This is a genomic window from Streptantibioticus rubrisoli (genome assembly GCF_024436055.1).
In the GTDB taxonomy this organism is placed as follows: Bacteria; Actinomycetota; Actinomycetes; order Streptomycetales; family Streptomycetaceae; genus Streptantibioticus_A; species Streptantibioticus_A rubrisoli.
Map to the genome: position 1 here is coordinate 1 of NZ_JANFNH010000019.1, position 57,671 is coordinate 57,671.

The 57,671-nt window shown below is 68.7% G+C and carries 47 protein-coding genes and 6 pseudogenes (1 of these 53 running past the window's edge); 27 read left to right on the plus strand and 26 right to left on the minus strand.

What is annotated here, in order from left to right; genetic code table 11:
• Both argS and NON19_RS17175 read right to left on the minus strand, forming a co-directional pair.
• On the minus strand, window positions 1-715 hold a 715-nt coding region (gene argS, locus NON19_RS17170), incomplete at its 3' end, for an arginine--tRNA ligase domain-containing protein (RefSeq protein ID WP_255929042.1).
• A gap of 790 nt (window positions 716-1,505) precedes the next feature.
• Window positions 1,506-2,399 (minus strand): YwqG family protein, encoded by an 894-nt coding sequence (locus NON19_RS17175; protein ID WP_255929044.1) that lies wholly within the window; start codon window positions 2,397-2,399, stop codon window positions 1,506-1,508.
• A gap of 1,371 nt (window positions 2,400-3,770) precedes the next feature.
• Here NON19_RS17175 and NON19_RS17180 point away from each other — a divergent pair.
• Window positions 3,771-4,157 (plus strand): annotated as a pseudogene (locus NON19_RS17180) (class I SAM-dependent methyltransferase); the annotation flags it as partial.
• Window positions 4,158-4,622: 465 nt separating this feature from the next.
• On the opposite strand, the gene NON19_RS17185 reads toward NON19_RS17180, so the two are convergent.
• Both NON19_RS17185 and NON19_RS17190 read right to left on the minus strand, forming a co-directional pair.
• Window positions 4,623-5,906 carry an MFS transporter gene (locus NON19_RS17185; RefSeq protein WP_372514168.1) on the minus strand — a complete coding sequence of 428 codons (1,284 nt, stop codon included), beginning with the start codon at window positions 5,904-5,906 and terminating at the stop codon, window positions 4,623-4,625.
• Window positions 5,884-6,474, minus strand: a complete 591-nt coding sequence (locus NON19_RS17190; RefSeq protein ID WP_255929048.1) for a winged helix-turn-helix domain-containing protein — start codon at window positions 6,472-6,474, stop codon at window positions 5,884-5,886. Before NON19_RS17190 ends, NON19_RS17185 begins: the two co-directional genes overlap by 23 nt.
• Before the next feature lie 306 nt (window positions 6,475-6,780).
• On the opposite strand from NON19_RS17190, the gene NON19_RS17195 reads away from it, so the two are divergent.
• Window positions 6,781-6,915: a hypothetical protein gene (locus NON19_RS17195; protein WP_255929049.1), complete on the plus strand. Its 135-nt coding sequence runs from the start codon at window positions 6,781-6,783 to the stop codon at window positions 6,913-6,915.
• A 152-nt stretch (window positions 6,916-7,067) separates the two neighbouring features.
• On the plus strand, window positions 7,068-8,201 hold the full coding sequence (locus NON19_RS17200) for an IS630 family transposase (protein ID WP_255929050.1): 1,134 nt from the start codon (window positions 7,068-7,070) through the stop codon (window positions 8,199-8,201).
• Window positions 8,202-8,424: 223 nt separating this feature from the next.
• Here NON19_RS17200 and NON19_RS17205 read toward each other — a convergent pair whose 3' ends face one another.
• The 4 genes from NON19_RS17205 to NON19_RS17220 form a co-directional block, all read right to left on the minus strand.
• The gene (locus NON19_RS17205; protein WP_255929051.1) at window positions 8,425-9,942 is read right to left on the minus strand and encodes an alpha/beta hydrolase; all 1,518 of its coding nucleotides are present in this window, start codon (window positions 9,940-9,942) and stop codon (window positions 8,425-8,427) included.
• A gap of 239 nt (window positions 9,943-10,181) precedes the next feature.
• On the minus strand, window positions 10,182-11,174 hold the full coding sequence (locus NON19_RS17210; protein WP_255929052.1) for a transposase family protein: 993 nt from the start codon (window positions 11,172-11,174) through the stop codon (window positions 10,182-10,184).
• A 31-nt stretch (window positions 11,175-11,205) separates the two neighbouring features.
• Window positions 11,206-11,634 (minus strand): hypothetical protein, encoded by a 429-nt coding sequence (locus tag NON19_RS17215; RefSeq protein WP_255929053.1) that lies wholly within the window; start codon window positions 11,632-11,634, stop codon window positions 11,206-11,208.
• A gap of 284 nt (window positions 11,635-11,918) precedes the next feature.
• Window positions 11,919-12,242 (minus strand): hypothetical protein, encoded by a 324-nt coding sequence (locus NON19_RS17220; RefSeq protein ID WP_255929054.1) that lies wholly within the window; start codon window positions 12,240-12,242, stop codon window positions 11,919-11,921.
• A gap of 1,688 nt (window positions 12,243-13,930) precedes the next feature.
• On the opposite strand from NON19_RS17220, the gene NON19_RS17225 reads away from it, so the two are divergent.
• The 4 genes and pseudogenes from NON19_RS17225 to NON19_RS17240 form a co-directional block, all read left to right on the plus strand.
• Window positions 13,931-14,758, plus strand: a complete 828-nt coding sequence (locus tag NON19_RS17225) for an alpha/beta fold hydrolase (RefSeq protein WP_255929055.1) — start codon at window positions 13,931-13,933, stop codon at window positions 14,756-14,758.
• Complete coding sequence (locus tag NON19_RS17230) at window positions 14,679-15,251, plus strand: ester cyclase (protein WP_255929056.1); 573 nt, start codon at window positions 14,679-14,681, stop codon at window positions 15,249-15,251. Before NON19_RS17225 ends, NON19_RS17230 begins: the two co-directional genes overlap by 80 nt.
• 141 nt (window positions 15,252-15,392) lie before the next feature.
• Window positions 15,393-16,847 (plus strand): FAD-dependent oxidoreductase, encoded by a 1,455-nt coding sequence (locus NON19_RS17235; protein ID WP_255929057.1) that lies wholly within the window; start codon window positions 15,393-15,395, stop codon window positions 16,845-16,847.
• A 38-nt stretch (window positions 16,848-16,885) separates the two neighbouring features.
• Window positions 16,886-17,062 (plus strand): annotated as a pseudogene (locus NON19_RS17240) (transposase); the annotation flags it as partial.
• Between the two features lie 290 nt (window positions 17,063-17,352).
• On the opposite strand, the gene fumC reads toward NON19_RS17240, so the two are convergent.
• Window positions 17,353-18,816, minus strand: coding sequence for a class II fumarate hydratase (fumC, locus tag NON19_RS17245; RefSeq protein ID WP_255929059.1), 1,464 nt, complete (start codon window positions 18,814-18,816; stop codon window positions 17,353-17,355).
• Entirely contained in the window at window positions 18,813-20,489 is a 1,677-nt protein-coding gene (locus NON19_RS17250; RefSeq protein WP_255929061.1) for an NAD-dependent malic enzyme, read from the minus strand. The genes fumC and NON19_RS17250 overlap by 4 nt, the downstream gene beginning before the upstream one ends.
• A 293-nt stretch (window positions 20,490-20,782) precedes the next feature.
• Here NON19_RS17250 and NON19_RS17255 point away from each other — a divergent pair.
• A pseudogene (locus NON19_RS17255) lies at window positions 20,783-21,376 on the plus strand (ATP-binding protein).
• Between the two features lie 352 nt (window positions 21,377-21,728).
• On the opposite strand, the gene NON19_RS17260 reads toward NON19_RS17255, so the two are convergent.
• Window positions 21,729-22,310 carry a TetR/AcrR family transcriptional regulator gene (locus NON19_RS17260; RefSeq protein ID WP_255929065.1) on the minus strand — a complete coding sequence of 194 codons (582 nt, stop codon included), beginning with the start codon at window positions 22,308-22,310 and terminating at the stop codon, window positions 21,729-21,731.
• Window positions 22,311-22,472: 162 nt separating this feature from the next.
• On the opposite strand from NON19_RS17260, the gene NON19_RS17265 reads away from it, so the two are divergent.
• The 3 genes and pseudogenes from NON19_RS17265 (at window position 22,473) to NON19_RS17275 (ending at window position 25,458) form a co-directional block, all read left to right on the plus strand.
• A complete protein-coding gene (locus tag NON19_RS17265) occupies window positions 22,473-23,432 on the plus strand; it encodes an SDR family NAD(P)-dependent oxidoreductase (RefSeq protein WP_255929067.1) in 960 nt (319 codons plus the stop codon).
• A 95-nt stretch (window positions 23,433-23,527) separates the two neighbouring features.
• Window positions 23,528-24,523, plus strand: a pseudogene (locus NON19_RS17270) (aldo/keto reductase).
• Window positions 24,520-25,458: pseudogene (locus NON19_RS17275) on the plus strand (SDR family NAD(P)-dependent oxidoreductase). Before NON19_RS17270 ends, NON19_RS17275 begins: the two co-directional pseudogenes overlap by 4 nt.
• Window positions 25,459-25,478: 20 nt before the next feature.
• Here the strand turns inward: NON19_RS17275 and NON19_RS17280 are convergent.
• Window positions 25,479-26,531, minus strand: a complete 1,053-nt coding sequence (locus NON19_RS17280; protein ID WP_255929069.1) for an alpha/beta fold hydrolase — start codon at window positions 26,529-26,531, stop codon at window positions 25,479-25,481.
• Between the two features lie 1,069 nt (window positions 26,532-27,600).
• Between NON19_RS17280 and NON19_RS17285 the strand changes: the two genes are divergently transcribed.
• From NON19_RS17285 to NON19_RS17295, 3 genes are all read left to right on the plus strand, one after another.
• Complete coding sequence (locus NON19_RS17285; RefSeq protein WP_255929070.1) at window positions 27,601-27,825, plus strand: hypothetical protein; 225 nt, start codon at window positions 27,601-27,603, stop codon at window positions 27,823-27,825.
• A gap of 639 nt (window positions 27,826-28,464) precedes the next feature.
• Window positions 28,465-29,388 carry a patatin-like phospholipase family protein gene (locus tag NON19_RS17290; RefSeq protein ID WP_255929072.1) on the plus strand — a complete coding sequence of 308 codons (924 nt, stop codon included), beginning with the start codon at window positions 28,465-28,467 and terminating at the stop codon, window positions 29,386-29,388.
• On the plus strand, window positions 29,385-30,419 hold the full coding sequence (locus tag NON19_RS17295; protein ID WP_255929074.1) for a 1-acyl-sn-glycerol-3-phosphate acyltransferase: 1,035 nt from the start codon (window positions 29,385-29,387) through the stop codon (window positions 30,417-30,419). Before NON19_RS17290 ends, NON19_RS17295 begins: the two co-directional genes overlap by 4 nt.
• A gap of 124 nt (window positions 30,420-30,543) precedes the next feature.
• Here NON19_RS17295 and NON19_RS17300 read toward each other — a convergent pair whose 3' ends face one another.
• Genes NON19_RS17300 through NON19_RS17340 form a run of 9 tightly spaced genes read right to left on the minus strand, consistent with a single transcriptional unit; the run spans window position 30,544 to window position 34,475 of the window.
• On the minus strand, window positions 30,544-30,894 hold the full coding sequence (locus tag NON19_RS17300; protein WP_255929075.1) for a gas vesicle protein K: 351 nt from the start codon (window positions 30,892-30,894) through the stop codon (window positions 30,544-30,546).
• Window position 30,895: 1 nt separating this feature from the next.
• Entirely contained in the window at window positions 30,896-31,126 is a 231-nt protein-coding gene (locus NON19_RS17305) for a gas vesicle protein (RefSeq protein WP_255929077.1), read from the minus strand.
• Window positions 31,116-31,946 (minus strand): GvpL/GvpF family gas vesicle protein, encoded by an 831-nt coding sequence (locus tag NON19_RS17310; protein ID WP_255929079.1) that lies wholly within the window; start codon window positions 31,944-31,946, stop codon window positions 31,116-31,118. Before NON19_RS17310 ends, NON19_RS17305 begins: the two co-directional genes overlap by 11 nt.
• On the minus strand, window positions 31,936-32,304 hold the full coding sequence (locus NON19_RS17315) for a gas vesicle protein (RefSeq protein WP_255929080.1): 369 nt from the start codon (window positions 32,302-32,304) through the stop codon (window positions 31,936-31,938). Before NON19_RS17315 ends, NON19_RS17310 begins: the two co-directional genes overlap by 11 nt.
• Window positions 32,297-32,659, minus strand: coding sequence for a hypothetical protein (locus tag NON19_RS17320; RefSeq protein WP_255929082.1), 363 nt, complete (start codon window positions 32,657-32,659; stop codon window positions 32,297-32,299). Before NON19_RS17320 ends, NON19_RS17315 begins: the two co-directional genes overlap by 8 nt.
• Window positions 32,660-32,713: 54 nt before the next feature.
• Window positions 32,714-32,962: a gas vesicle protein GvpG gene (locus NON19_RS17325; protein ID WP_255929084.1), complete on the minus strand. Its 249-nt coding sequence runs from the start codon at window positions 32,960-32,962 to the stop codon at window positions 32,714-32,716.
• 10 nt (window positions 32,963-32,972) lie between these two features.
• On the minus strand, window positions 32,973-33,686 hold the full coding sequence (locus NON19_RS17330) for a GvpL/GvpF family gas vesicle protein (protein WP_255929086.1): 714 nt from the start codon (window positions 33,684-33,686) through the stop codon (window positions 32,973-32,975).
• A gap of 3 nt (window positions 33,687-33,689) precedes the next feature.
• Window positions 33,690-34,124 carry a gas vesicle structural protein GvpA gene (locus NON19_RS17335; RefSeq protein ID WP_255929087.1) on the minus strand — a complete coding sequence of 145 codons (435 nt, stop codon included), beginning with the start codon at window positions 34,122-34,124 and terminating at the stop codon, window positions 33,690-33,692.
• 33 nt (window positions 34,125-34,157) lie between these two features.
• Window positions 34,158-34,475 (minus strand): gas vesicle protein GvpO, encoded by a 318-nt coding sequence (locus tag NON19_RS17340; protein WP_255929088.1) that lies wholly within the window; start codon window positions 34,473-34,475, stop codon window positions 34,158-34,160.
• A gap of 250 nt (window positions 34,476-34,725) precedes the next feature.
• Between NON19_RS17340 and NON19_RS33705 the strand changes: the two are divergent.
• Both NON19_RS33705 and NON19_RS17350 read left to right on the plus strand, forming a co-directional pair.
• Window positions 34,726-34,968: pseudogene (locus NON19_RS33705) on the plus strand (PP2C family protein-serine/threonine phosphatase); the annotation flags it as partial.
• 966 nt (window positions 34,969-35,934) lie between these two features.
• Window positions 35,935-36,783 carry a maleylpyruvate isomerase N-terminal domain-containing protein gene (locus NON19_RS17350; protein WP_255929090.1) on the plus strand — a complete coding sequence of 283 codons (849 nt, stop codon included), beginning with the start codon at window positions 35,935-35,937 and terminating at the stop codon, window positions 36,781-36,783.
• A 139-nt stretch (window positions 36,784-36,922) separates the two neighbouring features.
• Here the strand turns inward: NON19_RS17350 and NON19_RS17355 are convergent, their stop codons facing one another.
• A complete protein-coding gene (locus NON19_RS17355; protein ID WP_255929091.1) occupies window positions 36,923-38,620 on the minus strand; it encodes an immunity 49 family protein in 1,698 nt (565 codons plus the stop codon).
• 347 nt (window positions 38,621-38,967) lie between these two features.
• Here NON19_RS17355 and NON19_RS17360 point away from each other — a divergent pair, with 347 nt between their 5' ends.
• Window positions 38,968-39,549 carry a hypothetical protein gene (locus NON19_RS17360; protein ID WP_255929092.1) on the plus strand — a complete coding sequence of 194 codons (582 nt, stop codon included), beginning with the start codon at window positions 38,968-38,970 and terminating at the stop codon, window positions 39,547-39,549.
• A gap of 175 nt (window positions 39,550-39,724) precedes the next feature.
• Here NON19_RS17360 and NON19_RS17365 read toward each other — a convergent pair whose 3' ends face one another.
• Window positions 39,725-40,420, minus strand: coding sequence for a BBE domain-containing protein (locus tag NON19_RS17365; protein ID WP_255929094.1), 696 nt, complete (start codon window positions 40,418-40,420; stop codon window positions 39,725-39,727).
• Between the two features lie 347 nt (window positions 40,421-40,767).
• On the opposite strand from NON19_RS17365, the gene NON19_RS17370 reads away from it, so the two are divergent.
• Complete coding sequence (locus NON19_RS17370; RefSeq protein ID WP_255929096.1) at window positions 40,768-42,288, plus strand: SDR family NAD(P)-dependent oxidoreductase; 1,521 nt, start codon at window positions 40,768-40,770, stop codon at window positions 42,286-42,288.
• Window positions 42,289-42,429: 141 nt separating this feature from the next.
• On the opposite strand, the gene NON19_RS17375 is transcribed toward NON19_RS17370, so the two are convergent.
• Both NON19_RS17375 and NON19_RS17380 read right to left on the minus strand, forming a co-directional pair.
• Window positions 42,430-42,846 (minus strand): VOC family protein, encoded by a 417-nt coding sequence (locus NON19_RS17375; protein ID WP_255929097.1) that lies wholly within the window; start codon window positions 42,844-42,846, stop codon window positions 42,430-42,432.
• A 10-nt stretch (window positions 42,847-42,856) separates the two neighbouring features.
• The gene (locus NON19_RS17380) at window positions 42,857-43,231 is read right to left on the minus strand and encodes a helix-turn-helix transcriptional regulator (protein WP_255929175.1); all 375 of its coding nucleotides are present in this window, start codon (window positions 43,229-43,231) and stop codon (window positions 42,857-42,859) included.
• 230 nt (window positions 43,232-43,461) lie between these two features.
• Here NON19_RS17380 and NON19_RS17385 point away from each other — a divergent pair, with 230 nt between their 5' ends.
• The 7 genes from NON19_RS17385 to NON19_RS17415 all read left to right on the plus strand — a co-directional run bounded on the left by NON19_RS17385 (window position 43,462) and on the right by NON19_RS17415 (window position 54,164).
• Complete coding sequence (locus NON19_RS17385) at window positions 43,462-43,872, plus strand: VOC family protein (protein WP_255929098.1); 411 nt, start codon at window positions 43,462-43,464, stop codon at window positions 43,870-43,872.
• Between the two features lie 239 nt (window positions 43,873-44,111).
• Window positions 44,112-46,496 carry an ATP-binding cassette domain-containing protein gene (locus tag NON19_RS17390; protein WP_255929099.1) on the plus strand — a complete coding sequence of 795 codons (2,385 nt, stop codon included), beginning with the start codon at window positions 44,112-44,114 and terminating at the stop codon, window positions 46,494-46,496.
• 468 nt (window positions 46,497-46,964) lie between these two features.
• Window positions 46,965-49,283, plus strand: a complete 2,319-nt coding sequence (locus NON19_RS17395; protein ID WP_255929100.1) for a cache domain-containing protein — start codon at window positions 46,965-46,967, stop codon at window positions 49,281-49,283.
• A gap of 14 nt (window positions 49,284-49,297) precedes the next feature.
• The gene (pgsB, locus tag NON19_RS17400) at window positions 49,298-50,635 is read left to right on the plus strand and encodes a poly-gamma-glutamate synthase PgsB (RefSeq protein ID WP_255929101.1); all 1,338 of its coding nucleotides are present in this window, start codon (window positions 49,298-49,300) and stop codon (window positions 50,633-50,635) included.
• Entirely contained in the window at window positions 50,632-51,114 is a 483-nt protein-coding gene (locus tag NON19_RS17405; RefSeq protein ID WP_255929102.1) for a poly-gamma-glutamate biosynthesis protein PgsC/CapC, read from the plus strand. Before pgsB ends, NON19_RS17405 begins: the two co-directional genes overlap by 4 nt.
• Window positions 51,115-51,165: 51 nt before the next feature.
• Window positions 51,166-52,212 carry an NlpC/P60 family protein gene (locus tag NON19_RS17410; RefSeq protein ID WP_255929103.1) on the plus strand — a complete coding sequence of 349 codons (1,047 nt, stop codon included), beginning with the start codon at window positions 51,166-51,168 and terminating at the stop codon, window positions 52,210-52,212.
• Window positions 52,213-52,271: 59 nt separating this feature from the next.
• Window positions 52,272-54,164: an ArnT family glycosyltransferase gene (locus tag NON19_RS17415; protein WP_255929105.1), complete on the plus strand. Its 1,893-nt coding sequence runs from the start codon at window positions 52,272-52,274 to the stop codon at window positions 54,162-54,164.
• A gap of 114 nt (window positions 54,165-54,278) precedes the next feature.
• On the opposite strand, the gene NON19_RS17420 is transcribed toward NON19_RS17415, so the two are convergent.
• The gene (locus NON19_RS17420; RefSeq protein WP_255929107.1) at window positions 54,279-55,178 is read right to left on the minus strand and encodes a DMT family transporter; all 900 of its coding nucleotides are present in this window, start codon (window positions 55,176-55,178) and stop codon (window positions 54,279-54,281) included.
• Between the two features lie 37 nt (window positions 55,179-55,215).
• Here NON19_RS17420 and NON19_RS17425 point away from each other — a divergent pair, with 37 nt between their 5' ends.
• The gene (locus NON19_RS17425; RefSeq protein ID WP_255929109.1) at window positions 55,216-56,631 is read left to right on the plus strand and encodes an aminotransferase-like domain-containing protein; all 1,416 of its coding nucleotides are present in this window, start codon (window positions 55,216-55,218) and stop codon (window positions 56,629-56,631) included.
• A gap of 482 nt (window positions 56,632-57,113) precedes the next feature.
• Window positions 57,114-57,671 carry the start of a heavy-metal-associated domain-containing protein gene (locus NON19_RS17430; RefSeq protein WP_255929111.1) on the plus strand. Its footprint extends 1,173 nt past the window's final position, so only the first 558 of its 1,731 coding nucleotides appear in the window; the start codon lies at window positions 57,114-57,116; its stop codon lies off the right edge, out of view.

The following is a 57,671-nucleotide window of genomic DNA, read 5'->3' on the forward strand; positions in this document are numbered from 1 at the left end:
TCTTGATCTCGTCGAACATCAGCGCCGTGCCCACCGTCCGAAACGCGGCGAGGGCCTCCGCCTCCGGCAGCTCAAGAGTCCCGGGCCACCGACGCAGCACCGCTGCGGCAATCTCCTCGATGTACGCGCCGCTGTAGCCGTCCTCGGGCCCCGGCCAGCTGTGCGCCGCGGCGAACAGCGAGCGGGCGAAGCGGTCGATCTGCACCCCGGCATCGTTGAAGTAGTACTCCCGCGACACATCCGCACCCGCGGCCTCGAGCAGCCGAGCAAGCACGTCACCCACCACCGCCCACCGGGCCCCTCCGATGTGCACCGGCCCGGTGGGATTCGCCGAGACGAACTCCAAATTCAACCGAAGGCCGCCGAGCCGGTCCGTACGGCCATAGGCGTCACCGGCCAGGACGATGTCGCGCGCCAGGGTGCCTATCGCCGAGTTTTCCAGCGTGATGTTGAGGAATCCGGGTCCCGCGACTTCGGCCTTAGCGACTCCGTCGGCCGCGCTCACCAGTGGGGCCAGCACTTCGGCAACGGCACGGGCGGACAGACCGGCGGACTTGGAGAGTTGCATCGCAACGTTCGTCGAGTAGTCGCCATGGCGACGGTGGCGAGGGCGCTCCACACGGATCTCCTCGGGCACCTCTGCCGAGATGCGTCCGGACTGGATGGCCAGGTGAACGCCGTCGGAGATGACGGCCGCGAGATCTGCTGGAGTCACGGCCGCGACGCTACCGGGGCGGACATCATCGCAGACACCGATTAATTGGGCGGAGCCTCAGCCTCCCCGCACCACCCCATCGCCCACGGCGATCCCCTCCTCGACGCGGGCGGCCGCCCCAGTGCGCAGCAGGGCCGCCGACTCGGGCGGACGCGGCGGCGCCGTATGCGGGCGACGTCGCCGATGGCGGCGAGCGCGGCGGAGCCGAAACCGGCAAGGCACACGCCACGGACGCGTACGCGGCGCGCCATGAACCCCCCCGAAACGGTACGGATCCGCAGTCGGTAACACGGACGACAGCACTCGCCGCTGAGTCAGAAGAACGCCTCGCCGAGGCAACAGGCCAGGTCGGTCCCCCTCCCAGACCGCAGCCGGTCACGACCGACCCTTCCAACTGCCGCCGTTCCACCACCGTCTGTTTCACGGAACCGCGGTCAGATCCTTGAAAATCTCCTGCCCGCTCTTCGTCCTAGTTGGTTGCGAACTCAACAGGGGATTGTCCAACTCATAGACGGCGTGTACCGACAACCGCACCACCATGCCACTGTGGCTGGTCTCGCGGCGTGGAAGCAATCCTGGTCAGCGCGTGCCTGCGTGGGGTGCCGTGCTCGAAGAGTGCCACACCGCACTGATCGCCCGGGCTCTCCTACCTCTCGGTCACCCCGACGATCCGCGCCTCACAGTGCGACCCCCGCAATTCAGGGCCCTCACGTGCCGCCCGCCGTACCGGGAGGCTCCGCTGCGATGGTGGTTGAACGGAGGCGATGAGCACGCTTCCGCGCGGTGCCCGTTATTGGGTGAAGTACAGCGCCCGGTGCCGTGGGTCCGCGGAGCAGACGTAGATTCCGGCTTCCGCGACGTCGTCCACCCGGAAGCCGGTTGCCTCCCGGGTGAGCGTGAACTCCTCGGTCCCCCAGACCAGGTGCTGTCCGGTCACCGTGTCGAGATACGTGTGCGGGTTCTCTGATATGAGCGGCAGGCCCTCGTAAGAGTCCACTTGGAGCAGCAGGACGAGAGGCGCGGCGCACTCGGGGCAGTGCAGGCTCTCGGGCATGTCGCTGGAGGCCCAGGACTTGCTTCCGCCGACCTTCCAGCCGTCCGTCAGGCTCTCGCCCCAGTACAGATCGCGCAACTCCTCCGAGTTCTCCAACTGTTGCCGAAGGTCGGCGGGCAGCTCCTCCCACCAGGGATACTCCACGACCCGCTCGGGGTGCACGGCGCACGGCCGGGGGACCTCGTCCCACTCAGCGTCCCAGTGCTCCCAGGGGTCGGGCTGCGCCGTAGGCTCATGGACGACCTCGCTGGAGCGCCGCCAGAAGACGCGGCAGTCCTTGCCCAGGAACGACGGCTCCGGCAGGTCATGCGGCTCGGGACACCACACGATCTGCACCACGTCACTGCCCTTGGGGAAGGCGATCTCCGGGACGTCGGCGGCGTACAACTGGGCCACGGACACCATCGGCACCGCGTCGACCGCACTTCCGTGGTCCGCGTCCCCACAGTGCGGCCAGGGCTCGTCGACCGGCCAGAGCATCGGACCGCCGACATGGCTTTCCCGTATGCCGGGGTTGCCGCGTCGCGGACGGAGCCTGACGACGGTGCGGGCGAACGAGGAAAGCCCCGGCATGGCTGCCAGAAGGCGAGCCAAGTCGTCCGTTTCGCGGACCTGCGCAGTATCGTGCATGCGTGAATTCTCGCGGACACCACTGACATTGACCGAGTGCGGGCGCGACAACGGCTGGGTCCCGCACCCAACCATTGACCGCACCGGATCCACCTCAGGCGCGGCTTCCGTGACGCGATCTACGCACGGGCTCTTTGTAGTAGCCGATGAGTCCTCCCCGGTCCTAGGCATAGAAGGTGGCGCCCGTTTGTCCCTGGGCGCTGGGCCGGAGGGCGTTGATGGTCCCGTCGTGTGCGGTAGGCGACGGCGCCCGTGTGCGTACCGACCGGGGCGGAGACGAGGAGGGTGACCCCGTGGTCGCAGTCCCGGCTGGCCATCAACAAACATCAGCGAGCGGAGGGGAGAACCCGGTTCGATGGCTCCGGCGGGTCTCCGCCGGAGCCATCGGCCGTGGCCGCCAACAACCGCTGCGCTAGCCGCCACGGTCCATCGCGACCTCGTCAGTCGGCCGGGACCGATCGTGCATTCAGTGTCGAGGCCGCCATGGCTTTAGCGCCAGTGGCCGCGGTCGTGCCACCATCCGCCGCGGCGAAAGTCGCCACGGTCGTGCCACCATCCGCCGCGGCGAAAGTCGTCACGGTCGTGGCGCCAGCCGGGGTGGTGCCTCCATCCGTCATCGCAGTTGCGGTAGTGACAGCCATGTTCGTGGCCGGACTCTGAGGCGGAAGCGGGAAGTGCGCCCGCTCCGATCAGGGCGCCAGCCATTAGCACGGCGGCGATGATGTGCTTTCGGTAGGACATACCAGAGATTCCCTTCATGGCCGGATGCGGCGAGAGCCTCGCCGATCACGATGCGGAACTGTCGGCGATCGCCGATGAAGGGAATACTCCGAGCAAATACGTCAAAGTACCGGTTAACGCTCCGTAGATTGCCAAACCGAAACAACGTCCGCTTTTCGTTCCAGCATCGTTAGACGCGGAGTGTCGCTGCCGCTGGCTGACAGACGTGTGCTCGTGATCCGCCGGACGCGGACTGCGCGGCAGGAAATGGTCCCCGGCGGCGCTCTCATCCTTGCCGGGTGTGCCCAGCCCCCTCAGCTGTTCACGACCGCCGAACCAGGCCGCGCCGCTGACCCGCGCTGCCCACGCCACCGAGGACGGCGAGCAGCCGATCGGGCATGCGCGGAATCATCGAGATGGTAACCCCATCGGCATGCTACCGAAAGGGAGTTGAGGAATTCTCTCACCTTCGGCGTCGGTCGTGGTGCCATGGCCTCGGTTGATCTGGGGGGTGACAGGGAGGTTTTGCATCTGAGAGCAGCTGGGATACGGACTCGCCAATGCTGGCGATGGCGCGGATCCAGCTGTCGGCTGGTTTCCGAGCCATGACCCACTCGCCCGATGCCAGGGCTGGTGGTTCTGCCGCTGGTGATGGAGGGAGCGGCGGCGACCGGCCCGGAGGCAGCACGACTTCGATCAAGACAGTCAGGGGCTTACCAGCAATCTGCCGGGGTCGGCCGTAGCCGGGCCTGTGGTGAGCGAATTGGCGTGTCGATACAGGAGGTTGGGGTGGCAATTCGTTGCCGAGTCGCTGCACGAAGATGCTTTCCGGTGCCCGGACGACCGCCATCAACCGCAGCCGCTATACAGAGACCGGCGCGCTCAACTGGCCAGCCCGGCATCGACCAATACGTGGTCCCCGGCGGGGGGCTGGACTCCTTCGCCTACCGCTTGGAACTGACCGGCCACAGCCGCGTTTTCGAGGTCGGCCAACCCACAACCCAGCAGTGGAAGCGGATACGGCTGACCGCGACGCAGACGGCTCGACCGCACGTGCAAGCCGCGGGGTGTTGGCGAAGAAAGACTCCCCGGTTATTCCAGGGTGCTCATCATCCACCGGCGGACGGCAGGATCCCGGTGGCGCAGGGCGAGTTTGAGGAAGTCGACCAGGTGCTCCCGGTGCACGTCCATGCGCGTGGCTTTGTGCGCGAGAACGGGAGTCGTTTGTCGGTGTCCCGACCGTGCCGGTGCTCGCGGGATGGGCGCAATGCCACCCTGACTGAACCTGGCGGAGGCACTTGATAGTGCGTCAACTGACTGACGGACAGGGGCGCGTCCAGGCGCATAACCCTCTGCGTAGCCGTCGCCCTCTGCCGCTGAAGAGTACAGGCCGCATCTTGCTGTCGACCAGAACCACATTTCGCGAGGGCTTCTTCGGACGTGGCCTTGAGTCTGGCAAGGCAGCGTGCCGATAAGGCCGGAGGGGACATCCTGAGTCGGCCGCTAGCAAGGCAGTTCGGCATGCCGCAGGGACGGGGCGCACAGTCCGATGCCAGATCCGAGCGCCACGATGGCGGCGCTGGCGGTGAACACTGGTCGTGTTCCCCAGGCGGCGATGGCTGCGCCGGTGAGGGGATATGTCAGTGGGCCGATGCCGAGTGAAAATAAGCTGGACACGGCGGTGATCCGGCCGAAATATGCTGGATCGGCGGCCGTCTGCAGGAGCGCCGAGCCTAGCGCGCTGTTGAGTCCGGCGGTGAGTCCGATGCCGATGGCGACCCCGACGGCGACAGCCAGTGACGGCACGAAGGCGAGCGCGGCGAGCGCGGTGGCGCTGAGGGCCAGGCACCCTTGCTGAACCAGCCCGGCGTGCGGGATCCGGCCGCGTACGGCCAGAACGAGGGCGGCAGTGGCCGCGCCGCCGCCGAAGCCGCCGACGATCCAGCCGAGCCCGGCGGCACCCCAGCCGCGTTCACCGGTCAGCAGGGTCACGCCGATGTTCAGCGGGCCGGTGAAGCCCATTTCACTGATCGTCAGGACGAGTACCAGCAGGGCGAGTACTCGATTGCGGCGGATGTGCCGCAGACCGGCGGCCAAGTCCTGCCAGGGGGTGCTCGCAGCGGCGGCGCGGTGGTGGTCTGGGAGAGGCACCATTCGCACGGTGATCAGCAACGGCAGTGACACGGCGAACAGCGTCCCGGCGACGGCGAAGGCCACTGGCGAGCCGCCCAGCGCCATGGCCAGTCCCCCGAGGAGCGAACCCCCAATAGTGGCCACCCTCGATGCCAGACCTCGCAGGCCCTGCACCCGGGCCAGTTGGTCCAGGGTGGTAATACGCGCTGGCAGAGCGCCGACCGCCGGTAGGAACAGGGCATCCACGGTGCCGAAGACCAGCCCCACCACCATCAGCAGCCACACACGGGGGTGGGCCACCGCCAGCACTCCTGCCACCGCCAGGATCACCACGCAGCGCATCAGATCGCTACCGATCACCACTTTGCGAGGACCGAACCGGTCGGCGACCACTCCACCGCCGAGCATGAGCACCGCCCTTGGCACTGATGCGGCGGCGAGCACCAGCCCTGCCTGTGCCGGGCTACCGGCGCGGGTGGCCGCCCAGGACAGGGTGAGGAAGTAGACGTTGTCGCCCAGCAGCGAGGCGACGAACGCGCCCAGCCAGCGCAGCACGTTCGGGTCCCGATGGGCGGGCGGTAAGTCCGGTGGTGCCTGCAGCGTGGTCGCTGTCGCAGTCACTGACGCCTCCTCAAGGCCGGTAGGGGAATCCATAAAGATGGAGTGCGATGTGCTCGCGGCCTTCGGTGTCTCCGGCCGCCTCGGCCGCTCGGCCGCGCTTCTGCCAGCGCCGGACGAGCGCGTGGATCTCCTCCCCCAACTCGGCCAACTCAGCGGCCGTCAGCCGTGACAGGTACTCGGAACTGAACGACGCGTCCGTCCACTCCTTCGGCCACGCCGCCTGCTGGTCGAGGTAGGCGCCGTGCCATTCGGCGCGCGTCGCGAGCAACTGCCGGGTCACCTGGCCGACCACCGCCGCACCCTCCGGATCACCAACGAAGTCAGAACTGCGGAAGCTCCAGCCCTTCTCGGAGGCCGGCTTCCACCACCGCTCACGCGCGTCCGTGCTCAGCTCCGGTGCCTCGACGATGAATCCGTGCGCCGCCATCTTCCGCAGGTGGTAGCTGACGAGGGACACCGTTTCCTCGACCTGCTCCGCAAGCTGCGACGCGGTCGCCGAACGCGCTGCGTGCAGCGCCCGGTAGAGCGCAATTCGCAGTGGGTGCGTGAAGACTTTCAGCGCTTCTAGGTCGGTGACGGTGGGAGTCGGTTCCTTCGCCATGCGCCGAGCCTAGATACGAAGGGAAACTTGCGCAATAAAAGTTGTGCAACTGCCCGTGTGGGTTCCACATCTCGACTACGCCCACTACCACCGACACCGCTCGCGTGATGTCGGCGAACGCAAGCCGTCCGGCGAGGTCGGTTCGCAGGTAACTGATGCCGTTGCGGCACCGGATGATCGGCGACAAGGCCACGAGTCCTCCCGTCCGACCTGCTGGCTACGCATCCGCCCACTGCCGGAGGAGGGCCAGGCTTTCCAAGACCGCTGGAACGCGGAAACAGCGGAAACACATCGTGGAACTGGAACGTGTTCCGACACGAAAACGCAGTCTGGGCAGTCCTGGAACGGCCGCATGAGGACGCGGGCCAAGTGGAGCGGCAGCTGCGCTGTTTCGGCACCGACCCCGTCGAGCTTCCGGACCCCGCCGCGGGCGTCCTGTGAACGCGGCGGCCCCTGGCGCCACAGCTGTTCGGTGTCCGCGGGCGGGGACTGGCCCCGTACTGAAGCTAGTGCCGCATCAAGCTACGTTCGCCCTGTCGTGATGTGTCGCTCAGTTGCTGCGCCGGGAAGTACCAGACGGCCAGAATGATCACGTGGCTGAACGCGTGCGGGTCCGGGAAATTGATGACGACGAGGGCAGGCGGTTGCTGCGGATCATCCGCAGAGGCACTGGTTCGGTGGTGACCTGGCGGCGGGCTCAGATGGTGCTGTTATCCGCGCAGGGCATGCCCGTGGCGAAGATCGCCGAGGTGACGTTCACCAGCCCGGACCGAGTCCGCGACGTGATCCACAACTTCAACGCGGACGGCTTCGACTCGCTTTATCCCAAGTACAAGGGTGGTCGGCCGAAGACCTTCACCCTCCCGGAACGCCGGGAGATCAAGAAGATGGCCAAGTCGAAGCCGGCCGAGCACGGCCTGCCCTTCTCGACCTGGAGCCTGGCCAAGCTGGCCGACTTCCTGGTCGCCGAGGGGGTGGTCGACGACATCAGCCACGAGGGCCTGCGCATCCTGCTCCGTGAGGAGGGCGTCTCGTTTCAACGCGTGAAGACCTGGAAGACCTCACGAGACCCCGACTACGCGGCCAAGAAGGCCCGTGTCGAACACCTCTACGCGATCGCCGATGGCGAGGTCATACCGGAGGAAGGCGAGCCCGAAGTCATCTTCTGCGTGGATGAGTTCGGCCCGCTCAACCTCCAGCCGCACCCCGGCCGGCACTGGGCCGAACGCGGCGGCAGGCACAAGGACCCCCACCGAGATCCCCGGCCTCGCCGCCGGGCGACCTACACCCGCCCGCACGGGGTCCGGCACTTGTTCGCCGCCTACGACCTGGTCAAGGACCAGCTCTACGGGCACATAAAGAAGACCAAGAACAGGTCGAAGTTCCTGGAGTTCTGCCGTTACCTGCGCTCGCTGCACCCGATGGACGTACGCATTGCGATCGTCTGCGACAACTACTCACCACACCTGACGACGAGGCGGTGTCAGCGAGTTGGCACGTGGGCGGCGACGAACAACGTGGAGATCGCCTACACCCCGACCACCAGTTCCTGGCTCAACCGGATCGAGGCCCAGTTCACCGCCCTGCGCTACTTCGCACTGGATGGCACCGACCACGCCAGCCACAAGGAGCAGGGAAGCATGATCCGTCGCTACATCATCTGGCGGAACAAGCATGCCGCCGACGACCGCCTCCGTGATGTGGTGAACAGGGCGAACGTAGCTTGATGCGGCACTAGGAGGCGGGGAAGGCCAGGTTTGTGGTGGGACCGGCTCTCCGCATGGGCCACGTGGCTTCGTTCGCGGCGTGCGGACGAAAGGCGGTGGCCCCGGGCGAAAGGTGCCCGGGGTCATCGACCGAAGCTGGCGGTGCCGGGCGATCACGTAGAACGAGTCGCGGTCCAAGATGGGGGCGGCCGCGGCCCATCGTGTACGCATGGTGGGAAGTCAGTCAGGCGCCGCAGCGGTCGGATACGGGCAGTTTGCCGGTGATGAGGTAGGCCGTCTCCGCGTTACGGGCGCAGCCGGAGTTGAAGTAGGCCGTGTGGCCTGTGACATCGGCGATGAGTAGGGCGCTGCCAGTGATCTCGCGGTGCAGCCCCTGCGCCCATACCAGTGGCGTCGACGGGTCGTAGCGTGTGCTGGCCACCAGGATCGGCGGGGTGCCGGTGATCTTCTGCGGCCCCCACGGATCGGTGGACGGCAGCGGCCAGCCCGCGCACAGGTCCGTGATCAGCCAGGCCTCAGAGGCGGCGCCGGTGTGCGGGGACAGGGCGCGGGCCTGCTTCAACCGCCTGGCGGCGTCGGCATAACCACGCACCTGCGTCGGGAAGTCCATGCAGCCCACTGCCGCATAGGCGTCCTGAGGCTGACCGACGTCGGAGTTTTCGGCCATCAACGAGGCGTCGCCCGCTTGTGCTTGGGCGATCGCCCTGCCCAACTCCGGCCAACTGGAGGGGACCAGCGAACTGGTCGGCCCGAACAGCAGCAGGTTCGGCAGTACCATCCGGATCGCGTCGGCGTTGACCGTCGTCGCACCACCCCCCGCGTGCGGTGCGGGGATCGGCGTGCGGGCCGCGCGGGCCAGCAGCCCGTCCCAGATCGCGGTCACGTCCTTGCCGTGCAGCGCGCACGACTTCGACGCCGTGCACCACCGGGCGAACCGGCCGAAGACCTCCGACAGCGAGGACGCCTCCTCGTCCAGGAAGGCAGCCGGGCTGACCGCGTGGTCCATCGCGCCGTCGAGCACCATCGTCTGGACCCGGTGCGGGAACAGGCGGGCATAAGTCTGGCCGAGGAACGTACCGTACGACACGCCCAGGTAGCTGATCTTCTGCTGCCCCAGCGCGACGCGGATCACATCCATGTCACGGGCCGCGCTGACGGTGTCGACGTTGGCGACCAGGCCGGGCGCCGAATGCTTGATGCAGGAGCTACCGTAGGCCGCGCTCTGCCGCCGCACGGCCGCGAACTGCCCTTTGGAGTCAGGGAAGACCGCGACCTTCGGCGACAACGCCGCGCCGGTGCACGTCACGGCGGTACTGTCCCCCACCCCGCGCGGGTCGAAGCCGATGATGTCGAAGCGCCGCTGCAACTCGGCGGGCATCAGCGACCGCCCGCTCTCGGAGATCACCTCGGCACCCGGCCCGCCAGGACCGCCCGGGTTGAACAGCAAAACCCCCAGCCGATGTTTCGAATCCAGAGCCGCCAGCCGCGACAGGCGCAGGGAAATGGTCGGCCCCTGGGGACGGGCCCACGACAGCGGCACTCGAATGTCCGCGCACTGCGCGGGGCCCGCTCCCGGCGCCGCATCAGCGCACTTGGTCCACTTCGGCGCGGCCGCCACGAACGGCGGCGTGGACGGCCCAGCGGAGGGCACCGCCGCGGCGTACCCGGACCACGGACCCACACCCGCGGCTACCACCAGCAGCGACACGACACCACGCGCCACCCTACGTAATCTCACCATGCCTGCAGACGCTACTGGTCCGCCCCCTCTCCATCATCGGCTCGCGGACCGATGACCACCCACCCGATCCTCCTTCCGCGGAGCGACGATCACTCATCCTGCCGGATGATGCCCGTTCACCGGTCCCGCGGGTCACCCATCAGTCATGCCGCATCAGCGCGTCTCATGGCCCGCAGCGCTAACGACGTGGTCGGCGATTGCGGTTGGTGCGTGTTGCCTGGTGGCGTGGCTGGTGTCGCTCAGCGGGCTGTTTGCTGGACGAGGACGAGTTCGGTGCTCGGTTTGCGGGTGGAGGTTCGGGTGGCAGCGCGATCGGAGACCAAAGCGGCGATGGCGCGATGGGTGTCCGCGTAGGTCTCCCGCCGTCCGGTGTACCGCTGGAGTGGACGCCACTGCCTGTGTTCGGCGTTGGCGTGCTCGACGCAGATGCGGCGTGATGGCTGGCGGCGCCGATACTCACGCCACGCGTACCGCTCCCCGAGTGGCGCGTCGTCCTTTGGCTTCTTCGGCGGTGCGTTGACTTGGTCGGGGAACTGGTTGGCCAGGCTCCGGTAGCCCTCGTCGACCTCGGCCTTCACGGTGGGACGCAGGCGAAGCTGCTCGGCGATGCCTTCGGAGCGCATCGCTGTTTGGTCGTGCATCCGGCCGGGTCGATCGGCCCCGGACCACAGCGTTCGTCCCTGCCCGTCGCTGATCGTGGTGGTCTTGATGGTGTTCTGCCTCTTCTTGCCGGAGATGAAGGCCCGGCGTCCGGGGCGGTGTGCTGGTGGGCAGCGGACCTGGGTCTCGGTGCCGTCGATGCGCAGGTGGATGCCTTCGGCTTCGGCGTAGGCGAACACGTCTGCCAGCGTGTGCAGCCGCAGGCCTGGACGGTCGGGTACGGCGAATCCACTCGTGGCGAGCAAGGGGCGGATCTGTGCGATCGCTTCGCTGATCGTCGAGCGGCCCAGGCCGTACAGCTCAGCGAGGGCCGCGTGCGGCAAGTTGGTACGGAGATGGACCATGGTGACCAGGACGCGGTCGGTGAGTGTCAGCTCAGGCTTCGGTCCAGCGCCGGCAGCACGCCGACGGGCACCGCCGCGACGCTCGTGCAGCACGGACTGTCTGCGGGCCTGCCACGGAGCGGCCAACTCTTCGATCAAAACGCCGAGATGTGCACGAGACAGGCCGCAGAAGGCAGGATGAGACAAGGCCGCACGGGCCCACTTCTTGGTCACACTCGAAGAACCCATGCGGCCGCCGTCACGTCACGGCCCAACACGATCAATCGCCGACCACGTCGTTAGACGTGCCGCCTTCCGTCTCCTTCTCCAGTACCACGAGGAGTTCACGCAGGACGGCGTTGAGTTGGGTACGCGGTGGCAGGTCGTCCATGCTGATCAGGCTCGGGTCGTTGCGTATCTGGCGGTGCATCACGTCGTCACCGGTGGTGCGGTAGGCGGCAAGCCGCTTGGCGTGGCTGCCGTCGGTCTGACTGCTCCAGCCGTGGCTGCTGACCACACCGGCAAAGGTGCGCTGGCCGAACGCTGGGGGGATGTGATCGATGATCGCCCGAACCAGGGCCTGGCACGGGTAGGGGTGTCCGGCGATGTAGTTGACATTCAGCTCGTGGGCCAGGTCTAGGAGCTTGTCCAGGCTCCACGTTGTCTTCTCGCCGATCTCCCCCAGGCGATCCAGCAGGTCTGTGTCCACGTATGCCCCCGCTCGGGCTCGGCGGCGGCCGGGCCGCCGCTGGCGAGGAGTGGGGCGATGCCCGGCTGCGCGCGAGATGCCTTCAGGATGATGTCGCAGACGGTGGCGACGTAGCTGTCGATGGTCTTGGCCTGGCGGAACCGCAGCACTCCTTGGCCGACGTACCGGGTCCAGGTATCGCGGTTTGAGGAGCCTCCGCCGATATCGAGTGCCGGTTCGTAGTCGAGGATCTCTGGGAGTGCGGCAATGAACTGCGGCTTCAGCCACGGAAGGTCGGCGTGCGACTAGGCGGAAGTCACTGTCGGGCGGGTGATCTCGTGCGGTGAAACCGGCGTGTCAGTATACACCTTGATGGCGTGGTGGAGCACGCGCAGGAACGGGGCACCCACGACGAGGTTGAAGTCGGGCAGCACCAGGCAGGCAGCGATGGTCAGGCGTGCCGGGGCCTGTTCGTACATGGCGGGTTGGGCGGAGATGGTGAACCCGTAGCTTTGGCTGCTGCCTGCGGGAACTCGCGGCAGCGACCGCAGCACGTCGTGGGCATCCAGTTCGCGTTCGCTCATCTTGCGCTCGACGTAGTGCCACAGTGGCCAGCGGCCGTCGCGCACGAACGGTTCGGCGATGGTGCGCAGCAGGCAATCCTGCTCTGCGGAGAGTTGGCGAGGCAGAGTGTTCAGGGGGGCATCTTCTCTTGGACGCGGCGGGATGGGCTCGGATGCTCCGTTTTGTCGATGCGCTCACAGCGCGGGAGGCGGGCGAACCGCAGCTAGCACCAGATGACTTGGGGGGTGATCGCCTTATGCTGACCACCCGCGTCCGCTGGTTCCCGTAGAACCGTGCCAAACTCCGGTGCTCGTGCAGCAGTTCCGTGTACAGCTCGTGCGCGTCACGCACCGCCTCCAGCGCCGCCGGGTGGGGGCCGGACTGCCATCAGCCGATGTCGCGCACCTTGGCCATGATGACCGGCCAGCCCTAGCCGGGACCGCGCTCGTCGGCGCGGGCGTAGTACAGGGAGCCGATCCGACCCGTGGCATCCACCAAGTCGAAGAACTCCGGTCTGCTGGTCACCTCGAACTCCATTCTCATCAACGGGGACCCCTTCTCTACTGGCTGCGCATCTGTGGCCTCTCGATACCCTCCAGCGAGCCGACCGCCCGCTGGTTGGACGCAAGGAGTTCCCGCAAGGGGGCCAATTTACCCGTACTGCGGCTGTCCGTCTGGAGCTGCACCCGATCCCGCCGTCGGCTGAGATGGGAGTGATCGAGGGGCTGGCCTGGGCCCGGCAGCCTGAACCCCCGAGCGCTGGACCTCTCAAAGGTGGTGACCAATGGTCCACAACCGAACCGTGGCCGCGCGGGACGACCTCGCAGGCTACGCATGGGAGGAAGGCCAGGCGGCTCTCGCGGGGCGGATCGCGCATCTCAGGCGCCCGACTCATGGAGCCTGGGTACTCAACCAACTCGTTCGCGAGTACCGACGGGAAGCCGAGGACCTTGCGCGGCTGGGCGAGACCCTGCGCCAGGCCCAGGCGGAGCGATCCGGAGACCGCATGCGGGCGGCGACAGCCCAACGCCGCGAGATCGTCCAGTCCCTCATGCAGCACACCCGAGACCTGACCGCCCAGCGCGGTGTCCGGTTCAGTGACGAGGTCGAGCGCCAGGTCAGCGCGTCGCTGGAGGCCGCTCTTTGCCGACCCACAGGCCGCCGCCCGATTCGAGGACGGTTGCCTGACCGAGGCCCTGCGCTCGCCAGCGCACCTCGACGGGCCCGACGCACCACGTCGAGCCGTGACGCCTAACTGATCGCGCCATGACGGTCTGACTTCCCGACCGAACCACCTCCTCCACCATGGGACCGTCGAGTCCCCGGCGGCGAACGGGGGGCCAAGCTCCCTGAGCGTTGGTCAGGCTGGCGACGGCCTGGTCGTCCCCAGAGCCGCCCCTGGGCGATCCAACCTGCGAAGCTCTCGTTGAGGACCCTCGGACAGCTCAGAGACGGGCCGAGTAATGCTGTCGTGGCCCGTCTCCTGATGCCCACCCTGGCCTTTTATGCCGGACTCCATGCCCCGTTCGATATTAGCCACGGGTGTGTGCGCACTGTGGCCTGCCCTGGTGTGCTGAGGTGGGGTGTCCCGAGTAGCGTGGAGAGGAGGCCGTACTGAACGGCTGCCTTTCACCAATATCGCCCTCGCCCTCACGGCCGTTCACTGCTGGTCGGACGTGGTACTCACTTGCCCGGATCGGGCGCTGAATGGCCATGAAGGGTGGAGTTCCGAACAAGTGCTAGCGAGGCGATCATGGGCTTTGCCGCTGCCAAGGACGGCACGCAGATCTACTTCAAGGACTGGGGGGCAGGTCAGCCGGTGGTGTTCTCCCACGGCTGGCCACTAATCGCGGACGCGTGGGATCCGCAGCTGAAGCTGATGGCGGACAACGGTTTCCGGGCCGTGGCCCACGACCGACGTGGAGGCGGACGGTCCGACCAGCCGTGGATGGGAAACGACCTGGACACGTATGCCGACGACCTGGCATCGGTCCTGGAGAACCTCGATCTCCACGACGCCATCCTGGTCGGTCACTCGACGGGCGGCGGAGAGGTGACGCGCTACATCGGCCGGCACGGCTCGAGGCGTGTGGCCAAAGTGGTTCTGCTCGGCGCGATCCCTCCGTTGATGCTCAGGACGGAAGCGAACCCGGAGGGGCTGCCGATCGAGGTCTTCGACGAGATCCGGCAAGGTGTGCTGACGGACCGGTCCCAGTACTACAAGGACCTCAGCGCTCCGTTCTACGGTGCCAACCGCGAAGGCTCGACCGTGTCGCAGGGGACCCGTGACGAGTTCTGGCTCTGGAGCATGACGGTGGGCGTCAAGAGCGCCTACGACTGCGTCAAAGCGTTCTCTGAGACTGACCTCACGGAGGACCTAAAGGAGTTCGACGTCCCCACGCTGATCATTCACGGCGACGACGACCAGATTGTGCCCATCGTGGCATCCGCGAAAAAATCGTCGCAACTGGTCAAGGACGTGACTTTCAAGGTCTATTCCGGTGCCCCGCACGGCCTCTCGATGGTGCCGGAGTTCGCGGAGCGGTTCAACGACGACCTCCTTGAATTCGCACGCGGCTGACCGACCAGGTGTCGTTTCACCGGCCTTCCCGCGTTCACGCGGTCGGCGACAGACCGGTGGCCGACACGAGTCCGAGGAGTGCCCATGTCTCAGCGAACGAACATCGCCGCACAGACCGCTTTCGCAGAGGCGGTCATACCTCGCAGCCCTCGACGAGATCGTCGCACCCGACTCGATCGACCATGATCCAGCCCCAGGGCGGCTGCCGGGGGCCGAAGGGTACAAGGCCATGTTTGCCGATCCGCGGGCAGCCTTTCCCGACCTGCACGTCGCGGTGGAGCACCTGGTGGCCACCGACGACGAGTTGGCCTTTGCCTACACCATCACCGGAACGCGTCTGGGGCCGCTGATGGGACGACCGGCGACCGGCAGGAAGGCAAGCTACCGAGGCATGCGGATCAGCCGCTTCGACAGCGACGGAAAGCTCGTCGAACGCTGGGGCAGCAGCGACGAACTCGGCATGCTACGCCAACTCGGACTCACCGAGGTGTGACCCCAAGAGCGGGATTTCCGATGGTACCGAGAACAACCAGCTCGCACGCGATAGCGAATCCGACAAGCGGGGCTGATACTGACAAATATGGATGCTAGCAGCCGGTCGGTTCGCGGCTCTTCGGGCCAACACGGAGCATCAGTGGTGGATGTTCTGGTGGTCGGGGCCGGCCCAACCGGGCTTCTGCTGGCGGGCGACCTCGCCGAGTCCGGGGTCAACGTCACGCTGATGGAGCGGCGCGATCACGAATCCAACCTGAGCCGCGCCTTCAGCATCCACGCACGAACCATGGAGGAACTCGACGCCCGGGGCCTGGCCGACGAACTACTCGCTCTCGGCTCACCGGTCCGGGCGTTGCATCCGTTCGGCCGCATCCGTATCGACTTCTCCGGTCTTCGCACACGCTTTCCGTTCCTGCTGATAGTTCCTCAATGGCAGGTGGAGCGCCTTCTGCTGCGCCGGGCCGAGGAAGCGGGGGCGACGATAGTGCGGGGGACCCGGGTTACAGGGATACGGCAGGACCCAGGCGGCGTGGACGTGGAGACGAACCATCCGGACGGTGCCACGGCCACGCTTCGAGCGCGCTACCTGGTCGGCGCCGACGGAGCGAGCAGCACTGTCCGGCAGAGCCTGGGCATGCCGTTCCCCGGCAAGTCGGCCATCCGCTCCGTGATGCTGGCCGATGTACTGCTTGAACGCGCACCTGACGAAGCTTTCAATTTCGCCTCGAACCAGCACGGTTTCACCTTCTTCGCGCCGTTCGGGGACGGCTGGTACCGGGTCATCGCCTGGGACCGGCAACAGCAGCAGCTGCCCGACGATGCACCGGTCACGATGGAGGAGGTCCGGGACATCACGAGGCGGACCATCGGTGACGACCTCGGGATGCACGATGCCCGTTGGGTTTCCCGCTTCCACAGCGACGAACGACAGGTACCCCGCTACCGGCAAGGGCGTGTCTTCCTGTCGGGCGACGCCGCGCACGTCCACTCGCCCGCCGGGGGCATGGGCATGAACACCGGGATGCAGGACGCCGCCAACCTCGGCTGGAAACTGGCAGCCGTTGCGCACGGCTGGGCTGATGACGAGTTGCTGGACAGCTACCACACCGAGCGCCATCCGGTGGCCCGAAGGGTGCTGCACGTCAGTCACGCACTCCTCACGGCCGTCATCACCGGGTCACCAGCAGTCCGCGCGTTGCGTGCCTCGTTGGCCGCCATCGCGCACCAGCTACGTGTCATAGAGCCGCGTGCATCCCGCAGCATCTCCGGCATCGGGATCACCTACCCCGCACCCTGGGGCTCCCACCCGCTTGCCGGGCGCCGCGTACCGGACCTCCGACTGGCAGGGGAACCAGCACGGCTGTATGAGGCCCTGCGGCAAGGCACGTTCGTACTGGTGGGCCGCGACACCGCCGCAGTCGCCGCGCCGTGGGACGGGCGGGTGGTGACCGCCTCCCCAGCAGCCGGCCTGCGCCCCACGCTACTGGTCCGACCCGACGGTTACGCCGCCTGGGCAGCCAAGGACCCCGATCCCGACGAGGTACGCGAGACCTTGACGCGGTGGTTGGGCGAGGCGGTCGGACAAATCCCTTAAGACCGTGTCCTACATGGTGAGGCGGACGTTGACCCGGTATGGACCGGGGAACGTGGAGCTGGATCGTGCCGGACGGCTTGTGGGAGATCGCCAAGCCGCTGATCCCGGAGCAACGAACACGGCCGCAGGGCGGCGGAACAGCGAACACTCCTGATGAGACGCTGTTCGCGGCCATCATCTACGTACTGGTCAGCGGCTGTGCATGGCGGGCGTTGTCGGCGGCGAGAACGTTTCCGGCAGCCACCGAAAGGCTGTGCTGCGTCGGACAGCCCGCGCGCCGGTGAAGCGTGGGCGTCGTTGACGGCCATCGGGTGAGAGACGTGCAGGCCCGCGCCGCCTCCGAGTTTCGCGGCCGCCTGGCGCTGCTGTTCCTCGGTCATCTCGCGGCCGTCGGCCGATCCCGGCTCGCACGCCACCGCGGTGCTGCCCTGCGACAGGCGGCGGATGGCCGCGCCTGCCAGCACCGGGACGAAACCTGCCCCGCGCAAATCGGTGCTGGCAGTCTCTACGTCTGGCCGACCATGGCGGCGGGCTGGACGATTCGGTCGAATTCCTTGGCGCTGATGTAGCCGGAGGCCAGTGCGGCCTCGCGCAGGGTGGTGTCCTCGTCGTTGGCCTTGTGGGCGATCGCGGAGGCCTTGTCGTAGCCGATCACGGGTGAGAGTGCGGTGACCAGCATGAGAGACCGGTCGACGTAGCTTTCGATCTTGTCCCGGTTGAGCTGGGCTCCCTCGATGCAGTAATCGCGCATCTTCGTGCAGGCGTCGGCGAGGATGGTGGCTGCGTGCAGGAAGTTGTTGATGATGACCGGGCGCATGGCGTTGAGCTCGAAGTTGCCCTGTGTGCCCGCGAAGGCGATGGCCGCATCCTCGGACAGCACCTGGATGCAGACCATGACCATCGCCTCGCACTGGGTCGGATTGACCTTGCCGGGCATGATCGAGGAGCCAGGCTCGTTCGCCGGGAGGATGAGCTCCTCGAGGCCGCAGCGGGGTCCGGAAGCCAGCCAGCGGATGTCGTTGGCAATCTTCATCAGGGGCACTGCCAAGGCCCGCAGCCCGGCGGAGGCGCCGGCCATGGCGTCCAGGCCGCCTTGGGCGGCGAATTTGTTCTGCGCGGTGGTGAACGGGTAGCCGGTGGCGTCGGCGATTTCGGCGGCGACCTGCTCGCCGAATCCGGGTGGAGCGTTGAGCCCCGTGCCCACGGCGGTGCCGCCCATCGCGAGCTCGTACAGGCCCTCGGCCGACCTGGTGACCCGGTCGACGGCTTGTTGCAGCTGGTGGGCGTAGCCGGACCATTCCTGCCCCACGGTGAGCGGGACGGCGTCCTCCAGGTGGGTACGGCCGATCTTGACCACGTCGTGCCACTGCTGTGCCTTGGTTTCGATGGCGCGCTGCAGTGCCTGCACGCTGGGAAGGAGGTGCTCGTGGACCTCCTTGGCCGCGGCGATGTGCATGGCGGTGGGGAAGGTGTCGTTGGACGACTGCCCCATGTTGACGTGGTCGTTGGGGTGGATCGGGGATTTGCTGCCCAGTTCCGCGCCGATCAGTTGGATGGCCCGGTTGCTGATCACCTCGTTGGTGTTCATGTTGGACTGGGTGCCGGACCCCGTCTGCCACACGTACAGCGGGAAGTGATCGTCCAGTTCACCCGCGATGACTTCGTCGGCCACCCGCTGGATCAGGTCGGCCTTCCAGGCCGGCAAGCGGCCGGCGCGCCCGTTGACGGCGGCGGCGGCCTTCTTGACGTAGCCGTAGGCGTGGTAGACCGCTTTGGGCATCCGGTCGTCCCCGATGGAGAAGTGGATGAGCGAGCGTTGTGTCTGGGCACCCCAGTAGCGGTCCGCGGGGACGTCGATGGCGCCCATGGAGTCGGTCTCCCGCCGGGTGCCGGTCGCATGCAGTCCGACGGGGATGTCGTGGATCTGCGGGGCTTGGTCCCGGTCGGCGGTGGAGTGTCGCGCGTTCATGCTGTGGCTCCGTCGGTGTAGACCGGCTGCCACATGGCCTCCCGGACAGCCTGTGCGGTGTCGATCGGCTTGGAGGTGGCCACGCCGTCGTCGAGTGCCGCCTTGACCACTGCAGTCGCAGTGATCGCAGAGGACTCTCGAAGGTTGTCCACGGGCGGCAGCAAAGAGGCACCCGGCCCCGACGGGTCGACCTGATCCGCGACAGCCTGTGCAGCCGCGAGCAGCATGCCCGCGGTTACCTGGGACGCACCGGAGACGACCGTGCCCAGGCCCAAGCCTGGGTACAGCAGCGCGTTGTTGGCCTGCCCGATGCGGTAGCTCACGCCGTCGTATTCCACGGGCGCGACGGGGATGCCGGTTGCGACGAGCGCCTTACCCCCGGACCAGGCGATGACGTCGGCAGGCATGGCCTCGATACGGGATGTGGGGTTGGAGATGGGGAAGATGATCGGCCGTTCCGTCCCCTCGGACATGGCTTGGACGACCTCACGCGTGAAGGCGCCGTGCACGGTGGAGGTGCCCAGCAGGATCGTCGGCTTGACGCGACGCACCGTTTCCAGTAGCGAGTTCTTCCCGTCGCTCCCCCTTGCCCAGTCTGCGACCTCGGCCGGATCGCGCGCATAGGGCTGCTGGAAGTCACGCAGATCGGCCATGTCCCGAGTGAGAAGGCCCTGCTTGTCGATCAGCCATACCTGGGTGGCGGCCTGCTCCGGATCCGCGCCGTCGCGAATCATCGCGTCGCGCAACTGGTCGGCGATGCCGACCCCGGCGGTACCGGCACCGAAGACGACCAGCTTCTGCTCCCGCATCCGCACACCGCTGACCTTGACGGCGGACAGGGCCGCGGCCAGCGTGATGGCCCCGGTGCCCTGCATGTCGTCGTTGAAGATCCGGTAGCGTTCCCCGTACTGCTCCAGGATCCGTCGTGCGTTGCTGGGGCCGAAGTCCTCGAAGTGCAAGAGCGCGTCGGGGAACGTGCACGATGCCGTCTCCAGGTACTTCTCGATGAACGCGTCGTAGTCGGCGCCCCGGACCCGGGGGTGCCGGTTGCCCAGGTACAACGGGTCCTCCAGCAGCGACTCTCGGTCCGTGCCCACATCCAGCGAGACGGGCACGACGCGGCGTGGGTCGATGCCTGCGGCCGCCGTGTACACCGCGAGCTTGCCCACCGAGATCTGGATTCCTCCCACGCCCCAGTCCCCGATGCCCAGGATCTCCTCGGCATCGGTGCACACGATCAAGTCGACGTCTTCGGGCCCGAGTTGAAGCGTGGTGAAGGCTTTCTCCATGTCGTCGGGCCGGTCGATGGACAGGAAGATGCCGCGCGGGCGTCGGTACTCGTGGGAGTACTTCTCGATCGCCTCGCCCACGGTGGGGTCGTAGACGATCGGTAGCAGCTCGACGAGGTGCTCGGCGAGAACCTTGAAGTACAGGGTTTCGTTGCGATCGTGCAGCTGTTCCAGATACACGTTCTTGGCCAGGTCGCTGCCTTGTACCTGCATCTGCTGGTAGGCGCGCTGAGCCTGTCGCTCAAGCGTGAACACTCCGGATGGCAGGCGTCCCGTAAGACCGAGGGCCGCCCTTTCCTCCGGTGTAAAGGCCACGTCACGGTTACGCAGCGGATCCACTAGGACGCTGGGGGTGGCAGGGGTCCGCGCGTGGGTTTCGGTCATGAGAATCTCCCTCTGAGCGAATGCCATGTCGGCCCTGACGGGGTCACGCGGACACGCTCCAGACCACGACCGCCGACAGGTCGAGGGGTGGCGGGGACCTCCGCGCCCGTCCCGCAGACAGGTGGCTGCGACATCGCCCCCACAGGTCGACGAGAGTGCGCCCTGGCCGGAACTCGTGAATGGTCCGGGCGGCCCCGGTGCCCGGCGATGAACGTATGAGACCGGCGTCCCGACGTGAGCGGCTACCTCGGAATTGCCGCCGCTCAGGTGCGCAGCACACGCTGGCAGGCGCCATGTCGCTGCCGCTGTACGAATTCAGGCTAACTACCGGCCGACGGGCTACGCGACTGCACTCGCCGGCACGTAGGACGACCAGCGTGGCCGACGTCGTCGAAGTGGTCCGCCGCGACCGCAGCGTCCAGGATGCGGACCGCTGTTTCCGCCAGGGCCTATGGCTCTCCGGGCCCTCGCACCACAAGACGCCGGACGAGTACGTCTTCTCCTTCCAGCACGACCTCGGCCCGCGCGAGGTGAAGGACCCGGCCACCTTGTCTTGCGTCGAGGCCGAGGCCGACGCGGCTCTGCTGGGGCCGCTTGGGCTCGGCAAGACGCACCCCGCCGTCGCTCCCGCGGTCGCCGCCTGCCGGGCCGGCGCCCCTGGAACGCGCCGAGGCGGACCTTGTCTCCCAGGTCATCTCAAGCGATACGAAAAAGGCTCGATCATCCGCACGTCGATCAAGACCTTCAGCGAGTGGGATCAGGCCTTCGATGACGAGGTCCTCGCCACCGCTGTCCTCGATCGCCTCCTGCACCACTGCGAAGTGATGTCCACCCACGGCCCCCGTTCCCGCCTCATGGCCATCGAGCAGGAGACCGGTGTGGCTTGACAGCCGCCGGGGATCTTCGCCCGTACGCGACTGGCGAGAAAAGCAACCTCGTGCACCGACAATCGGGCATGCCGAGCGAACGCGCCTTCGCGGGCCCTGCCGGTCATCTGGGGTGGACTTTGCGCAGGCCCACGCACCGCTCCGGAGGCCTGCCGAAGCTCGGGCCCTGGTGGCGTTGACGGAGACGACGGCGCGCCGCTGGCACCGCATCCGACCAATGCCGCCTACGTACTCCGGTTCGTACAGACCGTTGCGCACGAGGACCCCGGTAGCCCCTTTGTGGAATGGCTGCAGCAGGCCTTGTGGGGCCGATGGCGCAATCCCGCGATACAGGGAGCGCGTCCGGATCTCTTCAGCTCGCCACGATGCCGTGCAGGAGCAGGCCGATGAGTCTGGTGGCCAGGTCACGCTGATCTTCGCTGGCGGCGATGAGGCTGATCCCGCCGAGAGCCATCAGTACGTCCTGGGCCCTGACCCCTGGCCGCGCCAGTGCCTCGCTCTCCACTGCGCTGAGCAGGTGGGCGATGGCGTCGGCGAGCAGGGCCCGGGTGTGCAGCTTCTCACTGTCGTCGGTCAGCACCACGGCCAGCGCTTCGGCCATGCCGTGCTTGGTGGCCATGAAGTCGATGAAGCGCTCCATCCAGGTCCGCAGTGCGTCCACCGGCGGATGGGTGGCCGTGAGGTCCGGTGCCGCCTCGCACAGGCGCTGCACTTCTTGCCGGTAGATCGCTTCGATCAGCAGTTCCTTGGACGGGAACCGGCGATAGAGCGTGCCGACACCGACGCCGGCCGCGCGGGCGATGTCCTTGACCGAGGCCGCCGCACCCTCGCGGGCGAAGGCGGCCGCTGCCGCCTCCAGCAACCGGTCCTCGTTGCGCTGCGCGTCCGCGCGCAGCGGCCTGCGCTGCCCAGCGTCCCCCTCGTGGCCAGTCACTCACGACTCCCTTCCTGCCACACTTGCAACCGGAACCAGTTCCGCTTACTGTCGAACTCGAACCGGAACCAATTCCGGATACGAGATTACGGCGGCACCTCGCCTCCGCGCCACCGGCCGCGCGCTCGCCGCCCCGTTCCACCGTCTTTCTGGAAGAGCCCCATGACCGAGAACCTCATCACGACCCCGTTCGGAGCACAGACAACCGCCGCCGAGGTGCTGGACGGCATCGACCTCAGCGGCCGACGCGCCGTCGTCACCGGAGGAGCCTCCGGCATCGGACGCGAGACCGCACGTGCTCTGGCCGCTGCCGGGGCCGAGGTGACCATCGGCGTCCGCGACCCGGCAGCGGGCGCACAGGCCGCCGAGGAGATCACCCCCGCAAGCGGCCCGGGAACAGTGTGCGCCGCGATGCTCGATCTCGCCGACCAGACCTCGGTGCATGCGTTTGTCGAGGCATGGCAGAGGCCGCTGCACATCCTCGTCCTCAACGCCGGTGTGATGGCCTCGCCGCTGGAGCGGACGAGGGAGGGCTGGGAAATGCAGTTCGCCACCAACCACCTCGGCCACTTCGCCCTCGCCACCGGCCTGCACAGCGCCCTGGCAGCAGCCCAGGGTGCCCGCGTGGTCTCCGTCAGCTCGGTCGGCCACGTCAATGGTGACGTCCTCTTCGACGACATCAACTTCCAACGGCACACCTACGAGCCGTGGGCGGCCTACAGCCAGTCCAAGACCGCCAACGTCCTATTCGCCGTCGAGGCGGCCCGCCGCTGGGCGTCCGACCTGATCGCCGTGAACGCCCTCAACCCCGGCCGCATCACCGGCACCCGGCTCGGCCGCCACATCGGGGACATCTCCAACAGTCCGGCCTCCTTCGAGGCCACCAGCACCGACGTGTCCTGGAAGGACATCGAGCAGGGTGCCGCCACCTCGGTGCTGCTGGCCGCCTCCTCGTTGGTCGAGGGCGTGACAGGCCGGTACTTCGAGGACTGCAACGAAGCCGGCCCGCACCGCCCCGGGGTCCGCCGGGGAGTGGCCGCCCACGCCATGGACCGCCAGAGCGCGGCCCGCCTGTGGCAGACATCCCTCGACATGCTCGCGACCGCTGCACCGACCGCCTGACGGCGCCACCCGCCACTGCTCCGCCGAGCCAGCACGCACCTTTCCACCCGGGGCACCATCCGCACACCTCACCCATCCCGAAGGACGGTCCCACCGTGGACTACATCAAGCTCGGAAACAACATCTCCCCGATCTGCCTCGGAACGATGAGCATCGGAGAGCCCGACCGCGGCTACCCCGCCTGGACACTGCCCGAGGAGGCCAGCCGACCGCTGACAAGGCAGCGGTGGAGGCCGGGATCAACTTCTTCGACACCGCCAACGGCTACTCCGACGGCTCCAGCGAAGAGATCCTCGGCCGAGCGCTGCGCGAGTTCGCCGCCCGCGAGGACGTTGTGATCGCCACGAAGGTCTACCCACCCGATGCGGCCTGGGCACCCGAACTCCGGCGGCCTCTGACGCAAAGCGATCATGACCGAGGTCGATGCGAGCCTCACCCGCCTGGGCACCGACTACATCGACCTGTGGCAGATCCACCGCTTCGACGAGACGACTCCGCTCGAGGAGACCCTGGAGGCGCTGCACGACGTCGTCAAGTCGGGCAAGGTTCGCTACATCGGCGCATCCTCGATGCACGCCTGGCACTTCGCCAAGGCCCTGCATCTGCAGCATCTGCACGGCTGGACCCGCTTCGTGTCGATGCAGAACCACTACAGCCTGCTCAACCGCGAGGAAGAGCGGGAGATGCTGCCGCTGTGCGCCGACGAGAAGATCGGCACCGTTCCCTGGAGCCCGCTGGCACGCGGCAAGCTCACCCGCGACTGGGACGAGACCACCCACCGCTCCAGCGCCGACGCCTTCACCAAGACCCTGTACCTGCAGGAAGAGAGCGAGAAGACGATCGTCATGGAAGTCGCCGCCATCGCCGCCGAGCGCGGCGTCTCCCGGGCCCAGGTGGCATTGGCTTGGGTCTCACGTAACCCCGTGGTCTCCGCACCGATCGTCGGCGTCACCAAGCCGCACCATCTCCAGGACGCGATTGACTCACTCGGCGTACGCCTGACGGATGCGGAGACTGCGCGCCTGGAAGCCCCCTACACGTCGCAGCCTGGCCGGTTTCTGATCCCTCTTGACCACAGGAAGATGACATGACGCACGACCTCATCACCAGCTCGTTCAACGCAGCCTCCACCGCAGCCGAAGTGGTCGACGGGAACGACCTCCACAGCAAACGATTGATCGTCACCGGCGGTTCCTCCGGCATCGGCATCGAGACCGCACGCGCACTGGCCGGTGCCGGCGCCGACGTCCTCATCGCCGCGCGCAACCCGGAGGCCGGCCACGGCGTGGCCGACGACATCAACACCGGCCTCGACTCCCCCCGCGTCACGGTCGCGCGGCTCGACCTCGCAGACCCCTCCTCGGTGCGACGCTTCGCCGCCGAGTGGGACAAGAAGCCCCTGCACGCCCTGATCCACAACGCCGAGCATCATGGCGACCCCGTTGACGCGGACCGCGCCCGGCTGGGAGCTCCAGTTCGCCACCAACCACCTCGGCCATTTCGCACTCGCCAACGCCCTCCACGACGCCCTGGCGGCCGCGAACGGCGCCCGGATCGTCTCGGTCAGTTCCCGCGGCCACCTGCGCTCGCCCGTCATGTTCGACGACATCAACTTCCTCGAGCGCGCGTACGATCCGTGGCTGGCCTATGGACAGTCCAAGACCGCCAACGTGCTCTTCGCCGTCGAGGCGAACCGGCGCTGGGCTGACGACGGGATCACCGCGAACGCACTGCACCCCGGAGGGATCATGACAAACCTGGTCCGCCACCTGCCCGAACACGTGATCGAGGGCTTTCGCACGGACCCTGCAGCTGTGTACAAAACCCCGGAACAAGGAGCCGCGACATCCGTGTTCGTGGCCACGTCACCCTGCTCGAGCAAATAGGCGGCCGTTACTTCGAGGACTGCAACCAGGCCCTGCCCTACGACGGCGGCCCGGAGCCTGTCGGCGTGGCCGACCATGCCCTCGACCCCGAGGCGGCATTGCGCCTCTGGGACGTCTCGGAGCACGCCATCAGCAGGTGAGGCGCTCGGGCCGCGAGGTCTCACATGCGGTCAGCATCCAGGACCGCACGGACGAACGCCTCGGGCGCCTCCTGCGGCACGTTGTGGCCGACGCCCTGCAGCGTGCGGTGGGCGTAGGGACCGGTGAACTTGCTGCGGTAGGCGGCTCCGTTACCAGTAGGGGTGAAGGGGTCCAGCGCGCCGTCGAGGGTGACGGTGGGCACGTGAACGGGCGGGCCTTCGGCGAGCTTCGCCTCGAGGCCGTCGTAGCGCGGGTCGCCCGGTGCGAGACCGAGACGCCAGCGGTAGTTGTGGATCACGATGGGAACGTAGTCCGGGTTGTCGAAGGCCCGGGCCGTGCGGTTGAAGGTGGCGTCGCTGAAGTGCCAGGTCGGCGAGACGTTGCGCCAGATGAGCTTGGCGAAGTCGTCCCGGTACTTCGCGAGCCCCAGCTCGCCCCGAGCGATGGAGAAGTAGTACTGGTACCACCACGCCCACTCGGCCGTCGGAGGCAGCGGCTGCTGCTGGGCCTTCCGGTTGGTTATGAGATAGCCGCTCACGGAAACCAGAGCCTTGCAGCGTCGTGGCCACAGAGCGGCGATGATGTCGGCGGCGCGGGATCCCCAGTCGAAACCGCCGAGGACTGCTCGCTCGATCCGCAGGACATCCATCAGCGCGATGATGTCCTGCGCGAACACCACCTGCTCCGCGTTACGGAACGTCTTGCCGGACAGGAAGGTAGTCGTCCCGTAGCCGCGCAGGTAGGGCACGATGACGCGGTAGCCGTGCCCGGCCAGCAGCGGGGCCACCTCGACATAGCTGTGGATGTCGTACGGCCAGCCGTGCAGCAGGATCACCACGGGGCCATGGGCGGGTCCCGTTTCCGCGTAGCCGATGTTCAACTCGCCGGCGTGGATCTGCCCCACCACCCCGAAGGACGGAACACGTGAAGTCTTGTCAATCTCACTCGCCGGCGCGCGCGTCTGAACGGCCGCCGAGGCCGAGGAGGGGTCGGACGTCCTCCCACATGAGGCAGCCGCTGTGCTCACCGTGACCATGCCCAGGGCCTTGCCGAAATTCCGCCTGCCTATCACCTGAGAACCGTCCTAACGTGTCCACTGGCCTGGGGGATGCCGCACGCGACAAGAGGCACGGATGCGGTCATCAACCCGGGGAGCTGGCGGGTCTTGCGCACCGGCCGCGCACAGCCGGCAACGACTCCACGCGCGCCTCGCCGTCCTAACCAGTCTCAAAGACGACTCTCGCAATGCCACGGATAAGGCGCCCACAGACCGCGTCCGAACGGGGTACAGCTGCCACACCTCGCGTCCACCGACCGGTGTTCCCACGAGTGCAGTCTGCTCGGAGGTCCACGAACAATCGATCAAGCTGCAACGATCCGCCGAGGGAACCGCTTTCGCCCGAGGGCGAGTGCGGGGTGCGCTGCCGCTCCCGCACGATGCCCTGCACTCCCGGCCCGGCGGTACGCGTGGCGTGAGTATCGGCGCCGCCAGTCATCACGCCGCATCTGCGTCGAGCACGCCAACGCCGAACACAGGCAGTGGCGCCCACTCCAGCGGTACACCGGACGGCGGGAGACCTACGCGGACACCCATCGGGCCATCGCCGCTTTGGTCTCCGATCGCGCTGCCACCCGAACCTCCACCCGCAAACCGAGCACCGAACTCGTCCTCGTGCAGCAAACAGCCCGCTCAGCGACACCAGCCACGCCACCAGGCAAGCACGCACCAACCTCAATCGCCGACCACGTCGTAACTGGTACTTGGTCTATGGCTCATACTCGTTCAGGGCTTTAGGGAGCTCCTGCGCCCGTTCTCTGTTGGGTGTTCCACTCTCCAAGTAGCACGCAGAGAGGCCGCCTTGGCCTTGATCGAGGTTCTGGATCGTCGTAGATGACGAACACTGGGGCGACCTGACGGCGGATCAGCGCTGAGCTTGTCGCCCGGGCTCCCGCTGAAGACGTTGACCCTCAGCGACGACTCAGCCGAAACTCAACTACCGCCTCACTGCCAGCACTTGCCGACTGCGCCGCGTCTGCATGGCGCGGCATACATCCGCGGCCTGGGGGCAGCCATGGGGCTGGGGCGAGGCATCGAGGTATGCGCAGGCCGTGGAAGCTTCGCGGGGAAGGGGCAGGTAGGTATGGAACACGAAATGCGAGCGGAGTACGAGGAAGGCGTATCCCCTCAGCAAGAAGGCGCTACGGTCAAGATTTGGCACATGGTGCGTCTGGGGGGCACCACGGCGATGTGCGGGCGGGAACTGGACCCAGCCGCTGCCACACAGCCTGCCGACGCCTGGGGCACCCCGAAGGGGGAGCCCTTCTGTCATTCCTGCGGCGCGCTGTACCTGCGTGAGGTGCCATAACCAACGGCGTCGCGAGCCGCGCATGTGTCCGGGCCCGACGCAGAGTGGCTGTACGAGTGGCGCCGCAATCCAGGCGGCGCTGGGCGTGGACCGCCTCGAGTGAGGCAGCGCGTCTTCCGGAACCGTCTCGGTTTCGGGGGTTGAGCTCGTCCCCGATCGTCCTCGGCGGCGACAGTCCGTAGTGCGCGGTATAGCGGGCCGCATCATCCACCAGCTGCGGGAGGAGACGCGCATGCTTGTGCGCGATGCCCGTCATCGCGATTCCCGTCAGTGGATCAAGGACAACGCCCGGTGCCGCGGGTCCGCGGAGCAGACGTGGATTCCGGCGTACGGGACGTCGTCCGGCCGGAAGCCAGTCTTCTGGCAGGTGAGCGTGCGCTCCTCGGTCGCCCACACCAGGTGCCGTCCGGCCGTGTCCGGGTATATGTCCGGGTTCCCCGATCCGATATGAGCGGCAGGCCCTCATAGGAGTCCACCTGCGGCAGGAGGACGAGAGGTGCGGCACACTCGGGGTAGGCCAGACTCTCGGGCCAGCCCCGTTCGCCGGAGGCGTGAGATGTGCGGGCTCGATCATTCCCCTGGCTTGAGTGACCGGAGTCCGGTGGACTGCGGGGCCCTCACCGAGGGCACATTCGGTTCATGAGGGACAGTCCAGACACAGCCGCGCAGCAGGCCGACGCGGCGCCGAACCCGGCGTCCGGGCGCGAGCCGGCGAGCCCCGCCCGTGCCTTCGTGCTCGGCGGCGGCGGGGCGCTGGGAGCGCACGAGGTGGGGATGCTGAAGGCACTGCTGGAGGCCGGCCTGCGCCCCGATCTCGTGGTGGGCACTTCCGTCGGAGCCATCAACGGAGTCGTGGTCGCCGCCGATCCGGCGTGTTCGGCGGTGGACCGCTTGGCCGACCTGTGGTCGAAGCTCGGACACGCGGGCGTCTTCACCGGCTCGCTGCTGGAGCGGCTCGGCACCGTCGTCCGCAGCGGTACCCACCTGCACTCCGCGGCACCGCTGCGCGCACTTCTGGAGACCCACCTTCCCGTTGATCGACTTGAGGACCTGGCGGTGCCGTTCCAGTGCGTGGCGTCGAGCATCGAACGCGCCGCGGAGCACTGGTTCGACGAAGGCCCTCTGGCCGACGCCGTCCTCGCCTCCTGCGCGGTGCCGGGGCTGCTGCCTCCGGTGCGGGTGGGCGACGAGCACTACCTGGACGGCGGTCTCGTCAACAGCATCCCGGTCGGGCGCGCGGTAGCCCTCGGCGCACGCGAGATCTACGTGCTCCAGGTCGGCCGCATCGAGTCTCCGCTCAGCCCGCCGCGACTGCCCTGGCAGGTCGCCATGGTCGCCTTCGAGATCGCGCGTCGCCACCGCTTCGCACGGGACATGGCCGACCTGCCGCCCGACGTGGCCGTGTACGTGCTGCCCAGCGGCGCTCTCGTCGGAGAGCCGCGCGGAACACTTCGGCAGCTGCGGTACAGGAGGTTCGGCGAGACCGCACAGCGCATCGAACGCGCTTATGCCGCGTCGTCCCGCTACCTGAGCGCTCTGCCCCTCGACAGCGGGCGACGATGACCGGCGCCCGGGGCGATGGCCCCATCAGAGCCGCCCGCGTATCGGTGCTGACCGGGATACGCCGGATCGTCACCACCACGCTGACGGCATGCCTGGTGCCCGTGACGGCCGCGCTGCTGCTGGTGGTCAGCGTGCTCACCACACCCGTCTCGGCGTTGCGCCACGGTCGCTGGCGGCTGGTGCGGATCTTCACCTTCGCCCTGCTCTACCTCCTGGTTGACTTGTTCGGGGTGGTGGCGGCCGGGTGGGTGTGGCTGCGGTACGCGCCCGGCACGCGCGATGCCCGCAATCGGCGCACGGCGGCCACCTTCGCCTTGCTGGACCGCCTGCTGCGGGTGCTGCGGCTGGCCGCGGAGCCGATGTTCGGGCTGGCGGTGCGGGTGACGCCCGCTGTACCGCGAGCCACCAACGCCACACCCCCGGTGATCGTCCTCGTGCGGCACGCCGGGGTCGGCGACTCGTTCCTCGTGCTCCATCTGCTGCTCGACCGGGCCGGGCTGCGCCCGCACACCGTCCTCAAGCGGATGCTCCGCTTCGACCCTTGCCTTGACGTGATCATCGGACGGCTGCCGCACTGTTTCCTGCCACCGCGCAGAGGCAGCACCGCGGAGGACGCGGTGCGGAAGCTGGCGGGTGGACTGCGCCGCGGCGACGCCCTGGTGCTCTTTCCCGAAGGAGGCAACTACAGCGAGCGGCGGCACCGCAGGGCCGTGGCATCGCTGCGGCGGCGAGGCAAGGCCCGCACCGCTGCGCGGGCGGCCCTCATGCGTCATGTGCTGCCACCGCACGCCGCGGGAACGCTGGGGGCGCTGGCGGCGGCGCACGGAGCTGACGTGGTCTTCGTCGCCCACACCGGCCTCGACACCATCGTCTCGCTGCCCACCCTGTGGGCGGGGATTCCGCTTCGCGAACCGGTCCGCGTGCACTGGTGGCGGGTTCCGGCAGCTGATGTGCCCGACGGGGACCGGGCCCGCGAGGAGTGGCTGCTCACCCAGTGGGGCCAGGTCGACCGTTGGATCGCCGACCACTGACCGGCACGCTCCGGGCCGTCGTCGTGCGGCCGCTCCCGTTCCCGTCCGAGCACTGGCCCACGAGGCCGCGGATGTGCCCAGGTCTGAACGGTGCCAACGTCCTGTTGTCGCTGCTGGACACCGCCTACTGGTCACCTCTGAGGGAATGGTCACCGGTGCGCGGCAGTAGCGACCCCAGTGGTCCCAGATCAAGGTTCAAGTCGTCCATCGTCAGCCCGTAGCGGCTGCACAGCGCGGACATTCGGTCCTCCAAGAGCATCAGCGTCACACCGATCCGCTCTTCCTGGTCCTCGCTCAGGTCGCCGATGTCGACGCGATGGAGCGCGGTGCGCTCCATGAGCTGGCGGAGCAACTCCACGACGGTCAAGACGAGCCTGACCAGGTCGCGTTCGACGGTGTCCGGGTCTAGGGCGAGTCTTTCGGCGGCCTCACTGTGGGGATGGCACCGGCAACTCGGTTCGGTTGGTTCGGACATCTCAAGTCCCCTCCCAAGAGCCGACACCGCTGTCAGTGATCGACTCGATGACTGCGCGCAGGTTGATCCGCACCAGGTCAACGTCGGCGATGGACAACACCAAATCCCCGGCCAGCACCACACCTCCGGCCAGCAGTCGGTCCAGCAGGTCGATGAGCGCGACCTGCCGACCGACGGCGCAGGTGTCGGCGTCGCGGACGGGCGCGCCCGGCGCGGTTGGTTCAATGCCCATGGGCGTCCGCGGGTGTCGAACCGTCGTGGGCGGCCGTCGTGGAGGTGGAGAACGAGTACGGAGCCCACGGCCCGGTGATCTCGATCCTGACGCCCACCATGCCGTCGGCCTGGGAGCGCACGGCCCGTTGGAACCGCTGCGTGTGCTGCGAACGCACTAGGAACGCGTAGTTGGCCACGTTCTCACCCGACCCGGCGGCCACAGCGCCGTTTTGCTGTGGGCGGTGCGCGACACCCGCAGTGGCGACTTCGCCCGCGGCCTCGGCCACCCTGGCGGCAACCGCTTCCGCCGCGTGCACCACGTGCTCGTGCACGCGGCGTCGCGCGCGGCGCTGCCGGAGGTAGTCCCGGCCGGGACCGGCGCCGGTCGTGCCGCTGGGCACCGGTGCTGCGGGGGTGGGCGCGCCATGGGGGTCGGCATAGACCTTCACCCCCCACTCCACGTGTCCCTCCAGTTGCCCGAGCAGCCGCGCCAGTTCGTCGGCACGGTTCCGCAGCATGTCGGCGACCCGGGCGTCGTCGAGGAACACCGTGGCCAGCCGCATCGGCAGTACGGTCGTCTCCTCCCATGCCGCGGCCACCACGGCGTGATGTGCACGGGCGATGGCTTCGAGCTGATCGAGGCTCTCCAGCTGGGACTTGACTCCCTCCTCGCTGAACTGGTCGGCAGGCACGCTGGACACCAGCGCGCCCAACTGGCCTCCGAACACCGCGCGCAGCCCGCGGTGGCCGGATGCCGCGGTGCCAGCGGCGGCGGCCGACTCCAGTGCCGGACCGCGCTGTCCGACGGCGTACACATAGCTCACGCAGTCATCGCTCATGTTCTGTCTCCACCGCTCGCAGCCGATTCACCTCGGCGCGCAGCCGCTCGTTCTCCACGGCGAGTCGCTCGGACCCCGAAGTCACCTCGCCGTCTGCCCCGCGGGCGCGAGAGGAGAGGGAAGGGTCGTGCTCCCACCAGTCGATTCCCATCTCCTTTGCCTTGTCGACCGACGCGACCAGTAGCCGGAGTTTGATGGTCAGCAGTTCGATGTCGAGGAGGTTGATCCGGATGTCGCCCGCGATCACCACCCCTTTGTCCAGGACCCGTTCCAGGATGTCCGCGAGGTTCGCCCCCGACCCCTGCTGGTGGTAGGGCGACATGCTTGAGGAGGCGCGGCCCGGAAACATGTCAGCCATGTGCCATCAGCCCCATCGGCTCGTTACCGTCGGCGGGCGCGCTCCGCTCGGGCGGTACGGCCACGACCGGCGCCGTCGCGCCGTCCCGCCTCGCCGCCGCGCCGTCGTGTTCGTGCGGGACGGGCTCCCTGGACTCGTCCACCTCGTCGGCCAGGTCGCGTATCCCGCCGCGCCCGACCGAGCGGCTGACCCCGCTGCCGCGCCACGCCCCTGCCTCATTCCTGTCGGCCCGCTCAGTGCGGTCCCCGTATGCCTTTGGGAACATGCCCGGCCCGATGTCCGTCTTGGTCTTCTTCGTGTGCCCGAGGAAATATTCCCCGACGACGGCGAGGCCGATGTTGGCGTTGGTGGTCATCTGTCGTCCACCTCGTTCTCCTTAGCCCTCAAGGCGGTTGGCGCGGGCAATGGGTTATGCGCTGCCGCGGCGACGCGCTTCCAGCCACTCGATCTGGTCGAGCAACTCGTCCTCGCGCCTGTCGAATTCGGCCTCGTCGATCCGCCCATCGATCAACTGACGTTCCAGTTCGGCAAGTTGCCGCCGAAGGGGCGCCGGGTCGTAACATTGCCGCTCGGCCGCGAGTACCAATTGGTCGATCACCCATACCGTCCCCTCCACGGGGGCGAACGGAAGTGTCAGAATCCGTGTCACCAGGCCCATCGCGCAGGCCTCAGACGAAGCTGTACGGCGGCAAAGGGCCGTTCAGGCTGAGCGAGTACTCCGCTCCGCGCCGCTCGGCCTCTTCCCACACGGCCTGTGAGAACGGCTCCGCGTTGTCCCGCTTCACCAGGAACGAGACGTTCAGGAAGTTCGCGTCCTGCTGCTCGGCGGCGCGGTGCCGTACCGCGAGGGATTCCAGCTGGGCCACGATGCGTTGGGCCTCTACCAGGTTTCGGCTGTCGATCTCAGCGGACAGCAGCTCGCCGAGCGCGACCTTCTGTTCGTGCGCGTCAGGGTTCTGCCGGGTGAACTCGTTGAGCCGACGCACCTCCTCCGACTCGGCGACGATCTCCCGCAACAAGGCGTCCTCGTCGCGGGAGGCCTTGAGGTTGAACTCCACACAGCCGTCGAGTTCCCTCAGCCGTTCCACAAAGGCGTCGCGCTGGTTGTCCAACGCGGTGAGCACCTGCTCGTCGTCCGGGGCCACCAGACCGAACCGCATCGGCAGCACCGCGCCGTCGGCGAGCAGCCGTTCCAGCACACCCTGGTGGGCGGCGAGATCACGGCGTTTGGCTCGCAGCCCTACCGGGGCGTCGCTGACGACCGCGCTCAGTGCCTGCGTCCCGAGGGCGCGCAGTTCACCGGCTGGATCCCCGACGCCCTTCACGCCGTTGAGCCGGAGCGGGTGGTCCGCCGATGTGATCGCGTAGACGTAGGTGGACACCGCTCAGTCCTCCCGCTTGCGTGCGGTTCGACGGCTCGACGACGCCGTGCTGCCGCGCTCCGACTGGCTCTCGGGCTCCGAATCGCCGCCCCGCCGCAGGGAATCACCCAGCGCCTCCACCGCTCCGGCCAGGGCGCCCTTGGACTTGCCCTTCGCTCCGTTCTCCGTCGCCTCCCCGACGATGTCGGTCAGCTGCGTCGGTGCCTTGCGGCCCGACTCCAGGTCCAGGCGGTTGCACGCTTCGGCAAACCGCAGATAGGTGTCCACACTGGCGACGACGACGCGCACGTCGATCTTGAGTATCTCGATGCCGACCAAGGAGACGCGCACGAACGCGTCGATGACCAGCCCCCGGTCCAGGATCAGTTCGAGGATGTCGTACAGGTTGCCGGTTCCACTTCCGGCCACTGCTGGATTTTGTTGCGGAACAACCGTCATGGCTCCCTTGCCCTCCCATGTTTCGTGTCGCGCCTAGCGGTCCAGTTGGCCTCGTGCATAGCGGTGCGTCCGTTCATAGCTGACGAGTTCGCCGTCACTGTCGAGTGCCACCCGGTAGGAGGCCATCACGCTGGTGGTATCCGGGATACGCTCGATCTCCACGACTTCGACGTTCGCTGACCAGCCCTCCTCGGTGGCTTTGATCGCGGACACCTGAATCGCCTGGCACTGCAGTAGTTCGCTCAGTTGACTTGCGGCGGCACGCATCGCCACGCCCAGCGGGGTCCCGTTCTCCCGCGGCCTGCGCTGGTGGGTTTGCCGGTTGTCGTGCTGGTGATCTGTGGTGGTCATGCCTCCGCCCAATCGATCACGCGTCGGGGTGCTGTTTAGGGGGCACCGATTCCTGTTCGCGAACCCCCATCGGCTGCCGAACGCCTGCCCGAGCGAGGAGAAGGTATGCACCGGGAGGCGCGTTGGGGACGGGCGACGGTGTCCGTTGCGCGAGGCCACTGGTGAGGAATGCGCCAGTGGACACCCGGAGTTGACGGTCACACTCATCGTGATCAGCCGGGGAAATCGCGCCGCGATGGCCACACGCCGAAACCTGGAACCGGGCGACCGCGTCCTGCTCTACACCGACGGTGTCGTGGAGGCTCGCGACGAGGACGGTGCGGAGTTCGGCCTCGACAAGTTCACTGACTTCATCATCCGCTCCTCCGCCGCTGGCGAGTGCCCGGCCGAGGTGCTGCGGCTGCTCATCCACTCCATCCTGGAGCACCAGCCCAACCAACTGCGGGACGACGCCACCATCCTGCTCTTCGAGTGGCGCCCGCAGTCCCGGTGACGCGTATTGCGTCGCGGCTCGCTGTGCTCGTCCGCGTCGGCATGCGTGGTCTTCTCGGGAAGCGCCCCTTCGGCGAACACCGCGCGGCTGAAGTTCTCGAACGCCTCGTTGACGGCCGGGGCCAGCTGCGCCCGCCGGGCGCCGATCTCTGGTGCGGCCGGGTGGTAGACGGACTCGCTCATCACTACCTCCGAGGGTGATCGGGTGGCGGTCGGGTCCACCGGTCGCGGTGCCCTGCTACACGGCGGTGCCTCCCCCAGATCTTCAGAGTCGCACCTCCGATGCGCCCGACCCTGTCGCTGGCTTCTGTCGGTATCCAAGGCGTCTCGTCAGCACGCTGACGCGCCCTACCCGCCCTGACACCAAACTGATCGCCAAGCCGACCGAGTCGGAGCCGGCCCCTGTCATCCGGGTGACCCTCCGTCCGGCACCGAGCTGATCGGCCGCCGCGGGGGACGAGCCCAGGAAGAGCTGCGGATGGCACATCTTCGGCACTTTCCCGGCCTGCGGCGTCGCGCGGGTGATGGGCCAGTCCGGTGTTCGCCGCCTTGTAGATGGCTGACGGCCCCAGGGGCGGCTGCGGTGCCGGATGGGTGACCGAGCCGCAAGGGCGTTCGGCCGTGGGCGGTAGCCAGAAGGTCCGCGCCCCCCTGGGCGTCGACCGGCTGGAACCGTTCGTCGAGCCGTCGCTGTGCCTGGCCCACCTGCCCCCCTCGAACAGCGACCAGGCCGTGCGAAGAAACCGCGCGCCCAGCACTGACCAACACCCGAACCCACGGAATGCTCATCGGCTACACCTCGCCCGTCCGCGGCCCCGACGGATCAGCGGTTCAGCGGTCGCTGCCCCGCCGTGGATCAGCACGGCCACAGCCCACTCCGGTCCCCACGCCCAGTCCGGGGGACCCTCTGTGCTTGGCGTACCGGTGGCACTAAGGTGCGGGCCCGTCGGATGTCAAGGGGTGCGTCATGAGCGGCTTCGATCCTGGGGCCGAGCACGCGAAGTGCCGTGCAGCGCTGCGGGTCACCATCGCGCGCCTGGCGCGCCTGCTGCGTGAGATATCCGATCAGGACGCACCGTCCGGGGTGCCGATCTGGACGGTGGGGGACGTCGCCGCCCACCTCGGTACCGTGTACCTCGCGTTCTGCTCCGCTCTCACTGGTGAGTTCGAGGACTGGGCGGGCATCCTGCCGCCGGACGAAGGCACGTTCGGCGATCGTCTCGCGGCCTTGAACGCCTCAGCCGTGCGCCTCTTCGACAGGGACGAGCGTCGGCGTCTCGCGGACTTCGTCGCCGAGCGGGGCGAGACCTTCCTCCGCGTGACGGAAGGCCTCGGCCCGGACGCCCCGTTCGCCGCACCGTGGTACGGGCAGGGGACGGTGCTGACGCTGGCGACGGCCACCGGGCTGCTGCTCAGCGAGAGCCTGCTGCACGGACTCGACATCACGCGCCGTAGCAAGCTGGCGTGGGCGATCGAATCGGACCATGCGCGGTTGGTACTGGGCCAGGTGATGCCGACGATGATGCCGCTGACGCTGGACGCGTCGCGGGCGCGGGGTGTGAACGTCGCGTACGACGTCGTCATCAGGGGCGGCCCACGGCTCGCGGTGGTCATCGACGGCGGCGCGGCGACGGTCGTCCGGGACGCGCCGCCGCGTGCCTATGACTGCCGGATCTCAGCGACGCCTCTGGCTTTCCTGCTGGTTGCCTTCCGGCGCACGCCCGCCTGGAAACCGCTCGTGCGCGGCCAGATGCGAGCGGGTGGCCGCAGGCCGTGGCTGGCCCCGCGGCTCACCCGCCTCATCACGAGCCCGTGACGGGTGCCCGCCCGGTGCCAGCGGCATGCGCCTGGCCATCGACGGCCACCTCGCAGGCGCATTGTCGACCACGCCGCCGCAGCAATCCTGAGGCCTCAGTGCCTTGCGCACAGCCCAGAACGGCGAGGAGGCCGTCGTGTCAGGGGATTTCCTCGATGCGTTCGCGGTTGAGCAGGTACGTGGGTAGATGCGGCTGCTTCGGGTCGATGGGGAAACCGTAGTCGTAGGCAAGGCTCGCCATCGCGAGCGGTCCGAGTGCTACCCGGGCGCGCGGCGCCGCCGACTCACCCCAGTAACTCCCGTGCTCCGCAAGGGCTTCGGCGAGCGCTTGGCTGAAGGCGTTGCGGTCGCCCGTGATGAGTCGGTGGAACAGGGCGACCGGCTGGTAGTCGATCCGGTTGACGAAGTCCTTCGGCGCGTGGGTCAGGGAGCCGGGCACCGATGTCTCCATGGTGGCGAGCAGCTTCTTCACGACCTCGTCCATGGAGGGGCCGGAGAAGTAGGTCTGCAGGGTGTCGATCCAGTGCAGAACGTACTCGTCGACACCATCGTCCTGTCGCAGTGTGGTCAGCGGCACCTGGCACAGCCGATTGATCCGGTCCTTCTGGCGGCACACGATCGCGAGGTAGAGGGCGTCGAGCCAGGCACGGGCGTTCGCGGGCGGTTCGGCGGGCGTGGCGGGCAACTGCCTGACGAGGTCCTCGCCCAGGTGGCATTCCTGCGGCTGCGTGCCGGTGAACAGTGCGGTTCCGAGTTGTACGGAGGTGGCCCAGGCGTCCCAGGTGGTCAGGTGCGCGGCGTCGGGATCGGTGCCGCAGTGGGCGTGCGCGAGTGCGAGGGCGGAGGTGAAAGCGTCGCCCAGTCCTGCCGGGTCCTGGGTGAGGCGTGCTATGGACTCGGCTGTGGCGTTGGTGAGTTCGGCGATGTTCGGAGCCTTGGCTGCGGCGCGGGTGGCGAGTCGGCCGGTGCGGTCGAGGCGGACCAGGCCCCTCATCAGGCCGAGCAGTTGCGGCGGCGGCTGCAGGGAGAAGGTGCGGGTGGCGTGGTCGATGACGGTGAGCGAGGTCAGGCTGCCGCGGTACCACCAGTAGACCCGCGGGGACAGTGCGCCCGGCCCGTCCTCGTGCGCGCGCAACGCGTATGCCGCAAGGCCGTTGATGGCATCGGCCACGGAGCCGTCGGCGATCGGGTGGTATGCCAGCAGGTGCCGGTTCGGCACGGCGACGAGGGCACCGGCGTCCGGCAGCGGCTCGCCGACCAGTTGCTGGGCCACTTCGGACAGGAACAGCGCCTTGCTGGCGGTGAACGGCGAGTCTCCGTAAACGGAGTGCAGTCTCGCCCGCCCCTCGATGGACACTTCCTCGTGTTCGACGGGTACGCGCATCAGGTTCTCGTAGGCCGCCTGCCCCAGTTCCTCCAGCCCGGCGCGCTCCACGTCTTCGTCGGTGAGGATCCGCACGCTGGTCGGCCCGTCGAGGGCGTAGGCGTAGACAAGCCCTTCGGCCACCACGCGGGCGTAGCGCATGGCGTTGGCGAGTTCAGGCGTGAACGACTCGACGGGCAGCAGCCGGGCGTGTACGCCACGCAGCAGTTCCTCGGCGCTCTCGCCACCCCGGCTTGCCCGCCGCAGAGCGGCGAAGTGGTCGGCAACCAGGTCGGGCCAACGGTCCTGCGGCGCGTGGCGGCACTTGTGCGCCAAGTTGTGCAGGGAGTGGTGGTGACCGTCCTGGGAGTAGGGCGCGGCAAGTGCCCGTAGCCGCGCGGCCTGCGCGGAAGTCAGCATGGGCAGGCCGGGGTCGGGGGCGTGCGTGGCGTTGGAGGTGTCGTCGTGTTTCATCGACGCGACTCTACGAGGCGCAGGTGACGGCGGGGCGCCGAGGTGTACTCACAGACCTGGCGAGGAGCCGGAAGCTCAACTCAAGCTCGACGGCCAGCCGTTAGCACGGGGTTCGGCGCCGCACCGAGGGCTCGCCGACGGCGCGGGGGCGCCCGCAGTCCGCCGTGTCCAGCACAGCCCGCCGCTCCACTGCCTGCGCCGCCACCCGCGTCCAGGCCGTCCCATCCCCCACTTCCCGAACGGGCCTGCGGACCACGCGCTGACACGATTCGGTCAACCCTGGCCTGATCGTCTAGGGTCAGGGGCCGTTGTCCGTCCACAGACACTCACGGGGGAAATCCATGGCCATGCCTCCGCAGCAATACCCGCCGCAGTACGGCCCCAACGCACAGCCGGGCGGCCCCAATCCGTACCAGCAGCAGCACCCGCAGCAGTTCGCCCCGTACCCCGCGCCGCACGGCGTACCGAACCCCGGTCCGTACGGCGCCCCCGGTCCGTATGCCGCCCCTGGCCCGTACGTCGCGCCGCAGCCCGGTCAGGTGGCCAACTGCTTGGTGTGCGGTGGCTTTCCGGCGGTGAACGTCACCATTCGCGGCCATCAGGGTGTGCTCGTCGTGATGCGGTTCATCTACAAAAGGGGCTTCTTCTGCCGGACTTGCGGCACGGCCGTGCGCCGCGACATGACCGGCAGGACGCTCTGGCAGGGCTGGTGGAGCCCGCTGTCGCTCGTGATCTTCACCCCGTTCACGCTCATCTGGAACCTTTTCATGCGGGCCAAGCTCAACAAGCTCCAGCCGCCCGCCCCGGGGACGCACGGTAGGCAGTTCGACCCGGGTGCGCCGCTGCTCAGGCGTGCCCAGGCGCTGGGGTTGCTGGTGCCGGTGCTCTGGCTGGTCTTCATCTGCGTTGGGTACGCGCGGGGGCAGTAGGGCAGACCCGGAGCGACCGAGCCGTGCGCGGCCGGTGTTCGGCCTCGCCATCCGAGAGCTGAACCCACGTCCGGCGACGCATGCAGCATTCGACCGCCTCACTGCCCTGGAAGTCACAAGCACCTCCCCGAGTAGGTGCTTTCACCTCAGGCCGTAAGGCCAGGGGGCAGCCACGTCAGGGGGCGGTCGGCGGGATGTTGTGGTTGAGGCGGAACAGGTTGCCCGGATCGTAAATGGCCTTCAGTTCGGCGAGTCGACGGTACGCGGCGGGGTCGTAGGCGCCGCGCACCTGGTCGGCGGTGGCGTTCGTGCCGTACAGGAAGTTCAGGCTCTGTCCCGCCGACCACGGCTGTGTCACCTTGAGCAGTCGCTCGTGGAGGGCCAGGACACCGGTGAGGTCAGTTCCCGGGGCGAGCTTCGACAGGAAGCCCACGACGTAGCGCGCATCGCGGTTGCCGACGGCGTTGGGTACGGCGGGCCGCCGGGCCAGCGCACCACCGAGATGCCGGATCTCCACGATGCACCGGTCGGGCGCGCCGGGTCCTGCCAAAGCGAGCAGGGAGTTCACCGCGTCGGCGTCCAGTTCGCGGACGAGCGTGCTGCTCGCGTGGTAACTCATCGGCTGGGACGGCTCGTTGTGGATGGATCCGCAGGCGCCGTACGGCATGTCGGCCACGGTGTCGATCAGGCGGGGCCCGACCGCGCGCAGCGGGGCGACCAGTCGTTCCCCCTCGGCCGCATCGCCCGCGTGGATGATGCGCACGTGGGCGACATGGCGGCCGCGCAGCGGTGCCGGGAACGCCCTTCCGGTGGCCGCGCGGGGCCAAGCGCTCCGCTGGGAGTGCGGCGACGTCCCGTCGATCGCCTGCACGCCATTGTGGCTGGTCGCGTAGTTCCCCGCGCCCCTTCAGGGCGCTGCCGAACCGCAGCGGACTTCGCCCGGCCTGCTCACTCCGTGCTGGCCTCTGCACCGTGGTCGGACCGCGCCGAGGACGGTGCGAGCGCCAGGTCCAGGGCGCCAGCGCAGGGGACCGTAGCGCCGCGCGCCAGGTCGCCCCATCACGCCCCTCCACGAGCACGCACAGTGCCATGCGGCCGCGCCCGGCCTCACCGCTCACGCGGGCCCGAATCCAGGCCCATGCGGTGCCCCGCCGACCGCGCCCCGCCGGTCACGGATAATCGGGCGGGACCCAACGAACGAGGAAGCAGCACACGGCCATGACGGCGACCGCCGAACACCAGCACACCGACGACCAGCCAGACGCCACGAACGGCGACACCCCACCCGAATTCGGGCCGGGCCTGGACCCCAAGCGCCTGCAGCTGTGCCTTGAGGTCCTCGCCGAGCTGGACGACCTGCCCATCGACCACCCGGACGCCATCACCGTCCGCAAAGCCGTCGCCCACATCTTCCGCACGATCAAGCAGCGCCGCCGCCAAGAGAGCCGGGCGCGCAAGACGGCCCACGACCGCGCGGTCACGGCCGCCACCGCCACCGGCGCGCCCGGCAGGATCGACGACGAGACCGCGGGCGTCTTCGGGCTCACCAGCCCCACCACCGGCGAGATAGCAGGCATCCTGCAGCGCCCGCGCTCCTGCTACATCTGCAAGGCGCGCTACGTCGAGGTGGACGCCTTCTACCACCAGCTGTGCCAGGACTGCGCCGCCCACAACCGCGCCCGTCGCGACGCGCGTACCGACCTGACCGGCCGCCGCGCGCTCCTCACGGGCGGCCGGGCCAAGATCGGCATGTACATCGCGCTGCGGCTCCTGCGCGACGGCGCGCACACCACCATCACCACCCGCTTCCCCAACGACGCCATCCGCCGCTTCACCGCGATGCCCGACAGCGCCGACTGGCTGCACCGGCTCAAGATCGTCGGGATCGACCTGCGTGACCCGGCCCAAGTCGTCGCGCTCGCCGACTCGGTGGCCGCCGCGGGTCCGCTGGACATCCTCATCAACAACGCCGCACAAACCGTGCGCCGCTCCCCCACCGCCTACGCCGAACTCGTCGCGGCCGAGTCCGCGCCCCTGCCCGCCGGACAGCTGCCCGCCAGCGAGGTCATCGGCCGGTTCGGCAGCGGCAGCATCGAGCACCCAGCCCTGCTGCCCAGCCAGGCGAGCGGAGAACACGACCGCCTGGGCGCGCAGAAGGTCACCGCGCTGGCGCTGGTCACCGGTTCCGCCTCCCCGGAGAGGATCGCGGCCGGTACCGCCATCGACGCGGGCGGGCTCATACCTGATCTGGCCGACTCCAACAGCTGGGTGCAAACCGTCTCCGAAGTCGAGCCCGTCGAGATGCTCGAAGTCCAACTGTGCAACTCCGTCGCGCCGTTCATACTCGTCAGCCGACTGCGCCCGGCGCTGGCGGCGTCGTCGGCGAGGCGCAAGTACGTGGTGAACGTCTCCGCGATGGAAGGCAAGTTCAGCCGTGGCTACAAAGGCGCCGGACACCCCCACACCAACATGGCCAAAGCCGCGCTCAACATGCTCACCCGCACCAGCGCGCAGGAGATGTACCACACCGACCGCATCCTGATGACCGCCGTCGACACCGGCTGGATCACCGACGAACGCCCCCACCCCGACAAGACCCGCCTGGCCGAAGCTGGCTTCCATGCACCCCTCGACCTCGTCGACGGCGCTGCACGCGTCTACGACCCGATCATCAGAGGCGAACAGGGCGAGGACCTCTACGGATGCTTCCTGAAGGACTACGCACCCACACCGTGGTGACGACGATGCCCCCAGCACCGTGCCAGTCGGCTGGAGGCTGAAGGACTCGGCGTGGGCGCTGCCGAGGGCATCGGCGGCGCCCACCAGACGGCGGTCGAGCACACGTGGACCGTGCGTGGCTCACCGAGCTCGGCCGACGTCTTACTTCGCGAGCGGCTGCGTGAAACGCAGTAGGTTGCCGGCCGGGTCGCGGAAGGCACAGTCGCGGACGCCGTAGAACTGGTCCATCGGCTCCTGCAGTACCTCGCCGCCCGCCGCGCTGATGCGCTCGAAGGTGGCGTCGCAGTCGTCGGTCGAGAAGATGACGCCGCGCAGCAGGCCCTTGGCCAGCAACTCCGCCATGACTTGTTTGTCGGCTGGCGAGGCGTTCGGGTTCGCCAAGGGCGGTTCCAGGACGATGTTCACATCCGGCTGCGACGGTGCCCCCACGGTCACCCAGCGCATCCCCTCGAACGCAACGTCATTGCGTACCTCAAGGCCGAGTACATCCCGGTAGAAGGCGAGCGCCTTGTCGTGGTCGTCGACGGCGATGAAGCAATCGGAAAGCCTGATGTCCATGCCGTTCACACTACGGTCGAGCAGCGGCGTCCGCTCCTCCACGTCTGACCGGCCGCGTGTGGATCTTCGCGACGCATGCCGGAATGACGGCGCCGTGATCATGGCTGCGGGCCCGGTAGGCGCTCGGGCTCTCCCCGACCAGCTGGGTGAAGCGCGAGCTGAACGACCCCAGTGACGTACAGCCGACCGCGTAGCAGACTTCCGTCACCGTGAGGTCGCCGCGCCGCAGCAGCGCTTTCGCCCGCTCGATCCGGCGGGTCATCAGGTAGCCGTACGGCGTCTCGCCGAAGGCAGCGCGGAAGCAGCGGGAGAAGTGGCCCGGCGACATCAGGGCGTCACGCGCCAGCGCCGGTACGTCCAGCGGCTCGGCGTAGTCGCGGTCCATCCGGTCGCGGGCCCGGCGCAGCCGGACGAGGTCCTCGAGGTCCTGCCGTTTCACCGGGTCAGTTTCCCACACCACCGCAGTGCGGTACCGGGAGATCGCGGACGAAGGGCCGGGGTGATCGCCCCGGTGCACGCCACGGCGGAGATGCCGTCGTGCCTGGCGCGGCAGGTGGGCAGACCGATCAGGAATGGAGAAGCGCTGGTCACCGAGCCGCACCTAGCCTGATCGTCATGGACATCGCCATTCACTGGACCTTCCTCCCGCACAACGACCCGGACGCCTCCCTGGCCTTCTACCGCGACACCCTCGGATTCGAGGTCCGCAACGACGTCGGATACGGCGAGATGCGCTGGATCACGGTCGGCCCCGCCGAACAGCCCCACACGTCCATCGTCCTGGAGCCGCCAGCCGCGGCCCCCGGCATCACCGACGACGAGCGCCGCACCATCGTGGAGATGATGGCCAAGGGCAGCTACGCCCGTATCGCCCTGGCCACCGCCGACCTCGACGCCACCTTCGCGCGGCTGCGGGCCAGCGGCGCCGACGTCGTCCAGGTGCCGACCGAGCAGCCGTACGGGATCCGCGACTGCGCCTTCCGCGATCCCGCGGGCAACCTGATCCGCATCAACGAACTGCGCTGAGCGGTCCGGCGAGCGCAGCCGAAATCCCCGCACCTCGCGCCACATCCCGGCTTGGCGTGAGATGAACGAGATGCCAGGTCGCGAGCTAGTATGCGCGACGGTCGCTCGTTGGTCCGAAGCCCGGCCGGACGCGCCCCCGGCCGGGACCCAGTACCGACTGCTCGAAGCTGGTCAGAGAGCCAGGCGACGCCGACGGGAACCGCGAAGGCGGCCCCGCGCAACAGATGGAGACACCCAGCATGGCCAAGAAGACGGACACGCGGTCGTCTGCGCTGCACGTTGCCGACAGCCACGATCTGATCCGCGTGCACGGCGCGCGCGAGAACAACCTCAAGGACGTCAGCGTCGAGCTCCCGAAGCGGCGGCTGACGGTGTTCACCGGTGTCTCCGGCTCGGGCAAGAGCTCTCTGGTTTTCAACACGATCGCCGCGGAGTCGCAGCGGCTGATCAACGAGACCTACAGCGCCTTCGTACAGGGCTTCATGCCGACGCTGGCACGGCCCGATGTCGACGTACTCGAAGGGCTGACCACCGCGATCATCGTCGACCAGCAGCGCATGGGTGCTGACGCGCGCTCCACGGTCGGCACCGCCACCGATGCCAACGCGATGCTGCGCATCCTCTTCAGTCGGCTCGGGCAGCCCCACATCGGCTCGCCCCAGGCGTTCTCCTTCAACGTCGCCTCGATCAGTGGAGCGGGTGCGGTCACTGTCGAGCGCGGCGGGAAGACCGTGAAGGAACGTCGCGAGTTCAGCATCACCGGCGGCATGTGTCCACGCTGCGAGGGCCGGGGCACGGTCACCGATCTCGACGTCACCCAGCTCTACGACGACTCCAAGTCGCTCGCCGAGGGGGCGATGACCGTTCCCGGCTACAAGGCGGGCGGCTGGAACTACCGGCTCTACAGCGAGTCGGGCTTCTTCGACCCGGACAAGCCGATCCGCAGGTTCACCAAGAAGGAGCTGCACGACTTCCTCCACCGCGAGCCGACCAGGATGAAGATCGCGGGCATCAACATGACCTACGAGGGGCTGATCCCGCGGATCCAGAAGTCGATGCTCTCCAAGGACCGGGAGGCGATGCAGCCGCACATCCGGGAGTTCGTCGACCGGGCCGTCACCTTCACCGACTGCCCCGAGTGCGACGGCACCCGGCTCAGTGAGGCGGCCCGGTCGTCGAAGATCAAGGGGATCAGCATCGCCGACGCCTGCGCGATGCAGATCAGCGACCTGGCCGAGTGGGTCCGCGGCATCGACGAGCCGTCGGTGGCACCGCTGCTCGCGAAGCTGCAGCACACCCTCGACTCGTTCGCGGAGATCGGGCTGGGCTACCTCTCGCTGGACCGGCCGTCGGGCACGCTGTCCGGCGGCGAGGCGCAGCGCGTCAAGATGATCCGCCACCTCGGCTCCTCGCTCACCGACACCACCTATGTCTTCGACGAGCCCACCACAGGCCTGCACCCCCATGACATCCAGCGGATGAACGGCCTGCTGCTGCGGCTGCGGGACAAGGGCAACACGGTGCTCGTCGTGGAGCACAAACCGGAGACGATAGCGATCGCCGACCACGTCGTCGACCTGGGCCCCGGCGCCGGTACGGCGGGCGGCACGGTCTGCTTCGAGGGCACCGTCGAGGGGCTGCGGGCCAGCGGCACCGTCACCGGCCGCCATTTCGACGACCGGGCCGCGCTGAAGGAGACGGTGCGCACGCCCACCGGCACACTTGCGATCCGCGGCGCGACGGCGCACAACCTGCGCGATGTCGATGTCGATATCCCGCTCGGGGTGCTCGTCGTCGTCACCGGGGTCGCCGGGTCGGGCAAGAGCTCGCTCGTGCACGGGTCGATTCCGGCCGGCGCGGGTGTGGTGTCGATCGACCAGGGCGCTATTCGCGGTTCCCGGCGGAGCAACCCGGCGACGTACACCGGACTGCTCGACCCGATCCGCAAGGCGTTCGCGAAGGCCAACGGCGTCAAGTCCGCGCTGTTCAGCGCCAACTCCGAAGGCGCCTGCCCCAACTGCAACGGCGCCGGCGTCATCTACACCGACCTGGCCATGATGGCCGGCGTCGCCACCACCTGCGAGGAGTGCGAGGGAAGGCGGTTCGACGCGTCGGTGCTGGACTACCACCTCGGCGGCCGCGACATCAGCGAGGTGCTGGCGATGCCGGTGACCGAGGCCGAGGAGTTCTTCGGCACCGGCGAGGCGCGCACACCGGCCGCGCACGCCATCCTCAAGCGGCTCGCGGATGTCGGGCTCGGCTATCTCACCCTCGGCCAGCCGCTCACCACGCTGTCCGGCGGCGAGCGGCAGCGGCTCAAGCTGGCCACTTACATGGCCGAGAAGGGCGGCGTCTACGTCCTCGACGAGCCGACCGCGGGCCTGCACCTCGCCGACGTCGAGCAGTTGCTGGGACTGCTCGACCGGCTGGTCGACTCCGGCAAGTCGGTCGTCGTCGTCGAGCACCACCAGGCGGTCATGGCACACGCCGACTGGATCATCGACCTCGGCCCCGGCGCGGGCCACGACGGCGGCCGGATCGTCTTCGAGGGCACACCCGCCGACCTCGTTGCCGCGCGCTCCACCCTCACCGGCGAACACCTCGCGGCCTACGTCGATGCCTGACCAACTACCCTGTGGGGACCGTGAGTTCGCGTTCGGTGAGGTGTTGACGCGGTACCTGGCGAGGTGCGTCGGGCAGTGCGGCGAGAGGGCGCGGCGCTGGTGTCGGTGCGCAAGTGCCGTGCTGGCAAGGGTAGTTGCTCTCGGGATCGAGAGGCTGCGCCGTCCCGCCGCAGTGTGAACTGCGCGGCTCCGTAGGCAGTTTCGCGCCAAAAGTGGCTAACTGCGGCGGGTAAGTGCGCCCGATATCGCCGCGTTGATCACGGAGTTTCGGCACACGAGCGGCACGCGGGCACATCTCGTCGACATTCCTGTGACAATCCTGTGATTCGCTTGTGCGCATACTGGCCGAGCTTCTGCGAGGTCAATTCCTCCGTATGCAGCAGCAGAGCCATCCCCGCACGAGAGGACGCTGCCCTGCTCACGGCCGCCCGCACGCACAGCAGACACCGCACCCGACGCCGGGCCGACATGCCTCTGCTCGGCGGTGTACGGCCACCGATCGCCGCACTGGCCTGCCTGCTGCTGGCAGTTGCCGCGTTCACGGCGCTCGGTTTCGAAACCATCCATGAACAGGACGTGCCGCAGGCGGTACGGGACGCGGAACGCCGGATCGCCGAGGATGCCGCGGTTTCCGTCGGGACTTCGATAGGGGCCAAGGCCACCTCGCTGCGCCACTTTGCCGCGTCGCCCCCGGTCGCCGCCGAAGAGACGCCGACGACCGTGGTCAAGTCCCTTCTGCGGAAGATGACTTCCGTGCGCGGTGGTGTGCTGCTCGACCCGCACACGGGCAGAACGCTGGCCGCAGCCGGGGAACCGGTGCCGCTGACCGGGGTGGACACGACGGGACTCGCCCACGCTGGCACCGCCAACGTGCCACCCCGACTGGCACATTCGGGTACCACCAAACCCCGACTGCTGCTCTTCGCACGGGTTACCGTGCCAGCAGCGAGCGGGAATCGGGACGAAAACCAGGACCAGGCAATCGACTTGGTGCGGGACCAGGCGCCCGAACGTGAACTCCTGCTGGTCGCCTCCGAGCAGATCACCGCCCCCCCGGTGTTCGGCGCCGGTCGCACCGGTCAACTGGTGGACCGGAACGGAAGGGTGCTGGCCGCCGTCGGCACCGCCAGCACGGCCCTGGCACCCGGTGCTGGCGACCGCGCGCTGCCCGCCGCCGCGGCGAGTGCCGCCAAGGCCGTGCCGCACACCGCTGGCGCCTCCGGCAGCATGCTCGGCGAGAGTGCCAACGGACTGCGTCGCGTCGCCGGTTGGGCATCCATCAGCGTGGCGCACGGCAAGGACGACACCGCCGATCTGGGCCTGACCGTGCTCACGTACAAGGGCGTGGCCCCTACGAGGGGCAACGCCGACCACACCCGGTTCGCGCTCGCCGCGGCAGTCACGCTGGCGGTGATCGCCGTGCTGGTGACCTTACTTCTGTGGGCAGCCGTGCAGCACCCACTGCTGCGGCTCCATTTGTCCGCCGCCCGGCTGGCCAAGGGCGCCTGCGACACGGAAGCGCGCGAGGGGCTGGATCGGCCGGTGCCGGTCCCCGCGTTCGGTGAGCCCCGCAGGGCCGGGCGAGCCCTTGAGTCCATACGCCGTCAACTCCTGGGCGAGGCCGGGCCGGAGACTGTTCGGCCGGTGCGCCGCCGCCCGGGTGTACGGCCGCTGGTCCTTGTCTGCGCGCTACTGGTCGCCGCGTGGGGAGTACCACTGATGTTCCTGGTCAACCGCGTGCAGGCGGCCAAGGCCATACCGGCAACGACCGTTGCCGACCAGCAGGCACGCACCGAGTCCGCGGCGGACCGGCTGCGGCAGTCCCTCGGCCAGAGCTACACCGACCTGGCGGAGGTGGCCTCGCGCATCTCCGGTGAGCCGAGGGGCCGGGAGGCGGACACGCTGCGGCGCGCCCTTGCCGAACACCCCAAGTATCGTTCGCTGTACGTGCTGGATCGCACCGGCGCCATCGTGCTGCGGGTGGGCAAGCGGCCGTTGCGCACGATCGTCCACGCACCGACCGGTGACGGGATCACCAAGGTCAACACCTCGGGCAAGATCCCCGCGATCGCCGCCTATGCCCAGATCCCGGCGGCGAAGTCCGCGAGGGCCACCACCACGGGCGCCCCCGCCGTGCTCTTCGCGGAGATCGACGTGAACGCGCTGAACAGCCTGTTGCCCCGGCCGAGCCTCGGTAACGTCTGGCTCGTCGACGACCACCATGAGGTGCTCGCGGCGAGCGTCGGCTTCCGTGCCTTCCAGTCCCTGCCCAGCCATGGCCTCACACGCCTCGCCGCCAGGACAAAGAGCACCGGCGGGACCGCGGGCAGCCCGGCGTCGGCCGTGCTGAACGCGGAGACGGCACCGGGCGCGGGCCCGTCGGTCGCGGCCGCAGCTCCACTGACGCGATTCGGACCCGCCGCCGGGCTCGGCTGGCGGGTGGTCTCCGCCGAGCCCGCGGCCGCCCTCAAGCTGACGCCCTACCAGGTCCGGTCGCACACCATGCTGGCCGGTCTGCTGGCCCTGACCGTGGGCGTCGCCTGCCTGAGCTGGCTGCACATCGTGGTGGTCAGACCACTGCGGGCCCTCACCGGGCACGCGGAACGGCTGGCTGGTGGCGATCGCCGGACCGTGCTGTACCCGGTCCACCAGGATGAGTGCGGTTCGGTGACGCGCAGTCTGGAACTGCTCCGGCAGGCGTTGGCCGAGCGGGATCGCCGCGCTCGACCTGACCCGGCGTCCCCCTCGGCTCCGTCATCCTCGCCCGACAGCGCGCCGCAGCCGTAGGAGGATCAACTGACGTGCTCTTCCTGTACCTTGTGCTGCTCTTGAGTTGTGCCGTGCTGCTGGTCGCCGGAGTGCTGGAGCAGCGGCGCCACTACGCCTCGCTGGAGCAGATCCCGACCCGGGTGCTGGTCAACGGCATCCGGGGCAAGAGCTCGATCACCCGGTTGTGCGCGGGGGCGCTGCGCGGCGGTGATGTGGCCACCGTCGCCAAGACCACCGGCACCGCGGCCCGGTTCATCCACCCGGACGCCACCGAGGAACCGGTGTACCGGAAGTTCGGGATCGCCAACGTCGTCGAGCAGATAGGCATCGTCCGACGGGCCGCGGCGTACCGGCCGGACGCCCTGGTGATCGAGTGCATGGCGGTGATGCCCGCGCTTCAGGAGATCAACCAGGAGAAGCTGATCCGCTCCACCATCGGCGTGCTGTGCAACGTACGCGAGGACCATCTCGCCGAGATGGGGCCGACGTTGGACGATGTGGCTCGCTCGCTGTCCCGGTCGATGCCGGTCGGCGGGGTCTGTGTCACCGCGGAGCGGGAGCGGCTGCACATCCTCAAGGAGGAGGCGGACCGGCGCGACTGCCGCCTGGTCGCGGTCGATCCCGACTCGGTGACCGACGCCGAGTTACGCGGCTTCAGCTGGTTCACCTTCAAGGAGAACGTGGCCATCGCGCTGGCGGTGGCGGAACTGCTGGGTGTGGACCGGCGGACCGCGCTTCGCGGCATGTGGGACGCTCCGCCGGACCCCGGCGTGCTCTCCGTCGAACGCTACCGCACACCAGACGGCAAGCGGTTGCGCTTCGCCAACGTCTTCGCCGCGAACGACCCCGAGTCAACCCTGATGAACGTCCGACAGCTGGAGGATCTCGGCGCCATACACCGACCGCTGAACGTGGTCATCAACTGCCGCCCCGACCGGGTGGAACGCAACGGGCAGATGGGCGCGATCGTCCCCGAGCTCAACCCGGAGACGGTCTTCCTGATCGGGCATCCCACCAAGAGCGCCCGAGACGGCATCCCCGCGCGCTGGTCGTCGGGGCGGGTGGTGGACCTGGGCGGTGACCGGCGCGCCGCACAGGAGCTGACGGACGCCATCCTCGCCGAACTGGCCCCGGATTCCTCGTTGGTGGCCGTCGGCAACATCCACGGTCAGGGCGAACTGTTCCTGGAGCGGCTGGGCTCACTGCCGCCGGACAGCGCCAAGGAGCCGCCCGCTGGCGCCCGTCCGCCCGAGCCGGAGCCGTTCGCCTCGGTGGCTTCGCTGGACGGTCCGGCGCTCGACGCACACATCCCACGAACCACCCCTGCGGACCGCGACCTCACGCACGACCCGACAAGGAAACCGTTGTGATCCCCGTCAACGTCACCCCGCAGACCGCCGCGCTGGGGATCGCCGTCGGCCTGGTCTTCTCGCTGGTCTGCTATCTGACCACCAATCTCTCCCCCGGTGGCATGATCACCCCCGGCTGGCTGGCGCTGACCCTGGTCACCGATACGGGCCGGGCCGGGATGATGATCGGCGTCACGGCGCTCACCTTCGTCGCGACCAAACTCCTCCAGCGCCATGTGATCCTGTACGGCAAGCGGCTGTTCGCCGCCGTGGTGTTGTGCGCGGTGCTGCTGCAGACCACGGTGATGCTCGCGCTCCAGCACGAGTTCCCGCTGCTGTACGGCGCCCAGACCCTTGGCTTCATCGTGCCGGGGCTGATCGCCTATCAGCTGGTCCGGCAGCCGGTCGCGGCCACCGCCATCTCCACCACCGCGGTGACCCTGGGCAGCTATGTGGTGCTCGTCGCCGGGTTGCTGCTGGGGGCACTACCCATGGGCTGACCGAGCCGGGGCATTCGCGTCCGCCATCCACCCGCCCCTGAGGAGGTTTCCGTGGGCATCGATCGCACCCCGCGCCGTGGGCCCAGTCGGCGTCAGGTCCTGGGTGCCGTCGGACTGGCCGCCGCCGGGGCGGTCGGCGGATACGCGTGGGACCGCTTGCTCGGCGGCGGACCAGGCGGCCCTTTCGGCGATGGCCCGGTGCCGACCAGCGGCTACCGGTTCGAGCGCCGTCACGCGCCCGCCCGTACGGTGGTACACGCCCCCGATGGCCAAGTCGTCGCCACCCTCACCGACGGTGCCCGCACCGCGCTGCTGGTCGGCCCGACCCGTACCTGGGACGAGCCGCGTACCACCAGCGCGGTGGTGCGCAGCAACGCATGGGTACGGCTGATGCCCGGCGCATGGCGGGCTGGCAAGGAGCAGTCCCCGTGGTTCCGGGAGTGGCTCCCCAAGGCCCTCGCCGACCGCAGCCCGGACGCCATCGGGGTGGCCTTCGAGTACGGCGACGGGGCGCACGACCACCGCACCGCGTCCGGCCTGCGTTACGCGGGCAAGGCCCACTTCGGTCCACGAGTTCCCGGGCGGTCGCCGACATCGTTCCACTACCTCGACGAACAGTCCGACTTCTACGACTACCTCGGCACCCCCTGGACCTTTCCGGACGGCACCCGCAGGTACCCGCAGCAGGCGCGCTACGGCGACGTGGACTGCTCCGGCTTCATGCGCCTGGTCTGGGGCTACCGCATGGGCTATCCCATGCACGCCAGCAACGCCCCGGGTATCGGCCTGCCACGCCGGGCCTACGCCATCGCCACCCGGGCCCCGGGTGTGCTGTTGATCGAGGACAGCGGTCGGCGGCCCACCGACATCAGTCCGCTGCAACCGGGCGACCTGGTCTTCTTCTCCATCGACATCGGCCGACCGCACGGCATCGACCACTGCGGCATGTATCTGGGGCCGGACGAGGAGGGGCATCCGCGCTTCTACTCCAGCCGTTCCCGGGCCAACGGGCCCACCATGGGCGACCTGGCGGGCCGCGCGACGCTGGACGGCGACGGCTTCTACGCCCAGGGGCTGCGGATGGCCCGCCGCCTGTGAACCGCCCGAAGCCGTCGTCGTACCCCGGCCGATTGCCGTTTCCCACGAGAGAACCCGCCATGGCCACCACTCAGGACCGGAGAGACCACCGGCGCCCCTTCACCCGCGACAGGCACTGCCAAACGGCCTTTGACCACTGGGAGTTGCCCGCACTGCTGCTGATCCTGGGGGTGGCCGCGGTGCTCTACGCCTGGGGCATCGACCGGGCCGCGATACACCCGTACTACGGCGCCGCCGTGCGGTCGATGGCGGCGAGCTGGCACGCCTTCGCCTTCGGCGGGCTGGACCCGAGCGGCTCGGTCACCGTGGACAAGATCCCCGGGGCGCTGTGGCCGCAGGCGCTCTGCGTGAGGTGTTTCGGGCCGCACAACTGGGCTGTAGCGCTGCCGCAGGTGGTGGAAGGCGTACTCGCCGTCTGGGCACTCCACCGGATCGTACGCGCCTGGGCAGGCGCACCGGCCGGGCTGCTCGCCGCCCTGGTACTCACCCTCACCCCGATCACCGTCGCACTGGATCGGCACACCATTCCGGACACCTTGCTCGTGCTGCTGCTGGTCCTCGCGGCCGGATCACTGCAGAGGGCCGTCAGCACCGACAGGTTGCTGCCGCTGCTCGCCTGCGGAGCATGGGTGGGGCTGGCCTTCCAGGCCAAGATGCTCCAGGCGTGGCTCGTGCTACCGGTCTTCGCCGTGGTGTACCAACTGGCCGCGTCCGGCCCCCGGTTGCACCGGATCGGCAGGTTGCTGCTCGCCGGTTGCACCACGCTCGCCGTCTCCTGCTCCTGGCTGCTGCTGGTGTGGGTGACTCCCGCCGCACACCGTCCCTACCTCGACGGAACCACGAACAACAGCCCCTTCACCCTGGTCTTCGGCTACAACGGGCTCAGCCGTTTCGGCCACGACCAGCAGGCACTGGGCGCCGTCGCGGGCACCGCCGCCAGCCGCAGCACCGGCAACACCGGTTGGACCATGCTCGTCAACCAGACCGTGGGACCGCAGATCGCCTGGTTCCTGCCGCTCGCGGTACTGGCTTTGGTGCTCGGCCTGTTGTGGCGTGCCGGGCAGCCGCGCACCGACAGACTGCGGACGGGACTGCTGCTCTGGGGCGGCTGGCTGGTCGTGCATGCCGTGGTCTTCAGCGCCTCCAACGGCAACCACGGCTACTACACCGCCGTACTGGCCCCGGCTCTGGCCGCCCTGACCGGCGGTGGACTGGCCCTGTTCTGGCGCGAGTACCGCGATGGGGGGCCGCGCCGGGCCGCGCTGCCCGCCGGAGTCGCACTGACCGTACTGTGGGCCGCGGCGATCGACGGCCCGCACGGCGGATCCGCGCCCTGGCTGCTGCCGGTGGTGCTGATGCTCGGCCTGTGCGGGGCCGTCGGCCTGTGGTCGCGTGGGCCGCGCACAACGCGGCGCGCGTTGTGCGGTGCGCTCGCTGCGAGCCTGGCGTCCGTGCTCCTCGCTCCGGCCGTCTGGGCGGCCGCGTGCCTGGATCCGCTGTACGGCGGCTCGTCGATCTCGCCGCTGGCCGGACCGGTAGGCGCCGGGTACCACGACATGCGCCACCACCCATCCAGGGTCCAGCGCAACGCCCTGAACGCCCCGTCCGCGCGGGACAGCGCGCTGCTGCACTACCTCGCCGCACACCACTCCCGGGAGAGGTACCTGCTCGCCACCCAGGCCGCCTACGGCGCCGAGCCGTTGTTGCGGGCCACTCCTCAACCCATGCTGGTCATGGGTGGCTTCACCGGACTGACCCCGCACCCAACCGCGCCGCAGCTCACAGCGCTGGTCTCCGCCCACCAGTTGCGCTACGCACTACTGACCACGCGCCGCCCGTCCATACCGGCAACGGTCTGGGTGAAGAGGCACTGCACCCGCATACCACCGCGCGCGTACGGCCGGACCTCGGACGGAAGCTTCACCCTCTACGACTGCGCCCCGGGCAGCTGACCTGCTGAGCACGCACGCTGTGGGCCGCTTTGCGGAACGACCCTCAACGCGTCCGCGGGCCGGGCGACGGTCGCCCACCCGAAGACCCAGACCCCGGCGAGCGTCGGCTGCCTCCTACCTCGCGTCCGCGGCGCGCCCGAGTCGGGTGCGTACGGCGGTACCGGCGCAGGCGACCACGGTGAAGCCGCCGAGAATCGTGGGCCAGGTGATCTGCTCGCGCAGGAACAGCGCGGCCCAGCAGATGGTCAACACCGGCTGAACCAACTGGATCTGACTGACCTGCGCCATCGGGCCGACCGCCAGTCCGCGGTACCAGGCGAAGAAGCCCAGGAACATGCTCACCACACCGAGGTAGGCGAACGCCGCCCACTGGACCGGGGTCCCGGCCGGAGCATGCCGGGCCATCGAGACGCCCGCGAGGCCGATCATCAGCGGTGCCGAGAGCACGAGCGCCCAGGAGATGGTCTGCCAGGCCCCGAGCTCGCGAGCGAGGAGCCCCCCTTCGGCGTACCCGGTCCCGGCCGCCAGGACGGCGCTGAGCAAGAGCAGGTCGGCCCAGTGCAGACCACCGAACCCATCACCTTGCAGCGAGGCGAACCCCACGGCGGCGATCGCGCCGACGGTCGCCATGGCCCAGAAAGCCCTCGGGGGTCGTTCGTGCCCGCGGAGCACCGCCATCACCGCGGTCGCGGCTGGCAGGAGCGCGATCACGACGGCACCATGGCTGGCCGAGGCCGTAGTGAGCGCGAAGGAGCTCAGCAGCGGGAACCCGACGACCACACCGGCGGCGACGACGCTCAGACGGGCCCACTGGACGCCGCGGGGCAGACGCTGCCTGGTGATCGCCAGCGCAGCCGCCGCCAGCAACGCGGCTATGACCGCACGGCCAGAGCCGACGAAGAGCGGGGATATCCCGCCACCGGCGACGGCGACACGGGTGAACGGGACGGTGAACGAGAACGCCGTGACGCCGAGCAGCCCCCAACCGAGTCCTGCGGACGACGCCGATAGCACCGGCGGCTCAGCGAGAGTAGCGCTACTATCATTTCTCATGCATGACGATAGCAGCTCGCGAATCGTCGCGGGACTCCGGGAGTGGATCGCGACCGCCGCGCCGGGTGCGAAGCTGCCGTCCACTCGGTCGCTGGTGTCCCAGTACGCGGCAAGCCCGGTCACGGTGCAGAAGGCGCTTCGGGCTCTGGCGGCCCAGGGGATGGTGGAGAGCCGACCCGGCGTCGGGACCTTCGTCCGCGCGACCAGGGCGGCTCGCCCGAACGACTACGGGTGGCAGACGGCGGCCCTCGGGTCACCGCGCAACCGCATTCCGCAGCTGTCACGGGCGTTGCGGACCTTCCCGAACGATGTGATCGCGTTGCACTCGGGCTACCCGGACCGGGAGCTGCTGCCCGAGCGCCTGGTGCGGACCGCCTTCACCCGGGCGGCTCGCAGCGATGCCACCGTCAACCGCCCGCCAGCCGCGGGGCTGCCGGAGCTGCAGGCCTGGTTCGCCACCGAACTCGGCTCGGTCACGTCGCCCGGTGCCATGCCTCCGGTAGCGAGCGACGTCACCGTCTTCCCCGGCAGTCAAAGCGGCCTCAGCACCGCGTTCCGAGCACTCGTCGGCGCAGGCCGCCCCCTGCTGGTGGAGTCGCCGACGTACTGGGGTGCGCTCCTCGCCGCAGCGCAGGCAGGCGTACAGGTCGTACCCATCCCCAGTAGCGCTCACGGGCCGGACCCGGACGAACTGGCGCGGGCCTTCGAGCAGACCGGAGCGCGAGCGTTCTACGCCCAACCCAACTTCGCCAACCCCACCGGCGCCCAGTGGTCAACCGAGCTCGGCAACCGGGTACTTGAAGTCGTTCGCGCGCACGGCGCGTTCCTGATCGAGGACGACTGGGCACACGACTTCGGCATCGAAGCAGCCCCGGTCCCGCTCGCCGCACGCGACGACGGGGGCCATGTGGTCCACCTACGGTCCCTGACCAAGAGCGTGTCACCGGCCGTTCGTATCGCCGGTCTCGTCGCCCGCGGCCCGGCCCGGACGCGGATCCTCGCCAGCGCCCAGGCCGAGTCCATGTACGTCAGCGGCCTCCTGCAAGCGGTCGCCCTCGACGTGGTCACCCAGCCCGCCTGGCGCACACACCTGCGCAACCTCGGCCACCAACTCGCCACCCGCCGCGACCTTCTCGTCAACGCACTGCGGGACCACGTGCCTGGCGCGCGCCTGGAAGCAGTGCCCCGGGGAGGGCTGAACCTCTGGCTGCAACTGCCGGACACCACTGACCTGCCGCGACTCGTCCGTGACTGCGAAACCGCGAGTGTCGTCATCGCCCCGGGCAATGAGTGGTTCCCGGCCGAACCGACCGGCGTGTACCTCCGGCTCAACTACGCCGGACCGAACCCCGGGGCGTTCCCCGACGGCGCACGCATCATCGGTCAGGCACTCGCGCAACAACAGGCCCAGTAGCGGTGGACCGCTGCGGCTGCGGTGGTGAGCGGGTCCTGCCCACTGCTGGCTGTCGGCAGACCGGCGGCCCGCCGTTCGGTGGGCCGTATCGACGACATAGAGCTCGGCGATTTCTGAACCGATCGTCGCCCCCTGAACTCTTGTCGACTTCTGACCCCCTGATCGTCCCAAGCAAGCCCGCTCGCTCGCTCGCGTTCCATGACGCGCGCTCACGTGCAGTGACTCCAGAGCGTTGGGGAACGCCCGCCTGATCACGCCCTGACGATTTCGGGACAGCTGAGGTGTGGGCTGCGCTTCACGGGTAGGCGAAGGGGGTGGCTGGAAGTGCTGCGTCGCTGCTGAGCGTGCCGGTTCGGACGCTGGGCCGTCTGGCTCCGACGGATCAGGCGCGCGGCACGCTGTTGACTGTGACCCGAGCAGGGACTGGCGGGATGGAAGCGCTCGGCAGGGCAGGCTTCCGTGCGACCGGGAGCGTTGCGACGATGGCCGCCAAGACGGCTGGCGGGGCGATGGCCGGGGTGACCAGGGCGGGGCTGCGCACCGCGGGAGGGACGGCGCGCATGGCGGTGTCGACGGCCCGGTACGGTGCCACGACGGCTGCGGGGATGCCTGGCCGCGCGGCGCGGGCTGGGCGCGCCCTGGTCGACTTTCATCCGCGGCGGCGCGCCCGTCGCGTCTGGACGGGGCATGACCGTGCGCACATCGAGGTACGGGGTCTTGAGCACGGAGGCCGCAGGCGGGAGCGGCTGGCCACAGGGGTGACCAGGTCGCTGCGGCGGCTGAACGGGGTGCGCTGGGCGGAGGTCAACGCCGTGACCGGTCAGGTGCTGCTGTCGTTCGACGAACGCCGGATCGGTGTCGACCGGTTGCTGGAGGCGGTCAGGTCCGCCGAGAAGGCACAGGGCGTCCAGGACGATGAGTTCGCGTGGGCACAGCCCGTCACTCCGGGCGACGACGCGGCAGTCGCCGCCACGGCGATGGAACTGCTGGTCGACTGTGCCGCGGTATCCGCCGCGGCGGTGCTGCGGATCTTCCGTTTG

Excerpts from the sequence above, each read along its gene's own strand:
- NON19_RS17425 (WP_255929109.1), top strand. The coding sequence starts at position 55,216 with ATGCATGACGATAGCAGCTCGCGAATCGTCGCGGGACTCCGGGAGTGG.
- NON19_RS17300 (WP_255929075.1), bottom strand. The coding sequence starts at position 30,894 with ATGTCCGAACCAACCGAACCGAGTTGCCGGTGCCATCCCCACAGTGAG.
- NON19_RS17225 (WP_255929055.1), top strand. The coding sequence starts at position 13,931 with ATGGGCTTTGCCGCTGCCAAGGACGGCACGCAGATCTACTTCAAGGAC.
- NON19_RS17380 (WP_255929175.1), bottom strand. The coding sequence starts at position 43,231 with ATGGACCGCGACTACGCCGAGCCGCTGGACGTACCGGCGCTGGCGCGT.
- NON19_RS17355 (WP_255929091.1), bottom strand. The coding sequence starts at position 38,620 with ATGAAACACGACGACACCTCCAACGCCACGCACGCCCCCGACCCCGGC.
- NON19_RS17390 (WP_255929099.1), top strand. The coding sequence starts at position 44,112 with ATGGCCAAGAAGACGGACACGCGGTCGTCTGCGCTGCACGTTGCCGAC.
- NON19_RS17250 (WP_255929061.1), bottom strand. The coding sequence starts at position 20,489 with ATGACCGAAACCCACGCGCGGACCCCTGCCACCCCCAGCGTCCTAGTG.
- NON19_RS17395 (WP_255929100.1), top strand. The coding sequence starts at position 46,965 with ATGCCTCTGCTCGGCGGTGTACGGCCACCGATCGCCGCACTGGCCTGC.
- NON19_RS17295 (WP_255929074.1), top strand. The coding sequence starts at position 29,385 with ATGACCGGCGCCCGGGGCGATGGCCCCATCAGAGCCGCCCGCGTATCG.
- NON19_RS17335 (WP_255929087.1), bottom strand. The coding sequence starts at position 34,124 with ATGACGGTTGTTCCGCAACAAAATCCAGCAGTGGCCGGAAGTGGAACC.
- NON19_RS17205 (WP_255929051.1), bottom strand. The coding sequence starts at position 9,942 with ATGGTGAGATTACGTAGGGTGGCGCGTGGTGTCGTGTCGCTGCTGGTG.
- NON19_RS17350 (WP_255929090.1), top strand. The coding sequence starts at position 35,935 with ATGAGCGGCTTCGATCCTGGGGCCGAGCACGCGAAGTGCCGTGCAGCG.
- NON19_RS17340 (WP_255929088.1), bottom strand. The coding sequence starts at position 34,475 with ATGACCACCACAGATCACCAGCACGACAACCGGCAAACCCACCAGCGC.
- NON19_RS17185 (WP_372514168.1), bottom strand. The coding sequence starts at position 5,906 with ATGGATTCCCCTACCGGCCTTGAGGAGGCGTCAGTGACTGCGACAGCG.
- NON19_RS17315 (WP_255929080.1), bottom strand. The coding sequence starts at position 32,304 with ATGGCTGACATGTTTCCGGGCCGCGCCTCCTCAAGCATGTCGCCCTAC.
- NON19_RS17285 (WP_255929070.1), top strand. The coding sequence starts at position 27,601 with ATGGAACACGAAATGCGAGCGGAGTACGAGGAAGGCGTATCCCCTCAG.
- NON19_RS17290 (WP_255929072.1), top strand. The coding sequence starts at position 28,465 with ATGAGGGACAGTCCAGACACAGCCGCGCAGCAGGCCGACGCGGCGCCG.
- NON19_RS17265 (WP_255929067.1), top strand. The coding sequence starts at position 22,473 with ATGACCGAGAACCTCATCACGACCCCGTTCGGAGCACAGACAACCGCC.
- NON19_RS17415 (WP_255929105.1), top strand. The coding sequence starts at position 52,272 with ATGGCCACCACTCAGGACCGGAGAGACCACCGGCGCCCCTTCACCCGC.
- NON19_RS17320 (WP_255929082.1), bottom strand. The coding sequence starts at position 32,659 with ATGACCACCAACGCCAACATCGGCCTCGCCGTCGTCGGGGAATATTTC.
- NON19_RS17375 (WP_255929097.1), bottom strand. The coding sequence starts at position 42,846 with ATGGACATCAGGCTTTCCGATTGCTTCATCGCCGTCGACGACCACGAC.
- fumC (WP_255929059.1), bottom strand. The coding sequence starts at position 18,816 with ATGAACGCGCGACACTCCACCGCCGACCGGGACCAAGCCCCGCAGATC.
- NON19_RS17360 (WP_255929092.1), top strand. The coding sequence starts at position 38,968 with ATGCCTCCGCAGCAATACCCGCCGCAGTACGGCCCCAACGCACAGCCG.
- NON19_RS17385 (WP_255929098.1), top strand. The coding sequence starts at position 43,462 with ATGGACATCGCCATTCACTGGACCTTCCTCCCGCACAACGACCCGGAC.
- NON19_RS17210 (WP_255929052.1), bottom strand. The coding sequence starts at position 11,174 with ATGGGTTCTTCGAGTGTGACCAAGAAGTGGGCCCGTGCGGCCTTGTCT.
- NON19_RS17325 (WP_255929084.1), bottom strand. The coding sequence starts at position 32,962 with ATGGGCCTGGTGACACGGATTCTGACACTTCCGTTCGCCCCCGTGGAG.
- NON19_RS17370 (WP_255929096.1), top strand. The coding sequence starts at position 40,768 with ATGACGGCGACCGCCGAACACCAGCACACCGACGACCAGCCAGACGCC.
- NON19_RS17305 (WP_255929077.1), bottom strand. The coding sequence starts at position 31,126 with ATGGGCATTGAACCAACCGCGCCGGGCGCGCCCGTCCGCGACGCCGAC.
- NON19_RS17310 (WP_255929079.1), bottom strand. The coding sequence starts at position 31,946 with ATGAGCGATGACTGCGTGAGCTATGTGTACGCCGTCGGACAGCGCGGT.
- NON19_RS17175 (WP_255929044.1), bottom strand. The coding sequence starts at position 2,399 with ATGCACGATACTGCGCAGGTCCGCGAAACGGACGACTTGGCTCGCCTT.
- NON19_RS17190 (WP_255929048.1), bottom strand. The coding sequence starts at position 6,474 with ATGGCGAAGGAACCGACTCCCACCGTCACCGACCTAGAAGCGCTGAAA.